At 45.9% G+C, this 57,671-nt stretch carries 53 protein-coding genes and 6 pseudogenes (1 of these 59 running past the window's edge); 23 read left to right on the top strand and 36 right to left on the bottom strand.

The window, feature by feature from the left end:
• Positions 1–531: 531 nt before the first annotated feature.
• From JO375_RS20525 to JO375_RS20545, 6 genes and pseudogenes are all read right to left on the bottom strand, one after another.
• Positions 532–804, bottom strand: coding sequence for a hypothetical protein (locus tag JO375_RS20525; RefSeq protein WP_229526201.1), 273 nt, complete (start codon positions 802–804; stop codon positions 532–534).
• A 198-nt stretch (positions 805–1,002) separates the two neighbouring features.
• Complete coding sequence (locus JO375_RS20530; protein WP_229526202.1) at positions 1,003–1,776, bottom strand: Cthe_2314 family HEPN domain-containing protein; 774 nt, start codon at positions 1,774–1,776, stop codon at positions 1,003–1,005.
• Between the two features lie 433 nt (positions 1,777–2,209).
• Positions 2,210–2,329: pseudogene (locus JO375_RS24645) on the bottom strand (DUF1805 domain-containing protein); the annotation flags it as partial.
• Between the two features lie 916 nt (positions 2,330–3,245).
• Positions 3,246–4,037 (bottom strand): SDR family NAD(P)-dependent oxidoreductase, encoded by a 792-nt coding sequence (locus JO375_RS20535; RefSeq protein ID WP_229526203.1) that lies wholly within the window; start codon positions 4,035–4,037, stop codon positions 3,246–3,248.
• A 48-nt stretch (positions 4,038–4,085) separates the two neighbouring features.
• Complete coding sequence (locus JO375_RS20540) at positions 4,086–5,195, bottom strand: NADH:flavin oxidoreductase (protein WP_229526204.1); 1,110 nt, start codon at positions 5,193–5,195, stop codon at positions 4,086–4,088.
• Between the two features lie 69 nt (positions 5,196–5,264).
• The gene (locus tag JO375_RS20545; RefSeq protein ID WP_229526205.1) at positions 5,265–5,846 is read right to left on the bottom strand and encodes a TetR/AcrR family transcriptional regulator; all 582 of its coding nucleotides are present in this window, start codon (positions 5,844–5,846) and stop codon (positions 5,265–5,267) included.
• Positions 5,847–6,047: 201 nt separating this feature from the next.
• Here JO375_RS20545 and JO375_RS20550 point away from each other — a divergent pair, with 201 nt between their 5' ends.
• The gene (locus JO375_RS20550) at positions 6,048–6,242 is read left to right on the top strand and encodes a hypothetical protein (protein WP_229526206.1); all 195 of its coding nucleotides are present in this window, start codon (positions 6,048–6,050) and stop codon (positions 6,240–6,242) included.
• Between the two features lie 467 nt (positions 6,243–6,709).
• Here the strand turns inward: JO375_RS20550 and JO375_RS20555 are convergent, their stop codons facing one another.
• Both JO375_RS20555 and JO375_RS20560 read right to left on the bottom strand, forming a co-directional pair.
• Positions 6,710–7,555 carry an SDR family oxidoreductase gene (locus tag JO375_RS20555; RefSeq protein ID WP_229526207.1) on the bottom strand — a complete coding sequence of 282 codons (846 nt, stop codon included), beginning with the start codon at positions 7,553–7,555 and terminating at the stop codon, positions 6,710–6,712.
• A 153-nt stretch (positions 7,556–7,708) separates the two neighbouring features.
• Positions 7,709–8,314, bottom strand: coding sequence for a TetR/AcrR family transcriptional regulator (locus tag JO375_RS20560; protein WP_229526208.1), 606 nt, complete (start codon positions 8,312–8,314; stop codon positions 7,709–7,711).
• Between the two features lie 852 nt (positions 8,315–9,166).
• Between JO375_RS20560 and JO375_RS20565 the strand changes: the two genes are divergently transcribed.
• The gene (locus tag JO375_RS20565; RefSeq protein WP_229526209.1) at positions 9,167–9,754 is read left to right on the top strand and encodes a TetR family transcriptional regulator; all 588 of its coding nucleotides are present in this window, start codon (positions 9,167–9,169) and stop codon (positions 9,752–9,754) included.
• Positions 9,755–9,962: 208 nt separating this feature from the next.
• Entirely contained in the window at positions 9,963–10,844 is an 882-nt protein-coding gene (locus tag JO375_RS20570; RefSeq protein ID WP_229526210.1) for an NmrA family NAD(P)-binding protein, read from the top strand.
• A gap of 219 nt (positions 10,845–11,063) precedes the next feature.
• Here JO375_RS20570 and JO375_RS20575 read toward each other — a convergent pair whose 3' ends face one another.
• Together JO375_RS20575 and JO375_RS20580 are read right to left on the bottom strand one after the other, a co-directional pair.
• Positions 11,064–11,888 (bottom strand): SDR family NAD(P)-dependent oxidoreductase, encoded by an 825-nt coding sequence (locus tag JO375_RS20575; protein WP_229526211.1) that lies wholly within the window; start codon positions 11,886–11,888, stop codon positions 11,064–11,066.
• Positions 11,889–11,950: 62 nt separating this feature from the next.
• Positions 11,951–12,694, bottom strand: coding sequence for an SDR family oxidoreductase (locus JO375_RS20580; protein WP_229526212.1), 744 nt, complete (start codon positions 12,692–12,694; stop codon positions 11,951–11,953).
• 192 nt (positions 12,695–12,886) lie between these two features.
• Between JO375_RS20580 and JO375_RS20585 the strand changes: the two genes are divergently transcribed.
• Genes JO375_RS20585 through JO375_RS20595 form a run of 3 tightly spaced genes read left to right on the top strand, consistent with a single transcriptional unit; the run spans position 12,887 to position 14,086 of the window.
• Complete coding sequence (locus JO375_RS20585; RefSeq protein ID WP_229526213.1) at positions 12,887–13,489, top strand: TetR/AcrR family transcriptional regulator; 603 nt, start codon at positions 12,887–12,889, stop codon at positions 13,487–13,489.
• Positions 13,490–13,501: 12 nt separating this feature from the next.
• A complete protein-coding gene (locus JO375_RS20590) occupies positions 13,502–13,885 on the top strand; it encodes an IS5 family transposase (RefSeq protein ID WP_267497809.1) in 384 nt (127 codons plus the stop codon).
• Between the two features lie 12 nt (positions 13,886–13,897).
• Complete coding sequence (locus tag JO375_RS20595) at positions 13,898–14,086, top strand: hypothetical protein (RefSeq protein ID WP_229526215.1); 189 nt, start codon at positions 13,898–13,900, stop codon at positions 14,084–14,086.
• A 457-nt stretch (positions 14,087–14,543) separates the two neighbouring features.
• Here the strand turns inward: JO375_RS20595 and JO375_RS20600 are convergent, their stop codons facing one another.
• The 4 genes and pseudogenes from JO375_RS20600 to JO375_RS20615 all read right to left on the bottom strand — a co-directional run.
• Positions 14,544–15,422 (bottom strand): DNA-binding protein, encoded by an 879-nt coding sequence (locus JO375_RS20600; RefSeq protein WP_229526216.1) that lies wholly within the window; start codon positions 15,420–15,422, stop codon positions 14,544–14,546.
• Between the two features lie 580 nt (positions 15,423–16,002).
• Positions 16,003–17,129: pseudogene (locus JO375_RS20605) on the bottom strand (helix-turn-helix domain-containing protein).
• Positions 17,130–17,477: 348 nt separating this feature from the next.
• The gene (locus JO375_RS20610; protein WP_377570055.1) at positions 17,478–18,809 is read right to left on the bottom strand and encodes a transcriptional regulator; all 1,332 of its coding nucleotides are present in this window, start codon (positions 18,807–18,809) and stop codon (positions 17,478–17,480) included.
• A 735-nt stretch (positions 18,810–19,544) separates the two neighbouring features.
• Positions 19,545–19,742, bottom strand: a pseudogene (locus JO375_RS20615) (iron chelate uptake ABC transporter family permease subunit); the annotation flags it as partial.
• Positions 19,743–20,207: 465 nt separating this feature from the next.
• Here JO375_RS20615 and JO375_RS20620 point away from each other — a divergent pair.
• Positions 20,208–20,756, top strand: coding sequence for a hypothetical protein (locus JO375_RS20620; RefSeq protein WP_229526218.1), 549 nt, complete (start codon positions 20,208–20,210; stop codon positions 20,754–20,756).
• Between the two features lie 105 nt (positions 20,757–20,861).
• Here JO375_RS20620 and JO375_RS20625 read toward each other — a convergent pair whose 3' ends face one another.
• The gene (locus JO375_RS20625; RefSeq protein WP_229526219.1) at positions 20,862–21,248 is read right to left on the bottom strand and encodes a DUF423 domain-containing protein; all 387 of its coding nucleotides are present in this window, start codon (positions 21,246–21,248) and stop codon (positions 20,862–20,864) included.
• Between the two features lie 219 nt (positions 21,249–21,467).
• On the opposite strand from JO375_RS20625, the gene JO375_RS20630 reads away from it, so the two are divergent.
• The 3 genes from JO375_RS20630 (at position 21,468) to JO375_RS20640 (ending at position 24,600) form a co-directional block, all read left to right on the top strand.
• Positions 21,468–21,941: a hypothetical protein gene (locus JO375_RS20630; protein WP_229526220.1), complete on the top strand. Its 474-nt coding sequence runs from the start codon at positions 21,468–21,470 to the stop codon at positions 21,939–21,941.
• A 32-nt stretch (positions 21,942–21,973) separates the two neighbouring features.
• Positions 21,974–22,825, top strand: a complete 852-nt coding sequence (locus JO375_RS20635) for a DegV family protein (RefSeq protein WP_229526221.1) — start codon at positions 21,974–21,976, stop codon at positions 22,823–22,825.
• A 152-nt stretch (positions 22,826–22,977) separates the two neighbouring features.
• Positions 22,978–24,600 (top strand): S-layer homology domain-containing protein, encoded by a 1,623-nt coding sequence (locus JO375_RS20640; protein WP_229526222.1) that lies wholly within the window; start codon positions 22,978–22,980, stop codon positions 24,598–24,600.
• A gap of 25 nt (positions 24,601–24,625) precedes the next feature.
• On the opposite strand, the gene JO375_RS20645 is transcribed toward JO375_RS20640, so the two are convergent.
• Positions 24,626–26,215 (bottom strand): amidohydrolase, encoded by a 1,590-nt coding sequence (locus JO375_RS20645; RefSeq protein WP_229526223.1) that lies wholly within the window; start codon positions 26,213–26,215, stop codon positions 24,626–24,628.
• Between the two features lie 40 nt (positions 26,216–26,255).
• Entirely contained in the window at positions 26,256–26,963 is a 708-nt protein-coding gene (locus JO375_RS20650) for a 4'-phosphopantetheinyl transferase family protein (RefSeq protein ID WP_229526224.1), read from the bottom strand.
• Between the two features lie 224 nt (positions 26,964–27,187).
• Between JO375_RS20650 and JO375_RS20655 the strand changes: the two genes are divergently transcribed.
• Positions 27,188–28,648: an RICIN domain-containing protein gene (locus tag JO375_RS20655; RefSeq protein ID WP_229526225.1), complete on the top strand. Its 1,461-nt coding sequence runs from the start codon at positions 27,188–27,190 to the stop codon at positions 28,646–28,648.
• A gap of 123 nt (positions 28,649–28,771) precedes the next feature.
• Here the strand turns inward: JO375_RS20655 and JO375_RS20660 are convergent, their stop codons facing one another.
• The gene (locus tag JO375_RS20660) at positions 28,772–29,287 is read right to left on the bottom strand and encodes an acyl-CoA thioesterase (RefSeq protein ID WP_229526226.1); all 516 of its coding nucleotides are present in this window, start codon (positions 29,285–29,287) and stop codon (positions 28,772–28,774) included.
• Between the two features lie 180 nt (positions 29,288–29,467).
• Positions 29,468–29,590: a hypothetical protein gene (locus JO375_RS24650; protein WP_267497790.1), complete on the bottom strand. Its 123-nt coding sequence runs from the start codon at positions 29,588–29,590 to the stop codon at positions 29,468–29,470.
• 338 nt (positions 29,591–29,928) lie between these two features.
• Between JO375_RS24650 and yhbH the strand changes: the two genes are divergently transcribed.
• Together yhbH and JO375_RS20670 are read left to right on the top strand one after the other, a co-directional pair.
• On the top strand, positions 29,929–31,095 hold the full coding sequence (gene yhbH / locus JO375_RS20665) for a sporulation protein YhbH (protein WP_229526227.1): 1,167 nt from the start codon (positions 29,929–29,931) through the stop codon (positions 31,093–31,095).
• Positions 31,092–32,537 carry a SpoVR family protein gene (locus JO375_RS20670; protein WP_229526228.1) on the top strand — a complete coding sequence of 482 codons (1,446 nt, stop codon included), beginning with the start codon at positions 31,092–31,094 and terminating at the stop codon, positions 32,535–32,537. The genes yhbH and JO375_RS20670 overlap by 4 nt, the downstream gene beginning before the upstream one ends.
• 73 nt (positions 32,538–32,610) lie before the next feature.
• Here the strand turns inward: JO375_RS20670 and JO375_RS20675 are convergent, their stop codons facing one another.
• The 5 genes and pseudogenes from JO375_RS20675 to JO375_RS25155 form a co-directional block, all read right to left on the bottom strand.
• Positions 32,611–33,531, bottom strand: a complete 921-nt coding sequence (locus tag JO375_RS20675; RefSeq protein ID WP_229526229.1) for a histidine kinase dimerization/phospho-acceptor domain-containing protein — start codon at positions 33,529–33,531, stop codon at positions 32,611–32,613.
• 88 nt (positions 33,532–33,619) lie between these two features.
• A complete protein-coding gene (locus JO375_RS20680; protein ID WP_229526230.1) occupies positions 33,620–34,306 on the bottom strand; it encodes a response regulator transcription factor in 687 nt (228 codons plus the stop codon).
• Between the two features lie 41 nt (positions 34,307–34,347).
• Positions 34,348–34,578 (bottom strand): annotated as a pseudogene (locus tag JO375_RS20685) (aminopeptidase); the annotation flags it as partial.
• 438 nt (positions 34,579–35,016) lie between these two features.
• A pseudogene (locus JO375_RS25150) lies at positions 35,017–35,070 on the bottom strand (hypothetical protein); the annotation flags it as partial.
• Between the two features lie 117 nt (positions 35,071–35,187).
• Positions 35,188–35,364: a hypothetical protein gene (locus tag JO375_RS25155; RefSeq protein WP_377531692.1), complete on the bottom strand. Its 177-nt coding sequence runs from the start codon at positions 35,362–35,364 to the stop codon at positions 35,188–35,190.
• Positions 35,365–35,728: 364 nt separating this feature from the next.
• Between JO375_RS25155 and JO375_RS20700 the strand changes: the two genes are divergently transcribed.
• The 7 genes and pseudogenes from JO375_RS20700 to JO375_RS24860 all read left to right on the top strand — a co-directional run.
• Positions 35,729–36,430: a response regulator transcription factor gene (locus tag JO375_RS20700; protein WP_229526231.1), complete on the top strand. Its 702-nt coding sequence runs from the start codon at positions 35,729–35,731 to the stop codon at positions 36,428–36,430.
• Positions 36,427–37,788: a sensor histidine kinase gene (locus JO375_RS20705; RefSeq protein ID WP_229526232.1), complete on the top strand. Its 1,362-nt coding sequence runs from the start codon at positions 36,427–36,429 to the stop codon at positions 37,786–37,788. Before JO375_RS20700 ends, JO375_RS20705 begins: the two co-directional genes overlap by 4 nt.
• A gap of 18 nt (positions 37,789–37,806) precedes the next feature.
• The gene (locus tag JO375_RS20710; protein WP_229526233.1) at positions 37,807–38,403 is read left to right on the top strand and encodes a PepSY domain-containing protein; all 597 of its coding nucleotides are present in this window, start codon (positions 37,807–37,809) and stop codon (positions 38,401–38,403) included.
• A 112-nt stretch (positions 38,404–38,515) separates the two neighbouring features.
• Complete coding sequence (locus JO375_RS20715) at positions 38,516–39,094, top strand: PepSY domain-containing protein (protein WP_229526234.1); 579 nt, start codon at positions 38,516–38,518, stop codon at positions 39,092–39,094.
• A 163-nt stretch (positions 39,095–39,257) separates the two neighbouring features.
• Positions 39,258–40,265, top strand: coding sequence for an aminoglycoside phosphotransferase family protein (locus JO375_RS20720; RefSeq protein ID WP_229526235.1), 1,008 nt, complete (start codon positions 39,258–39,260; stop codon positions 40,263–40,265).
• A gap of 18 nt (positions 40,266–40,283) precedes the next feature.
• Complete coding sequence (locus JO375_RS20725) at positions 40,284–41,180, top strand: phosphotransferase (RefSeq protein WP_229526236.1); 897 nt, start codon at positions 40,284–40,286, stop codon at positions 41,178–41,180.
• A 149-nt stretch (positions 41,181–41,329) separates the two neighbouring features.
• A pseudogene (locus JO375_RS24860) lies at positions 41,330–41,428 on the top strand (arylamine N-acetyltransferase family protein); the annotation flags it as partial.
• A gap of 20 nt (positions 41,429–41,448) precedes the next feature.
• Here the strand turns inward: JO375_RS24860 and JO375_RS20730 are convergent.
• Positions 41,449–43,344, bottom strand: a complete 1,896-nt coding sequence (locus JO375_RS20730) for a PrkA family serine protein kinase (protein WP_229526237.1) — start codon at positions 43,342–43,344, stop codon at positions 41,449–41,451.
• 281 nt (positions 43,345–43,625) lie between these two features.
• On the opposite strand from JO375_RS20730, the gene JO375_RS20735 reads away from it, so the two are divergent.
• Positions 43,626–44,462 (top strand): DUF2161 domain-containing phosphodiesterase, encoded by an 837-nt coding sequence (locus JO375_RS20735; protein ID WP_229526238.1) that lies wholly within the window; start codon positions 43,626–43,628, stop codon positions 44,460–44,462.
• A gap of 90 nt (positions 44,463–44,552) precedes the next feature.
• Here the strand turns inward: JO375_RS20735 and JO375_RS20740 are convergent, their stop codons facing one another.
• Entirely contained in the window at positions 44,553–45,806 is a 1,254-nt protein-coding gene (locus tag JO375_RS20740) for an aminotransferase-like domain-containing protein (protein WP_229526239.1), read from the bottom strand.
• Between the two features lie 50 nt (positions 45,807–45,856).
• The gene (locus JO375_RS20745; protein WP_229526240.1) at positions 45,857–46,513 is read right to left on the bottom strand and encodes a response regulator transcription factor; all 657 of its coding nucleotides are present in this window, start codon (positions 46,511–46,513) and stop codon (positions 45,857–45,859) included.
• A gap of 275 nt (positions 46,514–46,788) precedes the next feature.
• Here JO375_RS20745 and JO375_RS20750 point away from each other — a divergent pair, with 275 nt between their 5' ends.
• Together JO375_RS20750 and JO375_RS20755 are read left to right on the top strand one after the other, a co-directional pair.
• Complete coding sequence (locus tag JO375_RS20750) at positions 46,789–47,196, top strand: hypothetical protein (RefSeq protein ID WP_229526241.1); 408 nt, start codon at positions 46,789–46,791, stop codon at positions 47,194–47,196.
• Positions 47,193–48,260, top strand: coding sequence for a phosphodiester glycosidase family protein (locus JO375_RS20755; RefSeq protein WP_229526242.1), 1,068 nt, complete (start codon positions 47,193–47,195; stop codon positions 48,258–48,260). Before JO375_RS20750 ends, JO375_RS20755 begins: the two co-directional genes overlap by 4 nt.
• Positions 48,261–48,360: 100 nt before the next feature.
• On the opposite strand, the gene JO375_RS20760 is transcribed toward JO375_RS20755, so the two are convergent.
• The 9 genes from JO375_RS20760 to JO375_RS20800 all read right to left on the bottom strand — a co-directional run.
• Positions 48,361–48,609, bottom strand: coding sequence for an AbrB/MazE/SpoVT family DNA-binding domain-containing protein (locus JO375_RS20760; RefSeq protein WP_014599574.1), 249 nt, complete (start codon positions 48,607–48,609; stop codon positions 48,361–48,363).
• Positions 48,610–48,984: 375 nt separating this feature from the next.
• Positions 48,985–49,449, bottom strand: a complete 465-nt coding sequence (trmL, locus tag JO375_RS20765; protein WP_229526243.1) for a tRNA (uridine(34)/cytosine(34)/5-carboxymethylaminomethyluridine(34)-2'-O)-methyltransferase TrmL — start codon at positions 49,447–49,449, stop codon at positions 48,985–48,987.
• A gap of 205 nt (positions 49,450–49,654) precedes the next feature.
• Positions 49,655–50,746, bottom strand: a complete 1,092-nt coding sequence (serC, locus tag JO375_RS20770; protein ID WP_229526244.1) for a 3-phosphoserine/phosphohydroxythreonine transaminase — start codon at positions 50,744–50,746, stop codon at positions 49,655–49,657.
• Between the two features lie 258 nt (positions 50,747–51,004).
• The gene (glnA, locus tag JO375_RS20775; protein WP_229526245.1) at positions 51,005–52,429 is read right to left on the bottom strand and encodes a type I glutamate--ammonia ligase; all 1,425 of its coding nucleotides are present in this window, start codon (positions 52,427–52,429) and stop codon (positions 51,005–51,007) included.
• Positions 52,430–52,697: 268 nt separating this feature from the next.
• Positions 52,698–53,735, bottom strand: a complete 1,038-nt coding sequence (gene aroF / locus JO375_RS20780) for a 3-deoxy-7-phosphoheptulonate synthase (RefSeq protein WP_229526246.1) — start codon at positions 53,733–53,735, stop codon at positions 52,698–52,700.
• Positions 53,736–54,004: 269 nt separating this feature from the next.
• Positions 54,005–54,961, bottom strand: coding sequence for a 4-hydroxy-3-methylbut-2-enyl diphosphate reductase (locus tag JO375_RS20785; RefSeq protein ID WP_229526247.1), 957 nt, complete (start codon positions 54,959–54,961; stop codon positions 54,005–54,007).
• A 111-nt stretch (positions 54,962–55,072) separates the two neighbouring features.
• The gene (locus JO375_RS20790) at positions 55,073–56,551 is read right to left on the bottom strand and encodes a sensor histidine kinase (protein ID WP_229526248.1); all 1,479 of its coding nucleotides are present in this window, start codon (positions 56,549–56,551) and stop codon (positions 55,073–55,075) included.
• Position 56,552: 1 nt separating this feature from the next.
• Entirely contained in the window at positions 56,553–57,242 is a 690-nt protein-coding gene (locus tag JO375_RS20795; RefSeq protein ID WP_229526249.1) for a response regulator transcription factor, read from the bottom strand.
• Positions 57,243–57,386: 144 nt separating this feature from the next.
• Positions 57,387–57,671: the 3' end of a S1C family serine protease gene (locus JO375_RS20800; RefSeq protein ID WP_229526250.1), read on the bottom strand. Its footprint extends 1,296 nt past the window's final position; the window shows 285 of its 1,581 coding nt (coding positions 1,297–1,581); the start codon falls outside the window, past its right edge — the gene reads right to left on this strand; the stop codon is at positions 57,387–57,389.

Here is a 57,671-nt window from a genome sequence, read left to right on the forward strand (position 1 = left end):
CATGACAAGGGGGATGGTAGAACATGTGGATGCCTTTGCGAAGCGCACGCTAGCTCCGCGCATTTACGGATAGAGACGCCTCAGAATGGACACAGTTAAGTCCTAGTAATCCCAAAAGATAAACAAAGGCTATGCGGACTTGCTCGAAGTTTGCAACGTTCGATGATGCTAATATGTTAATAACTCATGGTCTGATTGTCCTTGTGTGAATGGTGTCTGGTAACTTCATTCTACATGGATCAGATCATGAGTTATTTTTTTACTTCTTTCTAGTTACAATCTGTAAAATAGTAAACAATCCATAATGTAAAATCTCACCTGTTAGCCTGAGCTAATGTTTTGAGACTGATTAACTGACCATCCCAAGTTTGCAGGAAAAGCTTACCCTTTATGAGTCGTCCACATTTATACATTGGTTATCGCTCCATGATTGATTTGATAGAATGTATTGTCATTTTGACGCTACAGTGCTTATTCCAATCAATGATTCAAAACGATGATTTGAACAATAGAATTGAAATGGCTGTGCCGTCAATAATCAGACGTATTATAGTGGTTCCTCGCCTGTTCTATGGTCGTCTTATCGAACACCCTATACAGCCCTTTAATCACTCTCTTTATTTCTACTCTCTCATAGCCTAGTTGTTCCATTGCCATAATCGCATAGCCCATTGCACCATTATTCGACCACTCATGGAATCCGAATATTGAAGACTGTTCATAGCCAGCCTTGTATGCTTTAGCAAGTTGTTTTTCGATATCGTCCAGCATTTTGGTCCAATGGTCCAGCGCTTTGATCACCATTATTTTAGATGGACGAAATGTCCTTCTGCTTCTCAATATCAAGGTACAATCCAATCTGGACAAAAAAGTCTATTTTGAGAAACGGCGTAGATACAAAAAATCCAGTCACCGTCAATATGGGGGCAACTGGATGGTAAAATTGGTGTTTTATATTGTCTTTCTGCAAAAGCTCACTAAAATAGACTTCATTTTTCCAAACTACCTCATATGTTCATTAACCACATCAATTATATCAATTAATAGCTCCCAAACCTCTAGTACCATTTTTTTGATTTCACCTGATGAAGTATACACAATATGGTCTCCAGAAAGAGATTTAGTTATTCTGTATTCTTCTCCCCCCAAGTTAGTCACTGGCCTCTCCTTATCTTTATAAAAGATTACACCTGATGTGGGAGACGAAGGAGGATGATTATGCGTAAAGTCATTTCTAATTCGTCTAAAATCTTTATAGATTGGCTTTTCTATGATTTCTCTTAGGGCAAAGTAAAGCTGTTCATTTGATAATTTTACAGTACTTTCTGTTTCCTTTTGATCCCAACATTTTTTAAAAGATGGCTTATACATGTTCCAATTATATAATCTATTACTAATATGAGATAATACATCTAAAGCAGAAGAAACTTTATAGAAGAAATTATCAACATAATAATCAAAATAAAATTTGAGAAAGTAATCCTTCTGTTCGAAATGAGGAAGTAGGCGAACAGTTCCCTTTCCCTTGACAAGCCACTCATCATCATTAATTCCTTGCTCAAATATATACAATAAATTAATCAGACTAAATTCTGCCTGTGCCACTTTATCAAAAAAAGTTGTAGACCATGTAGAGATATCATAACCTTCTAAAAACGGGATCTTCGATTCGGTTATAGATAATTGATTATCTTTTCTTAAAGGTATTCTTAATTCTTGATCAAGGCGTAAGTAATCATCATACTTTGGATGAATCAAGTTATATAATTCCTCCACTTATTCAACTTCTCCTTTTATTTGAGATAATTGTTCTAATCAAAATATTAGCCTATGTCTCGTTCATTTATTCTTAGAATAACATACACTTCATAATCAACATACTCCTGAGATGCTCTCACGTTCGTTTTAAGGCCAGCATTTAAGTTTATGAATCCATCATCTTCGAAAATCTATTTATACAACCTCCATACCTTGCATCAACTCAAATAACCATTTGATCTGACCTCACAGGAGTAAAATGCACAGTCACATGCTTGTCCCCCTTCAAAAGGTCACAAATGCGGTCACAAAATTCAGTCATTTATAAGATTTTAATAGAATAAATCAGTACAGATCAGTAAATTGAAAATTGCTATGAAAGCTTGTCCCGTTTGACTTTACGGCTTAAACAGCGGAAAATTTTACAAACCTAAATTCGGTACATCTTAGACGCACCACACATGATGTAACCACGGGAGTTAGAGATCGTCAACAGCGTTGTTCTAGGCAGTTTGACCTCAACTCCGATAAATGTATGCTCACCCACTTGTATGGGTTCCATGTGTACCATGGTTTCACATGCACCTCCTCTTTGTTCATCCGGGATATTTTATGCAGTATTTGCCGGGGGGGTATGGACATTCGTCTATATCTGTAACATTTAAGAAGTTCTTTATGTACTGCAAAACAAGCAATAAAAAAGACTAGACGGAAAATTCTACCTAACCCTCTGGTCCAACTTTCACCTTTGAAAATAGCAGGAAACTTATCATACATTTCAACTATAATAATGGCTCTAGGATCACTAATATAGACTTTCCTATTAATGCCTACATTTCCTAGGGCGTGTCTTCAAACTCAAGCAAGCCAGATCATGATGGAAGCCAGCGTCAAAAAGGCCTAGAATGTACACGCCAATTTTATCATAGCGAGTCGCCAGGGGCGACGGTAGTGTTTTACCTTTGTTATAAAAGAATTCAACCCAATGCCGTTCTTTGTAAAGATCCAAGGATTTCCCAAGGCATCGACTACGCCATGAATCTTGGTGCTGAGTCCGCTCGGGAACGTCCGATCGCTTCCTTGGCTGCCCCCCTTTTGCGCCCGATCAATGCTGGTGGACTCGTATAATGGTGGTATCAATCATCACACTTTCTTCATCCGGCTCCTGCGAAATGTGCTTAAGAATCTGATCCCAGATTCCGGCTTTTTACCAGCGCCGGAAACGAGTATACACTGACTTCCAATGAGGACAGCGGTAACCATCTGGAACGATATGAACCAATTTGTGATTTGAAGACACGCATGGGGAATACACTGCAGCGCTTTTCAATTTTAGCATGCTTTGCAGCAGTTCCTCGGATCACCAGGATGTGATCGGACAATCGACTCGCTTGAGAAAATCACATACATGCAATATGAGAATGACGGCGTCAGGATCCTGTTCCTGCGCCGCCATTATGTGTTTGATCACTCCATTCGGTCGAGTATTAAAATATATTTTTAATACCGCCGCCGTCGACTCGCATCGCTGAACCATTAATAGCGGACGATAGCTTGCTGCTTAGGAAGGCAATAAATTCAGCGATTTCTGCTGTTTGTATAGGACGCTGCAGCAGTGAAGTATGTCCATTATCTTTCATGAATCTTTCCCCCGCTTCGTCCAGACCAATCTCGTTTCCATAGGCTGAAAGCATCATACTTTCAACGAGTTCGGTTAACATTAAGCCGGGAAGCACCGTATTAACCGTTACATTCGTTCCTCTTGTCAACTCGGTAAGATTTCGTGAGACACTCAACTGCATCGTTTTGGTCACGCTGTATTGAGGCATTTCAAGCGATGGCAGAAGCGCAGCCCCGCTACTTACAAAAATAATGCGTCCATCATTGCGTTCCAGCATTGATTGAATGTAATGGCGGGATAAACGAATCCCGCTCATGACGTTCACTTCAATAAATCTAAACCATTCCTCATCCGAAATATCCAGAAGGGGCCTCGCTTCAAAAATCCCCATGTTATTAATTAGTATATCTACTTCAGGAAGGTTGGCCAGGAGCTCCCCGCATCCCGATTCATTGCCTAAATCCGCGGCCGCCGACTTGACAACAGCAGATGGATACTGTTGCTGAATTTCTTCAATAGCTGAACGTACTCTTTTCTCATCTCGACCATTAATATACACCGTCGCACCTTCTCGAACCAATACCTTTGCGACAGCTTTACCGAGTCCCTGCGTCGAACCTGTGATCAGTGCCTTTTTTCCTTTCAAGGCTAAATCCACGATAATCCACCTCTATAAAATGTCATTTTACGGATTTGTTACTCAGAGTCAAATTTCGTCTACACTTAACATTTCGGAGTCTTTAATGGTTGGACCATCTGCCAACACATCCCCCGCAAATGGATTCAGCGGGAGGCCTTCCCGAACCTTGATTGGCCAGTCGTGATTAGCCAGTGCCATTCTTGCGATCGAGATCAAATCGCCGCCTTCGTTGAGAACCTGCTCGGCGTCTTCCGGTTCCATAATGCTTCCATTAACGATAACAGGAATCCTTCCGTATTTTTTAGCCAACGCGGCGAGCGTTGGACCACTCTCGCCAAAAGCAGGCGCTTTGGCCACATAGTCCGTCACATGAATATAATCGGCGCCCGAATGAGCTATGCTCTCAAAGATAATCTTCGCATCGGCCTCTCCGTTCGGCCATTTGAAACCGAAGTTGTTCATTTTATATTGCGATATCTCAACACCAACGATAAAGTTATCGCCTGTGCTCGCGCGGATGGCTTGTACCGTTTCAACGATAAACCGCAGACGATTCTCCAATGACCCGCCGTATTCATCCTCGCGATTATTGGTATATTCCGTTAAGAACTGATCATGAAGGAAACCCTTTCCGACATGCAATTCAATGCCGTCGGCACCAGCCTTTTTGGCGTTGGCGGCGGCTCTCGCGAAATTTTGTACAAGCTCCTTAATTTCCTCCACCTTAAGGGCGGTTGAAACTGGGAATTCTCCTCCCGGACCGTAAGCCGGAACCCTTTCTCCCTCCGGTTTATAAGACGAAGGAGCAACCGTTACGTCTTCGTCTTTGTACCACTGCGATAACGCGCCCACATGTGCCAATTGAATAATCATTTTGGCGCCTTTGGCATGAACCGCGTCAATCACCCGTTTCCAGCCTTGAATATGAGATTCATTCGTTATGCCAGGCATATCCAAGGACCCTTTGCTCAACTTGTTATCCATATAGGTCGATTCCGTAATGAGCATAGCGAAGTCCCCTGCTGCGAAGCTCGCGTAATAACGTACCATTCTCTCAGTAGGTCGGCCATCCGGATCAGCGGAAGCTCGCGTCATCGCGGCAAGAACGACCCGGTTTTTCAAAGTCAAATGCCCAAGGTGATAACTGGATAGCAAAGTCCGGTTTCTCGATGTCATTGTAAATTCTCCTTTTTCATTTTATTTGACTGTGAAGTCAAAAATGGGGCAAAAAAATTATTGCATAAATTACTGCATAATTAATCCGAATGCCGTTCTTAAGACGGCTTCTGTTTGTTGATGATCAGCACCTGACTTTTGCAACACTCTAACACCCTGCAGAGCGTTAGACAGGTGCAGAGCGAGTTCCGTCGAAGTGAACTTGGTGGTAAATTGTTCAGCAGCTTGTCCTTCCTCAATTACCTCCTCCAATGCAAGCTGAACATCGTTATGCATTCCTTCGACCTGTTTTGTTACTTCAAGATCGCTTACTCCAAATTCCAAAGCGGTATTCACCATAAGACAGCCCCTCCGGGCATCTTCGCTATCCGCACATAATGAAGCATGTAGAATAGCTTCAATCTTACCTGCAGGCGAATCAGCTCGAGCCATAATTTCTTGAAGGTTCTGAAGATTATGGTTACGATACAGAACCAAAGCTTTTAGAAATAGAGTACGCTTATCCTCGAATACCCCATATAGACTTTGCTTTTTTACTTTCGTCTTTTTCGTGAGGTCTTCGAAAGAAGTGGATCTAAAGCCTTTGGACCAAAACACTTCCATTATCTGAAACAATACCTGATCTATATCAAATTCTCTTGGTCTTGTCATACGGGAATTATATAAGTTTTTGACTGCATAGTCAAGTATGTTGCCTAGTGAATGAACTTCATACCATGGTGGCGTGCTGCCTGCTGAGCGAAAAAAGCAAGGCGGTCGACCAGCAAAATACAACCGGACGATGCTGAACGCGATGCTTTGGATCGCTAGAATCGGCGCACCTTGGCGCGATCTGCCGGAGTATTATGATTCATGGAAAGCGTATATACTCGGTTTCGCCGCTGGCAAATGTCGGGCGTGCGGGATAAGATTCTTGGACATGTTTCAATTGAACCCGACTTCGAAAATGTGATGATCGATGCGACCGTAGTTCGCGTTCATCAGCATGGAGCCGGGGCAAAAGGGGACAGCAATTTCAGGCGATTAGACGCTCCCGAGACGGATTAACGACCAAGATTCAAGCCATTGTTAATGCACTGGGTAACCCTTTGCGGTTTGAATCACGGGCGGACAAAGCCATGATTGTGTTACAGGCTATGTGATGCTGAAATCGATGGAACTTACAGGAACAAACGTTTTGGCAGATCAGGCGTTGATATCAACGCAATCTTGAATCTTCTTCAAGATCAACATGCTAATCCAATAATCGCCTATAAAAAATCGCAGTATTCAGCGTCTATTGTGACTGTGGCTCTATAAAGAACGCCAGGGAGTGGAATGCTTCTTTAATAATATAAAACATATCGCCGAATTATCACACGGTTTGAAAAATTAGCCTGCACTTTTAAGGCTTTTTTGACTTTGGTTTCGAGGTTTGGATGACCTAGGTTTGAAGACAGGCCCTAGTATGTTAAAAGAAAAACCGTCAGGAAAGTTTACCCTGGCGGTCCTTTTGAGTTGGAGGATACCACATTTTATCGAATGAACTCTTCTTGATCCAGATCAAGATTTTTAGCCATTGTCTCCAAATATTCTTCGATTGGCATGGAGTTTCTAAGGGCCACCAGTTGATTGCCGGCCGCGCCGACCACGGTGCGGAATTCCTTGCTCTCCCCCGTCGCCTGGGCGACAATGGCATCCACGATCGTTTGGGGGTCATCCAGAGAGCCGCTGGTTTCCGCGGATTCCATGAACTGCTGCAGCTTCATCATCATATCGTCGTAGTCTTTAATGTTCTCATCTTTGCCCCAGATAATATTTTTCATGAAATGATTTCCTGAAGATCCGCCTTGCTCAATCAATCTGAGCTCAATATTGAACGGGCGCAGTTCGTAATAAAGACCTTCCGTCAATCCCTCCAGAGCGAACTTGGACATGTTGTAGAGCGATCCGAGCGGAACCGCCGTCGTGATCCCCATGAACGAGCTGATATTAATAAACATCCCCCCGCCGTTAACTCGGTAATGCGGTAGAAATTTGCGAATGATATTAATCGGTCCCCGCGTATTGACGGCAAACTGCCAATCGATCGCGTCTTCTGTGGCCAGCTCCAACGGGCCGTATGTGCCTATTCCGGCATTATTGATGACGACGTCGATTTTCCCGAAGGCTGCTATGGCTTGCTCTACGGCCGTCTGAATTTGATCCACTTTGGTAACATCCAGCTTGAAAATTTTAATGTTGTCGTAAGACGTCAGCTCTGTTTCTTTCTCCGGCGTACGCATGGTTGCCGCAACGTTCCAACCCATTTGAGCGAATCGAATCGCCGTTAGCTTGCCCAATCCCGAACTGGTTCCCGTAATAAATACCGTTTTGCTCATCTTAAGCCCTCCAATTTATAGAATGAACATTCATTCTATAATAAAAAGTTCGTTAGATCGAATGTTCATTCTAATATTAAGAGCCCGTTATCTATTTGTCAAATACCGAATTTCCTGGGGAATGATGTCCAGAATCTGGAGAATGGCAACTCCTTATGACGGATCGGGGGTTGCCGTTTTTTCGCTGCAAATCGAGTTCCAACAGGCGCGGATCGCCGTCCAAGCCATCTCCTCCGTCAATTGGAAACGGCCTTGCAGATGTCCCTTGATTAAATAGACGAACGAACCGGTGTGCATCTGCACCAAGGCGGCCGGATTTTCCTTGACGAACAGCCCTCGGTCGATCGCCTCTGCGTACAGCTTGTTCATCGGGCCGCACCAACCGCCTGCGTAAGCCTCTTCCTTCGACTCGGGATAAATGTACGGAGAGAAGGAATACTGCTCGAGGAACCGGAAGCCCTGCGAATACTCCAGGCTCAACCGGACGTAATTGTCCCAAACCCGCTCGAACCGCTGCCGAAAGTCATTCGTATCGTAAAAGCCTTTCAACACGAACTCGCCGTTGAACCTGACGATCGCCTTGTATAGCTCGTTGATGATGGCTTCCTTACTACCGAAATAATGATAGATATTGCCCGTCGAGACGCCTGACTGCTTGGCGATGAGTGCCATCGACGTCGCTTGCAGATCCTTCTCGATCAAGATGCCGAGAGTCGTTTCCAGCACGGCCTGCTGCACTTTGTTGTAGCCCTCGAACACAGATATCCCTCCCAACGCAATTCTTTGCAAAGCAGCTAGATTGAACGATCATTCTAATGATAAACACACGCTTCTTTCCCGTCAAGCGTGACGATTTTAGGACTCGGACGCATAAAAAAAGAAATCCCCCAGCCATTGTCCATGACTTAAGGGACTGTCCCCTACCAATAAGGTTTTCGATTGTTCTCTTACTGACTTCTCTTTGCTTTGTTATTTTTCTCTATATATTGCCAAGTATAATATGAAGCCCAAGATAAGAGAGAGCAACAAATACAAACTTTCTGGATTCCTGAGGCAAATAAATTTAAAGAAGTACTATAAACACCAAAAAAAGAGGAAGGACAATCCAATATTTTCAATTATACTTTTTGAGCATATGTTCGCTACCCACCACCATTTAGATGGCTTCCCGATCGATGAGCAATCAGCAGATGGAGTGATGAGCAAGAGAGCAGGCGCGGAGGCAGAACTGACAAAACTTGCGCATATTATTAACTTGTCATCAATAACACCAACGGATTCCCCTAATCCTGGCTGATTGTCTGAAACCACAATTGCTGTATAGTATCGTAGATGAAGGGCAAGCCAGGTCCATGCTCAATGGTGAACTGTCCAAAGAAGAGATTGTGAATTTTCTTTATACTTATATCACGGGAGCTTTGGTCGCCTTGTGCCAATCTGATAATCAATACGATATCGTAAATATAGAGGAGGAGTCAGCTGACGTGTATGTAAGGGCCTTCAATGAATACGATTATGTCTATTGCAATGTGAGTATCTGATTACAATTTTCGTAAGTTGTAAAATTATAATAATCCATGTTAGAATGACCGAAAGAAAGGGGGAGCCGGGATGGCCGAAGAAACGTTGACCAAAGAACGGATTCTGGACACGGCCGAAAGCGTATTGCGAAAGTTCGGTTTTGCGAAGGCTAATATGTCGGACATCGCCCGCGCTATCGGTGTCAGCCACGCTGCGATTTATCGGTACTTTGAGAATAAAGCCATGCTGCAACAAGCCGTGGTGGAGCGATGGATGAACGGTGTTTTTGAGCCGTTAGCTCAGTCGATGAAGGAAGCGGGCTCGCCAGAAACTCGGTTATATCATTGGTTAAGTGCATTGCGAATGTTTAAGCGTGAACGCGCACGTCAGGATCCGGAATTATTCGCCATGTATGCGAGACTAGTCGCGGATACACCAGGTGCGCTTGAAATCCATATTGAGCACTTACTAGAGCAACTGCAAATACTGATAGAAGACGGAAAGGCAGCGGGCATATTCATTTGCGACAATCCTAGACAAGCAGCCTTGGGGGTGTTCCTGGCCACTACTCGTTTTCATCACGCCGCCTTTGTTTCAGAGTGGGAGGAACCGGAAGCCGATAGCAGATTCGAGGCTATATGGCATATGCTGTTACGTGGCCTGTCTGCTAACCGCTGATGACGAACAGAAAATAATCTGAAAATTAAAATTCGATAACTTGCGAAGTCCCTTTTAGAAGAGGCCTTAAGGTGCTATCCAGAGTAGCATCTTGTGGCCTCTTATTTAATGCCCTCTTGAGCCGATTTCAAGTTACAAAATATATTATTTGAAACATGAAACTCGATATGATAAAATGTATCCAGATTAATTGAGGAGGTTAGATGACATGTATACGGTTATGGGTGTAACAGGACAAGTTGGCGGAGCGACTGCAAGGCACCTGCTAAAAGAAGAGTTACCGGTTAAAGTGGTCTTGCGAGACGAACGAAAGGCACAAGAATGGATCAACTTGGGAGCGAAGATTGCCATTGCAGACTATCGCGATACAGCAGCGCTCCAAACGGCATTTGCCGACGCAGAAGCGGTATTCGTAATGATTCCGCCCAGTTTTTATCCCGACGAGGAATTTTCAGATACATGCGCATATGTTGAGGCAATACGTCTGGCTTTGTCTGCCGCGCAGCCATCGCGCTTTGTTGCTTTGTCATCCATTGGAGCTCAACATACAGAAGGAACAGGCATTATTCATTCGCTTCATATATTAGAGGAACAGCTTAAACGTGTAGCGATTCCATCGGCATTTTTGCGCGCCGCCTGGTTTATGGAAAACGCTGCTTGGGATATTGGTCCAGCGCGTGAGCAGGGACGAATCCAATCGTTCCTTACTCCGCTCAATCGTCTGATTCCGATGATTTCGACAAATGATATCGGAGCAATCGCCGCGGCGACGCTTCAGCAGGTGTGGGAGGGAATTCGTTATCTGGAATTGCAAGGACCGCAACCTTATTCTCCGAATGATATTGCCTCTGTGTTGACCAAACTGCTTGATCGTCGGGTAGAGATAGAGGTTGTTCCCCGATCCGAATGGGCTGAGATTTTTATTGGTCAGGGGGGCATCGCAGCGAATGTACAGGGACGGCTTGAAATGCTTGACGGATTTAATTCAGGCTGGATCGATTTCAAGCGCAAAGGAACTGAAATTGTTACAGGCCAGGTATCCCTGGAAGAGGCGCTCAAATCTACTTTTAAATTGGATAAAATACAATAAATCATCACCTGGAAGCCGTTTATTTAACGCGCTTCCGGGTGATTGTTGAAAAGCTAAGAGTTGCAGAAGTAACCTTGTTCGCAATAACTACTATATGAACGATATCTTTTTGAGGCAGAAGGCCACCCCTATCGGTTCTTCTGTACTACCCACCTGCATATGGAACGAAGGAAACCTACGAATAGGTTTCCTTCGTATTGGATGGCAGACAACATATACTTACGCCCCGTCAATGGCGGTATCCAGCGCCAGCGCTTCCCAGGCTACTGCTTCGTCGATTCTGCCTTGGAAGTTTTGCCGGGTGCCGTAGGTCGCGTCGGCACCTATTGGGAAGTGAACGGGAGGCTCGGAACTCTCCGACATCGCAATGATCGCCTTAACCCCTTTGGCAGGATCTCCGGGCGTCCAAACCATTTCGCTTTTTTCCATCGATTCGTATACAATGTCGTATTCGGGCATTCTGTCGGCGAGTACCATCAAACTGCCGGTGAAGTCCGTAGCGAATTGGCTTGGTTCGACGGCGGTAGTTTTGATTCCGAACGGCTGAAGCTCGCGGGACATGGTCTCAGAGATGCCTTCGACCGCGAACTTCGTCGCCGAGTAGTATCCGACCATCGGTACGCCCATCGTTCCAAGGAAGGACGACATGTTGATATAGTGACCGGAGCGTTGACGCCGGAATATGGGGAGCGTAGCGCGAACCACATGGAGCAAGCCGAACACATTGACTTCGAATTGATGCCGTATTTGCTCGTCCGATGCTTCCTCCAGCATGGCACTTAGCGCGTAGCCAGCATTGTTCACGACGATATCAATCGTGCCGAACGCTTCAACCGCTTCCTTCATCGCTTGTTCAACTTGCGCTTTGTCCGTCACATCCAGAGCGACCAGATGCACTTGTTCGGGAGCTTTGCTTTTCAAATCAGCCAGCGCTTGCGGGTTTCGCGCCGTGGCGACCACCTTATCCCCTTTTTCGATCAACTGTTCAACAAAATGTCTTCCGAAGCCCTTGGAACTTCCTGTAATAAACCATACCTTACTCATCTTAAATGTCCTCCTTAGGGATGAAGTGATGCAATTCGAATCGGATGTAGATGTATCTATGCTTACGAAGACTGAATCGTCGGACGGATAATCATTTCGTTGATTGAAGTGTCGTCCGGCTCGTTGATCGCGTACGCAATCGCATGAGCGATTCGGTCCGGAGAAATGCTAAGGCTGCGAATCCAATCGGACATACCGATGACTTCGGGACTGGTGACGCTATTCAGCAATTCGGTCTTCACGACACCGGGGGAAATATTGGTGGAGCGGATGCCGAACTCGGGGGATTCCTCCTGCCGCAATCCTTCCGAAATTGCTCTTACCGCAAACTTCGTAGCGCTATATACGGCTGTGGTGGGGACGATGATATGGCCGGATATGGAAGAAACATTTATAACATGTCCCGATTTCTGGGCCTTCATGATGGGCAAGACGGCGGCGATGGCATAGAGCACGCCTTTGACGTTAACGTCGATCATGCGGTCCCACTCATCGACCTTCAATTCGTTCAGACGAGAATTCGGCATAATGCCGGCATTGTTCACCAATACGTCAATTCGCCCATAGGTTTCCATAGCCAATTGAGCGAGATTCCGCATATCCTCACGTGAGGTCACGTCGGCTTTTTGAAAAACGGCCTCCCCGCCTGCACCTCTGATTTCATCCGTCAAAAGCCGCAGCTTATCCTCTCTCCGAGCCGCCAATACAACCTTGGCTCCGGATGTCGCCAGCAGCTTCACCGTTGCTTCTCCAATTCCGCTCGAAGCTCCCGTAATGATGATTACCTTCGATTGAAGATTTTTCATGTACACTCACCCTTCTATATCAATTTATTCAATAATAATCAACTTGATAATTAATCAACATGTGTTGATTAATTATCGTATATTCATTATTATATGGGGCAGAGGGTAGAATTCAATGGTTAATCTCATAGGTATTATCGTATAAACGACATCTAATCCAAAGTGTCGATTATCTTGGGGAGGGCATCGAAGATGGTGGACAAGGTAAAAGTAGATCGAAGAGTAATAAAAACAAAAAAGGCAATTCACCAGGCTTTCTTAACACTTTTCTATACGAAGAATATAGAAAGCATCACGATCAATGATATCGCAGACTTGGCGAACGTGAACCGAGGCACCGTATATTTGCATTACAGCGACAAATACGACTTGCTCGATCATTTGATAGCGGAACATATCCAAAACATGATTGGCTTTTGCAATCCAGACAGTGGCGCGCGGATGCGTGACGAGTTAACCCCGCTTTTCGAATATTTAAAAGCAAACATAGCCTTTTTTACGGCTATGTTTGCTACGCATAAGGCAGCTGTATTTCGAAAGCATTTGACAAAAGTCATTTCTGTTAATATGAAAAACAAGTTGGATCGGAATCTGGGAACGAAGACGGAGATCTCCAACGAGCTGAGTGCTCAATTTATGACCTCCGCTTTCATCGGAATGATCGAATGGTGGGTGGAGCAAGGCATGCCGCACTCGTCTGAGTTCATGGCCATTCAGTTAGAGAAGTTATTTGAAAAAAACGAGAAAATTCTTCCCGGTGTCTTAGGGCCTGCACGCAAACTGTACAACTCGTAAGAATCTGGTAGAATAAGGAACAGGAGACGAAGATACGAGTTAACGGATGAAGAATGGAATATACTTGAACCGCTGTTGCCCCCAGCCCGGAAAAAACAAGGAGGACGTCCGCCTAAGGATCGGCGTCAGATGCTGAATGCTGTGCTTTGGGGGGCTCGAACCGGAGCAACCTGGCGCGATTTGCCGAGTCACTATGGTCCATGGTCTTCCGCCTACAGTTTTTTCTGGCGGATGCAAAAAGCAGGCATTGGGGATGACGTTCTGAAGCATGTCGCCCTTGAACCGGATGGGGAGCAAGTCATGGTCGATGCCACTATCGTCCGCGTCCATCAACATGGAGCGGGCGCAAAAGGGGGCAGGAGCGGCAATCCATCGGACGCTCACGGGGAGGATTAACCAACAAAATTCATGCGGGTGGTGGACGCGCTCGGCTACCCACTGCGTTTCGAATTGATGCCGGGACAAGACCACGATTCGATCACCGGCTATCGACTTCTTCGTGAATTGGACTTCTGCCCGGGCGAAGTGTTAGCGGATCGCGCTTACGATACCAATGCTATGTGGAGCTTTTACAAAGCCGAGCTATTACTCCGGTGATCCCATGCAAACGCAATCGGCGGGTAAAGCGTTCGCTAGATTCGGAGACGTATAAAGAGCGACACTTAATTGAATGCTTTTTCAACAAAGTAAAAAACTATCGGCGCCTGGCCACCCGCTATGAAAAAACAGCAAACATGTTCACGGCTTTTTTGGTGCTGCTTTCCATTCGTTTATGGATCAAAATTGGTTTGCGTACAGGCCCTAGTTTCCTTGTCAGACTTCAAACAAATTTTATCATGGCACTTCTCTTTGTGTTCACCCAAATTCAGCTATCTTTATCAATGTGTTCTTGTTGCTAGAGAAGAACACATATTTACCACACGTTTCTTTAAAAACCCTCTACCAATGGAAGAGCTTCAAGTTAGCAACTTAATGGTTCATTCCGTGATTGTTGGGATGGATACCACCTGACCCACTAAGAGTGACTATACCACCCAAGTTAGCTCCACCCAAACTACCGAGCAGAAACAATGCTACCGCCAGCGTACAGAATACCTTTTTCATCTTTAAGTACCCTCCCCAAAATATTTTTGTTCAATCCATCATACTTTTCTTGTTGCTCTTTGGTAGCATGAATCCTAAAAGAAATAAATAATGCATTGAGTTTTTTAAATCCTGTATTATCTCTTAATTTATCGCTCATTCGCAATCCTTTTATGGTTATATTTAATGCATGATGAATGTTTCCATTTTTGAAAAAGTATAAAGCCATATAGTAAAGGTGGTCTATATAATATCGTTTGTTAACATCTGTTTCGTATTCCCCATCTAATGCATCCAAATCAGATTTGAATTCTTCCAGGACCCAATCAATGTTATAGTTATGAACTAATGCTGATTCTAGTATCGTAATTATCCCCGGTAATAATTCTTCGACTTCACTTTGATGTATAAACTGTACGTATTCAGAGAGTGTGTCCGTCTTTCCTTCCAGTAAGTCAAGGACGTATGTATTTGCTCGTGCAAGCATCTTGTAGTAAGCGACTTCTTCTTGTCCTTTTTTGTCTAATCCGTATATCCAGCCTAATTCTGCATATCTTTTGATACAATTTCTAGCTGCCGCATAATCGCCCATCTTCTGTAATGCAATACCCTTGGCTGTCATAGAAAAACCGAAGTAGTAAGCAATGGTTCGTTTTAGGTTAGTTTTGATGTTTGACTGTCCTTTTGCTTGTCTAAGCTGGCCTTCTTCATATAGTTTTTGTATTGATGAATATAGTCTATCTGCAACATGAATCATGGTATCCCATTCTTCGATAGAATACGCTGCTCTCAGCATGTCGGCCAGGGAATCTACATTGTTTATAGATTCTAAAATCGACTTATCAAACATAACTTCCTCCTTAGTTACATTTATACCCAATAATACGATATAATTATACAATGGTCAATTACTTATATAAGCATACCTCTCTTATTATTTCGATATATTTGTATCTATGTGATAAAACAAAAATTCAGTCACCGTTTAACACGGGGGGGGGGGCAACTAGATGGTATGATAAAATTGTTGTTTTAATGGGTAAGTTAGTAGATAGTTTAGTAAGTTTTATGAAAACTACCAACTATAGAGTTATACTTGGCAATATCAGATGGTAACACGAACTCGATTGATGTTTGATCAAGGGTTGCAATGTCGTTTCCTGCTCTGAAATAATACGCCTGCCAAACAAATTTGGAACAATAACTATAAAGGAGAATGAAGTATTCAACTATCTTGTAAAAATTCAAGGTTACAAACTATCTGAAAAGTTGAAACTCAAAATGGGTTCCAAAATTCAGTCATTTATAAGATTTTAATAGAATGAATTTGTGAACGTCAGTCTATATCTGTAACATTTAGGAAGGTCTTTATGTACTGCAAAACAGGCAATAAAAAAAGACTAGATGGAAAATTCCATCTAATCCTCAACTTACTCTTCATCTTCGTTAACCACTTTAATCAGATTCCCGTAGACGGCCCTCATATCCGCAGATGCATGTTCTTTAAAATACGTAAACAACCTCATACATCTAATGGCTTGTATTTTATTATTAACTTCAGCAGACCTTTCCAAACAACTAAACAAAAATGTGAAGCCGTTTGAAAACCTGCCCTTACGCAAAAGATCAGCTTATTTACATACGTATTTACTACTGCCCAGTCCTCATACTTACTTTTCCATTTCAAAGTTTCCTCATCTGTATCCGTTACCCAGCTTAAATCGGCGTAAGCATAAGTGTGCTGAAGTGCTTGCTCATAATCTTTTCTCCCTTCACAAACTTCTGCACGAAGTAAATGTGAGAATGCCCAATATGCAAACAAAGGAAATTTGGGTTTCTTCGAATTATCTTCTTCCATATGATGCCGCTGTTGTTCCAGTTTGTATTGAATTTTAGCCTTGTCTCCCAGAGTTTTGGCGACCATCTCTAATTTGTCCCATTTTCGTAGCGAACGGTATGTATTCGCCAAGTCTTTTAATGCCTCTAATTGATCGATCTCATCCAACCGTTCAACATAAGGCTCGAATTGCACAGCTGCTTCATAGTTTTTCTCTTGATCCTCTCCAAGACGAATCGTAAACAATCGATACTGGCATACTGCCAATCGCTCTGAATGCTGCTTCCTTTCACTCTCGGCAACATTCTCATAAAGGAACACCGCTGCTTCATTGTGGCCCTCTCTGTAAATATTTTCGGCTGCTTCAAAGAGTACCGAAGAATAGATTGGATTAGCCAGCAACAGAAATACAATCCGTTGCAAGCAATCGAGCCGGTCAAGCTCCACGCATCGGTACAAAAAAGGGCTAATTCTTCGCCAGTTTAGCGGTTCTTCTATGATACACTCTTCAATAAAACGTTCATAAAAATAGTCTGGCGGTAATCCCATCCCGGCAGTAATGCGATCCAATTGGTTAACCGATAAAATACGATTTCCAGTAACAATACTGCTAACCGTACCTACATTCAAATCAGTGATGTGTCCAAACTCGGTCATGCTCAAGCCTTTTTGTTGTAGATATTGTTCTAATTCCGCCCTGATCGTCAGTGTGATCTCCATGAATAAACCACCCTTTCAACGTAACTCGGCATTTGATGCATAGTTAAATAAACTATACCGTCTTTTGGAATAAAGTCATATACCTTCCAGTTAAGGTGTTCCTGATGTACATCAAAACAGGCAGCAAAAAAGGGATAGAAAAGAACATCTATCCCGTCCATTGACAGCATAACCTAATGTTTTGCTCCAATAACTGTTTGGCATTACATCATCTTAATTTCTACTAGAGATGATTACATTTCACCATGAAATGTAATCTGATAGCTGTGCCCTTGATTATGAAAATACAAGGGCACAGTCACTATCGCTGCTAACATAAAGCTGCTTGTTAAAAAGGTTAAAAATATTTTACGCTTCATCCTTATCCACCTCGTTCATTAAATTTCTGTACGCTGTCTTCGTCTCAGGTGATGCATACTCCTGATAAAACTCATACAGCCTCATACATTTAATTATATATGATTTATTATTGGCGGATGCAGATTTTTCCAAACAGTTTAATAAAAATTGAAAGCCATCAGAAAATCTTCCTTTAGTCAAATAGTAAACTGCTATTTCCTTTGAAAAATGCATGAAGCGTTCTGTTATAAAGCGTTGAGTATAAAAGCTCTCAACCTTCTGTTCCTCCAAATAGGATGAAATATTCGCCTCGAATTGCTTTAAAATATCATCCACATCAAAATGGTATCGATTAGCCGCCTCAAGGATATTATCAAGCGCGGGAAGAACCTCGTCTTTTCTTGAAGAAATATAAGCTACGTAATTGGGAAGAACGCTCTTATCGCCAGAAAGTAGCTTATTTACGTACGTGTTTACTATCGCCCAGTCTTCATATTTGTTTTTCCATTCCAAAGTTTCTTCATCTGTATCTGTAACCCAGCTTAAATCAGTATATTTTTTAATATGATGAAACGCGCGTTCATAATCTTTTTTTTCGGCACAGGCCTGTGAGCGAAGTAAATGCGAGAATGCCCAATACGCAAACAAAGGAAAATGGGGTTTCTTCGAATTCTCTTTGTTCCCATGATACCGTTGTTGCTCCAAATTATATTGAATTTTGGCCTTGTCTCCCATAGCTTTAGCGAATAATTCTACTTTGTCCCATTTTCTTAACGAACGATATGTATTCGCCAAATCTTTTAACGCCTCTAGCTGATCGATCTCATCTAACCGTTCAACATATATTTCAAATTGTACTGCCGCTTCATAGTTTTTCTCCTGATTGTCTCCTTGTCTTGTTTGGAACAAGCGGTACTGACACTTCGCCAGACGTTCTGAATACTGCTTTTTCTCGCTTACAGCCACATTTTCATAGAGTATAGCCGCCGCCTGATACATTTTCTCATGAAATAGCTCTTCCGCAAGCTCAAATAAGGATTCTGAATAACCAAGCTTATCCATCAATAAAGTTACAACCTCGTGAATGCAGTTCAATTTATTTAATCTCGCACAATTATGTAGGAAAGGACTCATTCGACGCCAATTCGGATTAGCCTCTACTAAAAATTCAGACACATAACGTTCGTAATAATAGCCGACAGGATGTCCCATCACTTTTGTAATTCGATCCAGCTGATCCACTGAAAGAGTGCGATTTCCATTAATAACACTACTCATAGTCCCCGGATTCATTCCTGCCTCTCTGGCCAGGTCGCTTAGAATTAAATCATTGTCTTTCATATGCTTCGTTATCTCTGTGAGTATCGTGGTTGTATTGTACAAAAATAACCACCCCTTATCAGGTACTTGTTAGGATAAAAGCTCATTAAAAGATGGCTATTGCAATCTAACGATTGTATAGCCTTTCCGCATTTATTATACCAGCTTCTGGAACAATATCATATACCTTTCAGATACTTGCTTAAGCTCCCTACTGGGATTATAGATAGAGATTTACTCTATAAAAAATCCTGAAACCACATTCTTGATAGGGGACTACTGTCAAATTATATTAAAAACAAATTATTGCTATTTGGGTAAATGAAGCAAGTATAGCCGTTTGTAGATAGAACGTTAGCTTTATGAAGCGAAAGATGGGCAGAGCATGTTGGTGGTTGCATCCTTCGCGTTCATCGAAGACGCTTAATGAGGGAAATCACTCCCCAGATGAGCAATGCCAAAATCACGCCGACAATGACAATTGTTATAAAGATTGTACTCCAATTGAAATGCATTCATCTTCCCCCCATGCATCATGTAATAGTTATCATTTAGAACACACTTCTACCTCTACTCCCTAGTTTAACTCACTTTTACAATAAAAGGTCGGTTTCCTTTTCTTTGCAACTGCCTTGCATCGTTTGATTTATAGTGGAAGAAGTATTCCAGATGTGAGTGCAGGCAGTGGAGGACAGCTAAAAGGCTGTCCCCTCTCGGAAAACCTGTTCGGGAACAACCTGATCATATGCAGCTTCTTTAAATTGATTTGCTTCGATTGGAACGGTACATCAAGTACAAGAAATACGGCGCACCGATCAAAGCGATCAGCAACCCGGAAGGAATCTCCGTCGGTGCAAGCACCGTCCGTCCAATCGTATCCGCCAGCACCAGCAATACCGCTCCCAATAAGCTCGACAGAATTATGGAACGACGTACATGGTGCCCGATCAACGTGCTTCATCACTTCTCTTATTCACCCCTGTATGTATACGTCGCTTTAGAAAATGATTATCATTATCAGCAAAAGGGTATAGGGGGGAGCGATTTTTGTCAATAAGATGTGTCGTTACAATCCACACAAGAAATAGCCTGGGGAGGGATTTGAATTGTCCACTTGCCCCACATCTGCGTTTTGTTATATTTTTCTACTGCAAATATTTAAAATTTAAACTTCTTGATTTCACTCTCCGCCTCATTTATTCTCTGTATATGCCATAGACACGGAGGCCGCTTGAAGCACATACAGGTGCCTATATTCGGATATAATCCCAAAATGTCTTTGTGCTAGGTCTTTGTAAAGAGCTAATTATTGTAAAGCTCCAACAACAGGGCCTAAGGTACTATGATAGATTTCATTTTAATGATATATTGATAAATACCACTAAAGACTATATACCCAGGGCTTGGGCTGGAGGATGTATGAAAAAGGAATCAAATCAAGACGAAAACAGTTATTTATTTAATGTTGATGTATTAGTTAAAGGTCGCTCAAATGTAGAGGCCCTTCAGTTCTTGCTTAACCTCTTGAGTCAAAACGAAAACATTGCAGATAGCCGGATTCAATCAGGTATCGAATTAGGCAATCTAATCGAAGCTGCTTTGCATCTCAAAAAGCAGTCTACTGCTAACGGCTCAGCGGACGCCGCCGCTAAGCTTGCGGAGAAGTTCTCCAAAAAGAAGTCTGCCACGGTTACGAATAAGCCATCTACCGCTCAAGAGAAGAAACAATCCCACGTACAGCCGAAGCCTGCAACACAACAAGAACTTAACACGTATGAGTGGATTCAACGCTATATACAAGATAATTCGCTTGTACGTTTAATCGTGAATCGCTATGGCGGACAGCGTAGCATTCCCTGCCGCATCATCAATCTGGATCATGATAATAAACTGCTGAGTGTATATCATGTGGATGAGAAGCAAGTGTACTCTTTTAAAATGAACGAAATTGATGAAATCATGACGTAAACACAGGTGACTAACAACACGGGCTAAGCATATAAAAAAGAGAATGGATTGGAAAAGCGTCAGGCCTTTCCTATCGATTCTCTTTTTTATATTGCTGGAATAAAGTCACTCGTCCTCTTTCTTTAGCCCCATCGCAGCCCACGCCAGACAAGCCCAGCCCGCAATAAAACAAACGCCTCCCAGTGGGGTAATGGCACCCAAGATACGGATTCCGGTTAAACTAAGCATATACAAGCTGCCGGAAAACAAAATAATCCCTGTCAACAGCAGACGCGCTGCCCATCTTAAACGCGGGGAGGTCCCCCACTGTCCGGCAGCGAGTGCAATAACCAGCAGGCCAACGGCGTGAATCATATGATATTTTACACCCGTTTCATACACGGCCAAAGCATCTGCGTCGATTCGCGCTTTCACAATATGTGCTCCGAACGCCCCAATGGCTACTGCCAGCAGCATCATTATTGAACCCACAATGATCCATTTGCGTTGCATGTTTGTGTACTCCTCTTCTTCTCATTCTTTCATCCGAACGTTCTCTTATTTTAGCGGATCGGTATAAAGTTTACCAGCCTGTCCGCATGATTTAAAACACATACATCATTTGACGTTTAAACCTTGTCTTATGAAGGGTAATGTGTAAGACGACTTGCTTTTTTGCTTATTTTGTGGAAAATTAGTACCTGTTCGGACTATGTTCAAGGAGTTGAAACCATGAGTTACCAAGATCCTGATTTGCAAAAGCCTGCTGTGTCTGAGGAGCATCCTGTTTTTTCAGAAGTTCCCGTGTCCCAGCCTCCGGTCAAGCTCAAACATTCCGGCCCCGGAATTGCTTCTTTTATGATGTCACTCGTCAGTCTGATCGGATATATTATTCTGGCTGTGATGATCATTAATCTGTTTGCTCATTTCAGCCAATACCAGACAATCAGCCCGAAAGTCGCTCTGCAACAAACGGGAACGCTGCTGCTACCCTTTATTTTTTTAGGCAGCCTGCTGCTGAATTGTAGCGGACTTGTGGTTGGTATCATCGGAATCGCGTTGAGAAACCGTAAAAAAGCCTTTGCTATCGCAGGATTGATCATTAATGCACTCATTATTATAGGCTTTATTGCACTTCTTGCCATCGGCCTTGCCGTTCCGAATAGCACAGCGGATATTGTTCCTTCCTCTGTGCAACCCTTATAATTTTTGCGTGCCCCACAGAGAGGATTCTATGTATGAACAAAATTAAAATTTTTGCGGATAGCACCAGCGACATCCCTGCCGACTGGCGTCAAAAGTACGATATTAGCATAGTACCCTTGTATGCGGTATTCGGTGATGAGGCATTACAGGATGGGGTGACCATTCACCCGGAACCTTTATTTCAGCGTGTAAGCCGCGAGGGACAATTGCCGCGAACCGCCGCACCCTCTCCAGCCGATTTTATTCAAGCCTTTGCTCCCTACATAGAACAAGGAGATGACATACTGTATATCAGCTTGTCTTCCGAGCTATCCTCAACGTACCAGAATGCGCTGCTCGCTGCCTCCGAATTCCCGGAGGGCCGCATCACGGTCTTCGATTCTCTCAATCTGTCGTGCGGCTTTGGCCTGCTCGTCATGAAAGCTGCACGCGCGGCGGCAGAAGGCAGCACGATGGAGCAAATTGTAGATATGCTGACGACAACCCGACCGTTAATAGATACGGAATTTGTTATTGATACACTTGAATACCTGTATAAAGGCGGCAGATGCTCAGGAATGCAAAACCTGATCGGCAGTCTGCTCAAAATTCGTCCGGTTATCAAAGTAATCGACGGAAAAATGACGCCTGCCTACAAAGTCCGCGGCAAACGTGAAAAAGCACTGGAACAGATGCTGCAAAATGCCCTGAACCAGCGGGATCAAATGGATAACGACTTGATCATTGTCGTACATGCTTTGGCGGAGCAGGATGCGCTCATGCTGCAGGCTCGTTTGAAGGAAGAAACGCACGCACAAGAGGTGCTGCTGGGTACAGCCGGGTGCGTCATATCCAGTCATTGCGGACCCCAGACCATCGGTATTATGTATGCTAAAAAAGCATAGCTTCAAAGCTAGCCCGCTGCCCTATAGGTGGCGGGTTTTTTGGTATTTTTCCAGCAATTTAGCAATGAATAACTTTACTATTTTTGATAGTATTATTCGTCGTGTGACGATACGTGCATCGACAATCTATCATAAAAAGAAGGTTATTCGGAATGAATTCCAAACGATCACGTTGGTTAACCCGGCCCACGCTGGCCGCGGCTGCTGCCGTAATGATATTTACTGCATCCGCTTCATACTTAGCTGCCCCCGCAGCAGCTTCCGGTGTAGCGTTCAAGGATATTTTATATAGCTATGCCTATCAGTCTATCATTTCCCTGCATGCCAAGGGGATTTTGACAGGTACACAGCCTGGCTACTTCTCTCCCAAAAAAGCAGTGACGAGAGCCGAATGGGTTACCGTACTGGATCGCATGTTTGGCCTGCAGCCTGTACAAGCGGCCGTTGCCTCCTATCGGGATGTGTCCAAACAGGCATGGTATTACGAATGGATCGAAGCCGCTTCCCAGCTTGATATCGTTCAGGGAAGCACATCCGCCAACTTCCACCCCAACAGCCCTATCACACGGCAAGAAGCGGCCCTGATGATCGCACGTCTTATCCGCTCTTCGGAGGGATCAGAAGAAGCTGTCTCCTCTTTCACAGATGCAGATGAGATTGCAGATTGGGCTCTTGAAGCGGTAATCACCGTGAACCGTTACGGATTTATGAAAGGTGAAAATAATTATTTTCACCCCGCATCATCCCTTACTCGTGAAGAAACTGCGATTATCCTGGAGCGTCTGCTGACGTATTCCACGCAGCATGCCCGGCCAGCCGCTTCCTCCGTCACTTCTATCCGACTAGGGTGGCAATATGATCAAACCGTTCAGCAGTTTGAAAACACCGTGCTGCAGTCCAACATAAACACCCTGTCACCACGCTGGTTTTTTCTGAACAAAACAGGCAGCCTCAGCGACGATACAGATTCGTCACTTCTTGCCTGGTCCAAACAGCATCATAAAAAAATCTGGGCTATGGTCGGCAATCGCTCCAATCTGACAATGACCCATCAAATTTTGTCCAGTGCTTTGCGGAGTAAAACCATAAGCCAGCTGGCTAATGCCGTATCTACGCATGGTTTGAACGGGCTTGTCATTGATTTTGAAAATGTAGACGGGCAGGATCGGGCCAATCTCACATTATTCATCCAGCAATTAAAGGCCAAGCTGAAAAGCCTGAATGCTGTACTCGCCATTTGCGTCTCTCCTGATTACGGCACAGACTGGACAGCCGCTTTTGACTATAAGCAGCTTGGCGCGACTGCAGATTATATGATCCTTATGGGATATGACGAGCATTGGGGAGGCAGTTCGACCCCCGGCTCCGTCTCCTCTTTGCCATGGCTGCGTGAAAGTGTGAGACGATTAGAGCAAACGACCGATCCGCGTAAGGCAATTTTGGCACTGCCTTTATTCACAAGGAATTGGACGCTCAATGCCAGCGGGCAATCGAGCGCTTCCTCTGACATTTCACTGGTTGAGCAAAACCAACTGGTATCCCGTTTCTCTTCCAGACCGGTCTGGAATGAGGATATTCAGCAATATTCCGCGACTTACAAAGATACTAAGCTGCATAAGCTATGGCTGGAGGAAGGACGATCCTTCACTCGGAAATATCGATTGGGGCAGGATGAAGGATTTGCCGGCTTCGCCTACTGGTATCCAGGCGGAGCCAGCCCAGATTTGTGGTCCAGTATAAAAAACGCAGACCGTTTTCAACAGCGTGGCTTGTAAAAGGGGCATTTCCAAGTGGAAGTTTCTATGATTGATATGCAACTTGGCCATTTACAACCGTCATTCGTACCTTAACGTCAAGTAAAGCTTGCGGATTTTCCGATATATCACGGTCAATAACCGTAAAATCAGCGGCTTTGCCTTCAGCCAGCAATCCCCTTTCACCAGCCTCCCCGGCTGCTACTGCGCTTCCTGTAGTAAAGAGCTGAATGGCCTCATGAACATTCAGCTTTTCTGCGGGAAGATAACCCTCATGCATATCTTCTGGCTTGGCACGCGTTACAGCTGCATGCATGCCGAGAAACGGGTTCAGCGGCTCAATCGGCGCGTCACTGCCGCCGGCACATGGAATACCTGCGCCCAGCAGCCTTTTCCAGGCATATAAATATTCGGTCCGCTCTTCTCCCACCCGTTCCAGCACCCATGGGAAGTCGCTTGCGACAAAACGCGGCTGGATGTCCGCAATCAGCGGCAGCTTCGCCATTCTTCGGACCAGTTCAACCGTAAGCACCTGTCCGTGAATCAGGCGATCCGGCAGCCCGCTTTCCTTTGTCAGCGCATGTGTCTCCATTGCGGTCAAAATCATTTGCGCTGCCCCATCGCCTATGGCATGCACAGCCACCGGAAAGCCTGTGGCTCTGGCTGCTGCCACCATCTGATTCAGCTCCGCCTGAGGTTGAATTGCCATTCCGCGGGTATGCGGAGCGTCACTGTATGGCTCGGATAATAATGCGGTTCTCCCGCCAATGGCACCATCGGCAAACATTTTGATCGCACCGATTTTATACCACTCATTTCCGCTGCCCGCACGCAGCCCTTGCACTTTTGCTTCTTCCATATATGGATGATAGATGAGCTGGTGTGTGCGAAAGGCAAGGCCTTCTTCCCTCAGCTCTCTGTAAATTCGCTGCATCGTCTCCACGCTGCCCAAAAAACGCAAATCCTCCGTGTGCGCACCAGTCAGGCCAAGTCGTAGCGCATCGAGACATGCCCGTCGAATCGTCTCCTTTTTAACCGTATAATCCGGCTTGGGCTGTACGCTTGTAAAAGCAAAGGATGCCTCCTCATAAATCAATCCGTTCAATCGTCCTTCAGCATCTCGCCCGTAGGCTCCCGAGGCCGGATCAGGGGTGCTGTCGCTAATACCCGCACGTCGAAATGCCTCTGAATTAGCCAAAAACGTATGAAAGCACGTACGGGTCAAATAGACCGGATGCTGATCTGTTATCGCATCCAGCTCGGCTATACCCGGAATTTCAACAGGAATAAACGCATTTTCATTCCAGTTCAGCCCTAAAATCCACTCTCCCGGCGGTGTTACAGCGACCCGCTTGCGCAGCATCGCCAGCATTTCTTCCTTGGAGGCGGCTGATGTTAGGTCCAGCATCGCCAGCTTCATGCCGTACATGGACAAATGCATATGTGAATCGGCCAAGCCTGGCAGTACATAAGCGTCCTCCCAATCCACAGTTTGGTATTCCTTGCCAGACAACTGTAATTCAAGCTCCCGGGCAGATCCGATCGCCTGAATGCGGCCATGCTGCACAATCATCGAATCTCCTTTGGAAGCCTGCTCCCCGTAGAGCCTGCCATGCTTGAACAAAACGAACGTCAACGCTAGTCATCCCCCTTTTTCAGCAAAACACTTATCCACTTCATCTGATTATGCTTGTATCGCGAGCTTCCGCACTTATTGCATGGATATCGACCAGCTGCACCTCCCGGGCAAAACGGTCATGAGCAGCACAAACAGCCATTTTATAATCTTGATCCAGCTCATACTGTTTGAAATGACAATACTCGGTGGTAAAGCCTTCAGTCGTGAAATCTATGAACGAATGTGCCTTCAGCTCGAATGAAAAAGACTTCAGCGGTAGTGTCAATCCCTGCCCTTCGGCCTTTACAAAGCTTTCCTTGAGCGTCCACAGGTCATAAAAATAAGATAAGCGGCTCTTTGCTTCCTGGCCCATTAACGCATCATACTCTGTGTCCGAAAAGCATACCTTGCCTACCTCAAAATCAATAGGACGAAGCTGTTCAATGTCGATGCCGAGCGGATGATCATCAATGGCGCATACCACCCATTTTCCCGAATGAGACACATTAAAATGGAATGCGGGTGCATTCAACAAGAATGGCTTCCCGAAAGCATTGTATGTAAATTGAAGACTGGTATTAGACACCTTCAATTGCCGACAAGCGAGCCACCTTAACAATACATCGGCGTATAAGCCCCTTAAAGCGTCTTCCCGATGCAGAAAACGCTCCAGCTTCTGCCGCTTTTCCGGTGAAACCTGATTTAACAGCAGCTCATAGTGAACCTCAGCCTCCGGCTTGCTTGTATCAAGCGCGTATATTTCCATGGTCGCCTCCCGTATACCGTAATAGATATCAGCCAATTCGTAACACTCACCGTTCGCTTGAAGTCTGTTACATATGGATGGCGTGTGCCGCGTACATGGTCAATATACTACTCTAGCACTTTCAATTCAATATGGATACAATTGGGATAAGCAGCTCTATGAGGCTGATTTATAAGCCTATAATGTAAGCACTTTAAAAAACACATATGAGGAGGACGAAACAAATGAAATATGATTTTGCCCGCTTGTTGTGTATTATGCTTACTATTTTGCTGACATTGGGCATTTTCCAAATGTTCTCACCCAGGGTGGCTTCAGCAGCATCGGCGAATGTGGTGAATGGCATTCAATTTAAGGATACGGCTGGAAACATCGTCCATGCCCATGGGGGCGGAATGATCAAAGTGGGCGGTTATTATTATTGGTTTGGTGAAAATCGTAATCCGGGTGGCACGTTCAAGGCGGTATCAGCCTACCGTTCCTCTGATTTGAAAAACTGGGAGTTTCGCAAAAACGTGCTAACCAGCAGCTCAGCGGCAGAACTGAATGTGTCGAATATCGAGCGTCCCAAAGTAATATATAATGAAAAAACACGCAAATACGTCCTATGGATGCACAAGGAAAACGGAGTGAATTACAACGAGGCCCGAGTTGCAGTTGCCACCTCCGATACGGTAGACGGCGATTACTCGTATCAGGGCAGCTTCCGCCCGCTGGATCACGATTCCCGCGATATGACGGTATACAACGACAACGGAACGGCTTACCTGATCTCGGCGACGCGCGTGAACGCCGATCTGAACATTTATCGGCTGACACCGGATTTTCTGCAAGTTGAATCGCTGGTGGCAACACTTTGGCCAGGACAATACCGTGAAGCTCCGGCAATGTTCAAAAGAGGAGACGTATACTTCCTGATCACCTCCGGAGCGACCGGCTGGAATCCCAATCAGGCCAAGTATGCTACTGCAACCAGCATTGAAGGAACCTGGAGCAATACGATGAACTTCGGAGACAGTACAACCTACGGCTCGCAATCGGCCTATGTCGTGCCTGTTGAAGGTACACAGACGACGTCGTATCTGTATTTGGGTGACCGCTGGGCAGGAGCGTGGAGCGGCCCTGTGCAAGATTCTCAATATGTGTGGCTGCCGCTACGTTTTCCAACCACGACCTCGCTTGCCATGGACTGGTTCGACAGTATTCAAATCGACACGGCCAGTGGTGTGGTGGAAGGCGTAACCACGCCAATGGTTATTGATCCGGATGCATATTATCAGCTCGTGAGCCGCAAGAGCAACAAGCCGCTGAATATCATTGGCAGCGCAACGACGGATGGCGCGGATGTGGAGCAACGCAGGGATTCGGGAGCAACCAGCCAGCAATGGCAGCTCAAGGATGCGGGCGGTGGATATTATAAAATTGTGAACCGCAACAGCGGGAAGCTGATTGGTGTTGAAAATGGTGCCGCGACCGATGGCGCAGTTATCGAGCAGTGGAGCGACGGAGGCTGGTCCAGCCAGCATTGGCAGCTAGTATCCATAACCGGAGGCTATTACAAGTTAAAAAATCGGGCGACCGGCAAGCTGATCGACATTTCCGAGGGCGCCACGGCCGATGGAGCCAAAGCCATTCAATGGGGCGATAATGGCGGAACCAATCAGCATTTTCGCATCGTTAAGTAGAATAGCTCAGGTTAGACACAAAAGGAGCCGTATTCCTAAGCAGATCGTATTGATGATGACTGCGAAGGAAAACGGCTCTCTTTTACATAAGAAATTTTAATAAAGCTGATGATTTCTAATACATTACTGCTCCCACGGATAACTCGTCGTCAAAAAACCCGCGAGCTGCTTGCTTTCTTCCCTGCGCTGACGCCGGATGGCCGCGCGAGATGGCGCCGTCTGGTGCAATTGCATTTCCTCTTCTGTTTCCGGAATCACCTGTGGCACATTCACTTTACGGTTGTTCTCGTCCAGTGCTACAAAGGTCAGAAAGGCCGTAGCGGCAATTTTGCGCTCACCAGTCATGAGCCCTTCGCGAATCACCTTTACGAACACTTCCATCGAGCTACGGCCTGTCCAGGTAACGAATGCCTCCAGCGTGACGGAATCGCTTGGATGGATAGGCTGCAGAAAATCCACCGAATCCGTAGACGCTGTTACCGTGTTTGTCCGGCACAGCTTGGCAGCAGCGATTGACGCGATATCGTCGATATACGACATCAGCCTGCCTCCGAAGAGTGTGTTATGATTGTTAACATCGTTGGGAAATACACGGGATGTCTTGAAACAGTAGGTTTCTCGGATGTACTTGCTTTCCATGGGTTATCTTTCCTCACTTTTTCTGGTTGCTATCTTTTTATATATGAAACCTGTTTAGGCTATGCTAATCATCCCACTAATCCGTATAATAAATCAATACATAAAAATCCGCATTCTCATCCGAATCATTGCGATAGGTATGTATGTCAGACCCCTGAAACTGTACGGCATCCCCCGCGCTCAGCTTAAGCGCTGTCCCTGCATTTCAAAATACGTTTCCCCGCGGACCATGAGAATCGATTCTTCTCCCAGATGCTTTTCTGCCTGATGTGTAAAACCCGGCTTCAGACTTACCGTGAACACCTCGAATTTTTTTCCGAATGATACGCCTCCATCTCAGTTTAAATTTTGTTTCGGGTTATCTCTTCATTTATCAGCCCATAGAATCACCTCCCTAAAGATGAGAATTATGATTCATCGATTGTGATTGGATAAAATCCCCTTTTTCGATAACCTATTTTCAATATTGTAATTAACTATTCATTTTAGAAAAATAAAAAAAACTTGAAGCGTCCCGTTGCTGCATGCTTCGCATGATAATTTAAATCGAGTTCGATCACATATCGCACTTCCCCGTGAATATACTTAATAACCAACAAGGCCAAACTGTGCCGTGTATCCACTTGGGGGGTGCCTAACAAATGCCGGAATCACGCCAGCCGCATTCATTCATCGTATCGCGCGAAGACTGGTCGCTGCATCGCAAAGGGTACCAGGACCAGCAACGTCATCAGCAAAAGGTCAAGGATGTCATTAAGCAAAATCTGCCTGATCTGATTACGGAAGAAAATATTATTATGTCGGACGGTCAACAGATTATTAAAGTACCGATTCGCAGTCTGGATGAGTATCGCTTCATTTATAACTATCAAAAGCAGAAGCATGTAGGCCAAGGGGATGGCGACAGTCAGGTCGGAGATGTCATCGGACGTGACCTTGCTTCCCGAAAGCCAGGTAAAGGCGAAAAGGCCGGCGACCAGCCGGGATACGATATTGTGGAAACAGAAGTTAGTATAGAAGAACTGGAAGATATGCTGTTCGAAGAGATGGAATTGCCGCACTTGCAGCAAAAAGACAAGGATCAAATCGAGGTTGAATCTATCGTATTTAATGATATACGCAAAAAAGGCATGCAAGCGAACATTGACAAGAAGCGCACCATTTTGGAAAATTTGCGCCGCAACGCCCGCGAAGGCAATCCAGGCATTCATCATATCAGCCCGGATGATCTCCGCTATAAAACATGGGAAGAGAAAACGATCCCCCAATCCAACGCAGTGATCATAGCCATGATGGACACCTCAGGCTCGATGGGATCTTTTGAAAAATATTGCGCCCGCAGCTTTTTTTTCTGGATGACCCGCTTTTTGCGCCGTCAATATGAAAAGGTGGAAATTGTCTTTGTTGCGCATCATACCGAGGCCAAGGAGGTTACAGAGGAAGAATTTTTTACCCGTGGAGAAAGCGGGGGCACCATCTGCTCTTCCGCCTATATCAAGGCACTGGACATTATCGACAAGCGATACCCGCCGTCCAGCTACAATATTTATCCCTTCCATTTCTCGGATGGCGATAATCTGACCTCTGACAATGAACGGTGTGTAAAGCTCATCGAGGAACTGATAAAACGGTGCAATATGTTCGGCTATGGCGAAGTGAATCAATATAACCGCAGCAGTACATTGATGTCAGCCTACAAAAACATTAAAAAGGATCAGTTTATGTATTATGTCATTAAGGAAAAAGGCGAGGTATACGAAGCCTTGCGGACCTTTTTTCGCAAACGTGAAGGGGGAACGGCCGGATGAGCATCGATCAGAAAGAGCTGGAATATGCGATATCAGAAATTATGGAGGTAGCAGATGGCTTCGGGCTCGACTACTATCCGATGCGGTATGAGATTTGTCCGGCGGATATCGTATACACGTTCGGGGCCTATGGGATGCCCACACGTTTCAGCCACTGGAGTTTTGGGAAAGCCTTTCACAAGATGAAGATGCAGTATGATTTTGGTCTCAGCAAAATCTATGAGCTGGTGATCAACTCCAATCCCTGCTATGCCTTCCTGCTCGAGGGAAATTCATTGGTTCAAAATAAACTGATTGTCGCCCATGTGCTGGCGCACTGTGATTTTTTCAAGCATAACGTTCACTTCTCGACTTCCAACCGCAATATGGTCGAGAGTATGTCCGCCACCGCAGAGCGAATCAGCAGCTATGAAATGGAATACGGCTCGCAGGCCGTCGAATCCTTCATTAACGCTGTACTGGCGATACAAGAGCATGTTGATCCACAGTTAATCAAACCAAGGCCTCTGGACAAACAACGCTACATGGAGCTCAAAATCCGGGAACAGAAAGAACCTAAAAAACAACGTCCCCCTGGTCCTTACGATGATCTGTGGTCACTGGACACTGTGAAGCAGCAGCGAAGTTCAACGGAAAGCGAAGGCACTCAGCAAGTACGGCCGTTCCCGCCGGAACCGGAAAAAGACATTGTATGGTTTATTCAGGAATTTTCAGGGGTGCTGGAGGACTGGCAGCGGGATATTATGACAATGCTGCGGGACGAAATGCTGTATTTTTGGCCCCAAATCGAGACCAAAATCATGAATGAAGGCTGGGCCTCCTTTTGGCATCAGCGGATTGTAAGAGAACTGGATTTGACCGGGGATGAAACCGTTGAATTTGCAATGCTGAATGCTTCGGTCGTACAGCCTTCCAGACAAAGCCTAAACCCGTATTATTTGGGGCTTAAAATATTTGAGGATATTGAAAAGCGGTGGGACAATCCAACCCGCGAGGAGCAGGAGCGACAAGGACGCAAGCCGGGCGAAGGACGGGCAAAAATGTTCGAGGTACGGGAGTTTGACTCGGACACCTCTTTTATACGTAATTACATGACCAAGAAGCTGACGGAGGATTTGGATCTGTATGTGTTCGAGAAACGGGGATCGGATTGGAAAATTACCGATAAATCCTGGGAAAACATACGGGACCAGCTTGTGTTTTCACGTGTGAATGGGGGGTCCCCTTATATCGTCGTCGAGGACGGCGATTATCTGCATACAGGCGAGTTAAAGCTAAAGCACCAGTATGAAGGAATTGAACTGGATTTAAAATATATGGAACGTACGCTTCCGTATGTATATCAGCTATGGGGTCGCCCCGTACATTTGGAAACCATGATTGAGGGGAAGCCCGCCTTATTCTCATACGACGGTAAAAAACATCATCGCAAGTTTGTGTAACAAGTATAGACGAAAAAAAATAGCCTATATAAAAAGGCGCATTCCGAAAAAACGGATACGCGCTTTTTTAGGGTTACTTTTCCTTGAATTGAACGACGTAGCTTTGATTCAGCTGTTTTCCGCCTTCCGAAATATTCTGGTACATGGATAAAAACCGAGCCGACGGGCTCCATACCGTAGGACTGTCATAGGATTGGATGTCGGTCGTGACCGGAGTTGTTTTACCTGTGGACTGATCAAACACATACAGCCCTCTCATCCCCTTCTGATCCTCATCATAAATGGAAAAAGCCAGCTTGGACCCGTCGCTGGACCAGCTTCCACGGCTCATCAAAGTACCTTGGCCGATGGTTCCCTTCTCTTTGCCATGTTCATCCAATACAATCATGCGGGCAGGTTCGGATGTGTTCCATTTTCTTTTTTCAATTGCAATCCACTTACCGTCAGACGACACAGCAAAGGAGCTGGCACCATTCGCAATCGTTACAGCTTGCGGGTGGAGCGAGTGAAGCTCCACTTCCTCCGCATTCAATTTGAAATCATATTTATCCAGCACAGACAGCCGCAGCGAATCCTCTACAAGCTCGTACAAGCGTCTCGTTTCTTTGCGGATGCTTTCCCTCGCTTCACGTACGAGCTCAGGATCATCCCCGTACATATCCAGCAAATCGGCGTAAGCCTGGATCGAGGTTAACGGAGTTTTCAGCTGATGGCCAATATTACCGATAAAGGATTTTTGCTGCTGCTCCAGCTCTCTCAAACGCTGAACCGCTTCTTCCAGCCGCAGCTTTTCGTTTTCCAGCGCAGCAATACTCTCCCGGATCACATGACTCATCCGGAGCATTCCTTCATCCAGTCTTCCCAGTTCGTCCTGCCGTCGAAGCAGTCTCGCTTCAGGATAATGCCCTTCCGATATCTGTTCGGAAGCACGAGCCAACTCAATACACCGACAGTAAACAGCAGCAAAGCTGCCAGCACCAGTGGAAGTTTCCATCGTAGGCTCAAGCCTGTGCGTTTGCGAGTGTGCTTCTGCCTGTCAGTGGACGGCAAGCTTGCTTGTTTATCAGATGAATGTGGTTCGTTCACGTTATCTTCTCTGCCTTATAGCCGATACCATACACGGTCTGCAATATCGCCTGATGCGGCCCAAGCTTCTTGCGCAGGCGCTGGATATGGATATCCACCGTCCGTGTTCCGCCCGCATAATCGAAGCCCCACACCTGCTCCAGCAGCTCGTCCCGGGTATACACCCTTCCGGCATGGGACACCAACAGCACCAGCACATCGAACTCCTTGGGAGTCAAATCCAGCGCTGCTGCTCCGATTTCGGCCGTTCGGCTGGACGGACGTATCCGTAACGGGCCCAGTACCGTTTCTGCTCCTTCCGGCGCAGGCGCTCCTTCCCGTTCCAGCCTGCGAACCAATGCCTTAATACGTGCGAGCAGCTCTTTCAAGTCAAACGGCTTGCTCACAAAATCGTCCGCACCCAGTTCCAGGCCCAATACTTTGTCTACGATGTCGTTCTTGGCAGTCAGCAGCAAAATACCGATGCCCTTGCGGGTTTCCAGACGGCGGCACACCTCGTATCCACCCAGCTTGGGCATCATCACATCCAGTAATAGCACATCCGGGTGGAACAAACGCACTTTTTCCAATGCGTCCTCTCCATCAACAGCGGTTTTCACGTAAAAACCTTCCCTTTTTAACGCATAGGCCAGTGCATTGCGAATACTGGGCTCATCGTCCGCTATCAGTATTTTTTTATCCATGTCTTTCCCTCCTTGCCCCAAAGCAAAGCGTTCGGCTGCTTCTATTCCCGCACATCCGGTTTTTGAACGACCCCATCAATATGTACACCCGCAGCAACAGTCCCTCCAAAGGTGTTATTGCTGCCGAAAGCGACATAGATCGTACCGTATACTTTCTCGTCCTCCAACACAACTCCCGTAATTCGGGCCTTATCATTCGTTCCAATACCGAACTCGGCCAGCATTCGGCCAGCACCTTCGCCCAGCATTTCCAGCAGGGGCTTCCCGGCTTCATATATGGGCTCGCCCAATTCCTTTTTATCATCATCGGTTGCTACGAGAAGTGTCTCCCAGGCGGTAAGCCCCAAACATTTTTTGCAATACATTTTTACTGATTTCAATACCTTGTTGACTCAATTTACTTACCTCCTATTTTCAGGATGTATAAGCTGGACTTGATACACTTAGACCATTTCTGATACCAGTCTGCCTGCCCTTCCAATGCTCTTTCTATAATAGGAGCCACATCTGACCGGGGAGCTTGCCCAATCGTAATCATCCCAAGCTTGCGGATCTTGAATCCCTGCCTTCGCTTTATTTTATTGTACGCTCCTGATGACAAAGGGCAAGCCTGCGGCCTGCCCTGTTCTGGATTCGTCGTGGCTTCGGGCACGGCCTGCTGTCTGCAATATTTTCATGGAGCCGAACAATTCGGTGATTTTGGCAAATTCCTGCGGATCATAAAATGGGCACGTTCCGTTCGTGAGTTCCTTGGCAGTTTCAATCGAAAATTTTTACGGCAGTGGCAATATCATAGCCCATGTCAGCAAAAGCAGGGCCTGTAGCTGCGCTAAATCCAGCCAGCAACGCCAGGGCCACGGGCGGAAAACCGATCAGCATTTCTACCGACATATGTGTAACCAATCCACCGATAATGCGATCAGCAGCGAGATGACCAGATAAGCGACAAAACCAAAGCCAAGTGTACGACGAGCTTCTGAAATCGGACGGGTATATTGCGTATCCTGCGAAGAGGATGGCTCGGAAGCCTCTATGGTTGTGACACTCGTCCCTGACATGCCATTCGAAGCTTAAAGGCTCAAACGTTTTCGGGTGACGCTTTTCTTGTTCGTTGTCCATATGACCCTACTGCGGTTCACCATGTTGTATTTCGCCCCTGACGAGCGGTTTAACTTATGTTACTGCAACTTTCCTGCCATAACAATGTTCAACCCAACCAAAAGAAAGTACTATTTATTGTGCATCAGGAATAAAAAACAGAAATAAAGCGTTGTCATTATATGTTTTTCCTCCCCAAATGTCACGAAACATAACACGAAATAAAAATATTTTTCCCCTCCCCGCTTGCTTTAAAGTGTCTTAGCTGTCCGTATATGCTAAAATACTTCCGTATCGGCTATTCGCCTACAGGAGGACATGAACATGAAACAATCCATTCTGATCGTGGAAGACGAAGATAAAATTGCCCGGCTTTTAGAGATCGAGCTTGAATTTGAAGGTTACCGGGTGGTTAAGGAAAAAAATGGAATTGATGGGCTGGAAACGTATTACAAAGGCAAATGGGATCTGATATTGCTGGATATTATGATTCCCGGTCTTAGCGGTACCCAGCTGCTGCAACGGATTCGCAAGAATGATGCAAACATTCCTGTCATTTTGCTAACGGCTAAAAGTTCCATTGCTGATAAGGTGGAGGGGCTTGATTTGGGAGCCAACGACTACATTACCAAACCGTTTGTGATCGAAGAGCTCCTGGCACGTGTACGAGCCGCGCTCAGAGTAGGCGCAACGAAGGACACAGCTTCGCTGATGGCAGACACATGGCTTAGTGCGGGGGATTTACGCCTTCATGAAGGTACCCGTGAGGTGCTTCGGGGGGAGCACAGCGTTGAGCTTACGCCGCGAGAATTTGACTTGCTCGTTCATTTACTGCGACATCAGCGGCAGGTGCTGAGCCGTGACCAATTACTGGAGAACGTATGGGGTATGGATTATGCTGGTGATACCAACGTGGTAGACGTGTATATTCGATATGTACGCAATAAAATCGATCCTACTCGCCAGCTCCCCGAGTTGATCCATACTGTACGGGGTATTGGTTATGTACTGAAGGAATCAGTATGAAGCTGCAAAATAAAATCCATACCTACACCTCATTGCTGCTTGCAGTCTTACTTGTAGCCATTCATTTTTCGGTTTATTTTCTGTTCAGCCAGCTTTCTATCAATAGCCGCAAGGATCAGGTAGAAGCCACAGCGGAGAATATCATTCGCGGTATTCAGCGCGCTCCGGTATCGGTAGCAGCAGAGGATCTTCTTCGAGCCTATGTACCGCTGGATGGAATGCTTCGGCTAATGAATTCGAAGGGAGACTTGCTCTCCCCGATCACCTCTTCTTCGGAGCAATCTCTCAGCTTGATAAAGGGTGCTTATGATGAGACACGACAGGTTCGCATGATTACCCATGAAGACAACCGCTACATTCTTGTTTCCGTCCCCATGATTTGGAGCAATGGCGAGGTTGTCAATCTTCAGGTGACCGAAAGTCTGCAACCGACGATGCAGACACTGCAGGTCCTCAAAATTGTACTTGTAGCTGTCACCGGCATTGCACTCATTCCTGTGGTAATATCGGGAAAACTGCTCGGGCGACTGATTACACGTCCCATTACCTCTATGATTCGCACGATGAAAGAGATTCAACATAGCGGAAAATTCAAACGTCTTCCACTCAACTCCACATCACGCGACGAACTGGTCGAGATGGGAGAAACGTTTAATGCCATGATTGAATTGCTGGAGCGTAACTTTGTCCGGCAAGAACAATTTGTCTCTAATGCATCCCATGAATTAAAAACACCTCTTACCATTATTGAAAGCTATGCCAGTCTGCTAAAACGGCGGGGTATACAGCATCCCAACATCTTCGCCGAGTCTGTTGAAGCTATCCATTCCGAGGCAATACGAATGAAGGATATGGTAGAGCAGCTTCTTCATTTGGCCAAAAACGAGGAACAATGGAATGTTGTGTTGGAGCCTGTACGCCTGACCAAAGTGGCGACCGAATTGAAAACTACATTTGAAAATGCCTTTGCCCGGCAAATCCACCTGGACATACAGGCAGACTGCATCGGCTTTACCGATGCAAATAAACTGAAGCAGCTGCTATTTATTTTTTTGGATAATGCACGCAAATACAGTGACGAGTCAGTGCGTCTAACCATTGATGCCGTAGGCAATATGTCCCAGCCCCGTATTAGAATCACGGATCGTGGAATTGGAATTCCAGAGGATAAGCTATCTAAAGTATTTGACCGCTTCTATCGCGTGGATGAAGCCAGAGGCCGTAAGGAAGGCGGCGCCGGTCTAGGCTTGGCACTGGCTACAGGAATTGCCCAAGCTATTCACGCACAAATTGGACTGGAAAGCACACAGGGAATTGGTACGACAGCAACGATCATCCTCCCTTCCGTTCCAAAATAATAAGCTAAGGAGGGAATAATGATGAAAGCCATTTACGTGTGGATCATTGGGGGTACGGTAGCGGCTATATTGATCACCATTTGCCTTTTACAGTGGCCTTGGGCACGATCGTTGGCAGCTTCGCCCCTGGAAGAAAAAACGGTCATTCAATCCGTATTGCGGCAGTATCCCGGCGAGGTGCTGGAATCCAGACACCTGGATCATTTCTATCTGATCAAGTTGGAACGAACCAAAGGAAAATACGAAATAAAGGTTAACGCCTATGACGGTTTCATCGAATCCATATCGCAGACGCAAGCTTATACAGATACCCGACAGGAGCCCCAGGATCACAATCCTGTTTCCCAGCCAAGTAAGGGGATATCGGATCCAGTCAGCAAGCCTGACCCGGTGTCTTCCGTGATCACAGAAAGAGAAGTAGCCCAGCTTGCTGCCGAGGCGGTTAACGGAACATCCGATGATATCGAGCTTCACCGTAACGAAAAAGGTCTCTATTATCTGGTTGAAGTTAAGATAAAGGATGGACGTGAAGCTGTGGTGCAGGTCAATGCAGTATCGGGCTCTATCGACTCTATCACTTGGGAAAAAGAAAAACAGGACCGCAATGACGAATAAGCTGATTAGCATCCCTATGTTTTTCTCATTGTTTCCTCATGATTTTATTATGTTCCTCTCATGTTCAAGAGATAAGCTGTATTCAAACTTACAGTACAGGGAGGAATTATAAATGAAAAGAAACTATACATTAAGAGTTACGGCAGCCACGGTGCTGCTTGGAGTTACGGTTACGGGTGCATCAGCGAATACCGTTTGGGCTGCCAAATCTACAGATCTTATTGGAGCTGCAACCGCTGCCAATATTGCAAAGAAGGCAGTGGGCAATCATGCGCAAGTTAAAGATGTTGAACTGGAGCGCGAGAACGGAAGGATCTACTATGAAGTGGAGCTCCAACAGGGCAATAAAGATTGGGATATCGATGTAGATGCTTATACTGGAAAAACCATTCGTTCCCATTCTGAGCTTAATGATGACTCAAATGACAAGTCCATCTTCAACAAACCAAGCCACGTCACCATAACGGAAAAGCAGGCTGGACAAATCGCGCTCAAGAACGTACCTGGCACCCTTCTGTCTGCTAAATTGGATAAGGATGACGGTCGGTTCGTTTACGATGTAAAGGTGCTTACCGATGAAGGCACCGTTGAACTCGAAATCCATGCAACATCTGGAGCAATCGTGAATATGGACGAGGATTTTGATGATAACCACTATGATGACGACCATAATGTATCACTCAGGCCATAAATCTGGCTTACATAGTACAAGGTTAACTCAAACGGGACAGCGAACTTTCGCTTTCCCGTTTTTTTGACCTGCTTCAATACACACCGATTACCTCATCATGAATAGACTGATAACTAACAGAGGATGATCTTTTTCTTTTAATCACAAGTCAAGCGAGGTTCTTATGACGAAATCCTATACCAAAGGACAGATTCGCAACATCACCCGTCGTTTTGGCCTGATTCCGTTAAAATCAAGCTTAGTCTCATCCCTATACCGAAAAAATGCAGTAATCCAGGTGAAAACCAAAAAGGGAACTTATGCATTAAAGCCCTTCAACCGTTCTAAGACGGTCCGCTCAAATACGATTAAACAGATGGAGCAGGCTGCAAGCATGGTCAGGCTTTTGAAAAAGAGAAAGTATCACTACATGCCCGAGTGGCTTCCGACACATTCCGGAAAGCTGTGGACTTTACATCAAGGAACGCCGTTTTATGCGAGTCCGTGGATTAAAGGACGGAGATTGGAAAATGCCGAGGATTTTGAAAAGCTTGGGCGGGCACTTGCTGTGCTTCATGCCACACCCGCCAACTTGCATCACATCGGAAGGAGGAGTTTCACTACGTTTCAGCAACTGCGGATATGGAAAAACCAGGACCGTCTATTTCAAAAAAGAATAAAACAAATCGGCGGTCATGACACCAAATACCGCAACTGGTACAACGCGTTCGGCAAAGGCTGCAAACGTTTATCCAGGCAGGCATGGAAGGATTTGCAGGACACCTCCATTATTAAGATGCTTCAGAAGGAAAAGCGTTCCCCCTCTTTGACACACGGTGATATCACGATCCCTAATGTCCTTATTTCAAATAATGGCCAACTCAAAATCATTGATTGGGATCGGGTCAAGGTCGGCTCGGTCTATGCAGATCTGGCGAAGGCCATTATGAATACAACCCAATTCAATCCCAAATTTGTCCAATCCCTGCTGAAGGGATATCAACAACGCAAGCCATTAAAGCGAAATGAACGGAAAATGATTGCAGCCTTGTGTGCACTGCCACGCGAAGCGTGGCACGCCTCCCGCCACCCCAAACGTTCAAGAGACCGTGAAATTCTGGACAATTGGCAGTATTCGTGGCCGCTTCGATTACAAATTATTCACCTTTTGCGGGAATGGGCTCATGCGTAAAAGAAAGCGAGGATTAAAATGTCGATTTTATCGAATGTTGAGCAGATGTATGGGATTAAAATTCGACGTGCTCGTCAAACAAAGGACATATACAAAATTGAGACCGCTAGCGCAACTTATTGTTTAAAACCCTATGATCTCCCGGAAGATGAAATTCGCTTTATTACACGCGTCTTGTCCTTCCTGAATGAACAAGGGTTTACCCGTGCTCAAAAGGTTTATCCGACAGTGCAGCAAACCGATTATATGAACTATGATGGCATCTCTTATACGTTAACCAATTGGGTTGACGGACGAAGACCAAAATTCACAAACAGCATAGATTTTAAAAAGGGAATTTTCACCCTGGCCAAATTCCATTCCAGCGCTGCGGGCTTTCCTGTTACCGAAACTCCGGCAGCCAGAATACGCTACGAAGGCTTGGGAGATGAAATTGCTGGATACAAAAAAATCCTCCGTCCCTGTAGAGGCACTACACATCTCGTAGCACTCTGTGAAGACGTATCAAATTATTTGCAGCAGCCCAAAGTTCGTGAAGCCATCGAATCCGAACACAAAGCCGACGCTTTCATACATGGCGATTACAATCATCCCAATCTGATTAAAGACAGACGGCTCAAAATCCACTTGATCGACTTTGAAAATTGCTCCCTGCATGTCAGAATGAAAGACCTGTCCCATCTTCTCCATCGAAATTGTCTTTGGAACGGGACAAAGATGCTGCGTGCGGTCGATTTCTATCAACGATATCGTCCATTAAGCAATCGTGATTTACATTTGCTTCACGCGCTATTGACCGCCCCCTATCATGTGGTCCGCAACCTCAGAATAGGCGGTATTCGTTCTGCCAAGCGGGTGATTCCTTCATTGGCACATTTGAACAAATACCGACGTGAGCTTAGAGCGCTGCTATAATCCGCCCGATCGGATACGAGCAAAAAAACAGACCTAGCCAAACGGTCTGTTTTTTTGTTCTGCAAGCCATCTGCGTGAAAAATGCATATCACTAAACCGCACATCATGACAAAAAAGAAATAAAGACAAGGTTACGGAGTCCGGGGTATTCTCCATGGTTTAATCTGTTTCTGATTCGGCAAAAACAAGCATTGGAGACGAATGAACTCAGAGGCTGTGTTTGGAAAAAACATGGGTTGCATGGATTATTGTCTTCACTTGCCACAAATTAGCGATTTAGGAGGCTGCCTACATACCGCAATAAATCGTTAGCACTGGCCGCTGTATAGCCATGCTCCTCAATCAAACGCTTAATGACCTCATTCATCCGTTTGAGCTGGTTGGCATCAGGTGTCTTGGTCGAAGTCGTAATCTTTACAATGTCCTTCAAATCTGCAAACAACTTCTTCTCAATAGCCTCGCGCAGTCGATCATGATGATGGTATTCAAACTTCCGCCCCTTGCGCGAATACGAGGAAATCCGGATTAATATTTCTTCGCGGAACGCTTTTTTTGCATTTTCCGACACACCGATCTGCTCCTCAATCGAGCGCATAAGCCGCTCATCCGGGTCCAGCTCCTCATCCGTCAGCGGATCGCGGATTTTAGACCAATTGCAGAAGGCTTCGATGTTATCCAAATAGTTGTCAAACAGCGTCTTGGCTGATTCCTCGAACGAGTACACAAAGGCCTTCTGCACTTCTTTTTTCGCGAGCTCGTCGTACTCCTTACGAGCTACGGAAATGAAATTCAGATAGCGCTCCCGCTCTTCCTTTGTAATGGATGCATGCTGATCCAGACCATCCTTGATTGCTCGTAAAATATCGAGGGCATGAATCGATTCCACATTTTGCTTAATTAATGCACTGGAAATACGATTAATGACGTAGCGCGGGTCTACCCCGGACATGCCCTCTTCCAGAAATTCATTTTGCATTTCCTTCAGATCGGCTTCCTTATATCCTTCGACCTCCTCACCATCATACATGCGCATCTTTTTGACCAAATCCATGCCTTGCTTCTTCGTTTCCTTCAAGCGGGTAAGCACGGAAAAAATGGCAGCTGTTCGCAGCGCGTGAGGAGCGATATGAATATGCCGCATGTCACTTTGCTCAATGAGCTTGGCGTAAATCTTTTCTTCATCTGATACTTTCAGATTATAAGGAATCGGCATTACAATCATCCGCGATTGCAATGCCTCGTTCTTTTTGTTGGCAATAAAACTTTTATATTCCGCCTCATTGGTGTGAGCCACGATCAATTCATCTGCGCTGATGAGCGCAAAGCGTCCGGCCTTGAAATTCCCCTCCTGGGTCAGAGACAGCAAATTCCACAAAAGCTTCTCATCGCATTTCAGCATTTCCTGAAACTCCATCAATCCACGATTCGCTTTATTCAGCTCTCCGTCAAAACGATAAGCGCGCGGATCAGATTCCGAACCATATTCTGTAATTGTGGAAAAATCAATACTGCCTGTCAAATCCGCAATATCCTGCGACTTCGGATCAGAAGGGCTGAATGTGCCTATGCCAATCCGGTTTTCTTCTGATATAAATACCCGTTCCACGCCTACCCTTTCGATATCGCCATCAAACTCCGTGCGCAATCTCATCTGGCAGGCTGGGCAAAGATTTCCTTCAATGCGCACACCGAGCTCCTTTTCAAATTCGGGACGCAGCTCATGGGGAATCAGATGAAGCGGATCTTCGTGCATCGGGCAGCCTTCAATGGCGTACACTGCTCCCTGGTCTGTTCTTGAAAATTTCTCCAGTCCACGCTTCAGCAAAGTGACAAGCGTCGATTTGCCCCCGCTGACGGGTCCCATCAAAAGCAGGATGCGCTTGCGCACATCGAGCCGTCTGGCAGAGGAATGGAAATATTCCTCCACCAGCTTTTCCAGCGCACGATCCAGCCCAAAAATCTCCTGCTCGAAAAATTTATATCGCTTGTGTTCCCCAACCTCTTCTACACCAAAAGATTCAATCATCTTATATACCCGTGCATGAGCGGTCATCGCCGGTGTCGGGTCTTTCTTCAGTATTTCGATATACTCTCTAAAAGTGCCGTTCCAGGCCAGACGATTGGTTTCTGCACGGTACTCCGCTAGGCGTTCAAAAATATTCATGCTCGGTTCCTCCCATGACTGCGTAATGGCTATCTTCCATTCCTGATGGTAATGGCTACACTCGTCACGCCTTTCAGGATATCATGTCATCCCCTAAAAAAGTGTAATACATACCTATGCAGATTGATTTCAGAAGTGACCAGTTTTTTGTGACAGGTCTCCCGGCTTTTTTGGAAAAACCGAAGGGTTAAGCTGTGCTAAAATAACAACAACGACGCGGACCTGACGCATTATGATACAATATAAGTTCGGAATAATGGGATAAAGGAGCGGGAGAAGCAATGGCGGTTCGGCATGAGACAGAGCTGTATGCTCCGATCAAAGCTTTTTTTGAGCGCTTGGGATATGAAATCAAAGGAGAGGTGCGCAACTGCGATTTGGTTGGCATCAAGCCAGAGCAGCAGGAGCCACTGATTGTGGAAATCAAAAAGACGTTTAACCTGTCACTTGTGCTGCAAGGCATGCAGCGTTTGAAGCTAAGCAGCAATGTGTATGTAGCAGTGGAACGAAATCGTGCCAAAAAAGGGGCCGTGAATCAGCGCTGGAGCGAGCTGGTTGGGCTGTGCCGTCAACTGGGACTTGGCATGCTTACCGTTACCCTTTTTAAGACCAAGCCACCGCTCGTAGAAATACTGTGCAAGCCTGCAGGTCCTGGCGTACATGGTCGTAAAACGACAACGATCCGCCTCGGCTCGCGCAAGGAGAGACTGCTGCGGGAATTCTACGCACGCAGCGGTGACCACAACACGGGCGGCAGCACCCGGCGCAAGCTGGTCACGGCCTACCGTGAAAAAGCGCTGCGTGTAGCGGCGGCCTTACAGAGCCTGGAGGAAGCTGCTCCTGCGCAGCTCGCTCGCACAGCTGCCGTCAGCGGAGCGGCGGCCGTCCTGCAGCGCAATTACTACGGCTGGTTTGAGCGCGTATCCCGCGGTCGCTACAGGCTGACCCCGCTCGGCGAAGCCGCCTTGAGCGAGTATGCCGCAGTGCTGCAGGAACAAGGCGCTGGGATGGCCGCAGCACAGGCTGTAGGGCCCGACGAAGGCGGCGTACAGCGCCGGATTGCCGAAGCGCCAGCCCCTTACTCCTCCACCACACCTGCGGATGCGGAAAGTTACTGACATGAAACGGCGGTCTGTCGGTACAGCCTATAGGTGTCAAGCGGTCGTAATCCGCTGTTGCCACAGCTCAATATACCGCCTCTGCGCCTGCTAGCTGCGGGCGGTAAATTCACTGATCGTCTCCCCGATCAGATTCATGCCCATCAGCAGCTGTTCGCGTCCCGGATGGCTAAAATTAAGGCGGATATGGGACGCGCCTTCCTCGCCAACCGCGCACAGCGCTCCTGGCATAAAAGCTACGCCTTTGGGTAGCGCCGCCTTTAATAGCAGTGCGCTATCCAGCCCATCGGGCAGTCGTACCCATACATACATACCGCCGGACGGAATATGGTACGTCACATCCTTCCAAAACGGACGCTTGAGCAGCTCCAAAATGAGTTGAAGCCGTGTTGAGTATTCCTTGTTTAGCATCGCCAAATGCTCGTGCCATTGAAAACGCGAACGGGTCAACAACTGAAACAACAGCCGCTGGTTCATCGTGCTGGACTGCATGTCAGCCAGCTGCTTCAAGGCATACATTCCTTCAATTAGCGGAGCAGGACCAGCTGCCCAGCCCGTGCGGAGCCCGGGAGCAACTGTTTTATTGAATGAACCAATATATAGCACTTGACCACCCTGACCCGCATGATCCAATGCAAACAGCGAAGGATAGGCCTCTGCAAATTTCCGGCTTTGCCCATACGGATGTTGATCATGGGTCTCATGCTTTTGTTTGAAATGCAATTCACCATAAGAATCGTCCTCTACTACCAGCACCTGATGGTGCCTGCACAAATCCAAAATCTCCTGCCGTCTTGCCGCGCTCCATAAGGAGCCGGTCGGGTTCGTAAATGTAGGCGTGGCAAAAAAGAGCTTGGGGCGATAGCGGATCATTAATGCTTCAAGCTTATCAGGAATTACACCCGCCTCATCGGATTCCACAGGAACAACCTGCGCTCCCTGCATAGATAGTACCTGCAAACACCCGGGAGAGGTCGGGTTTTCGACTAACACCGGATCACGCTCATCCACCATTAATCTTACAATCAGGTCAATCGCCTGCTGACTGCCTGTCGTGAGGAGGATTTGTCCTGGAGGGACCCTGACTCCTTTACGCTGTTCCCACTCTCCTGCAAGCCATGCCCGTAAAGGAAAATAACCCTCCGGTTCACCATACTGGAGGGCGTCAGGACCGGAGCCAAACACATCATGAGCTGCTTCTTCCAGCAGCTTTACCGGAAACAGCTCTTGTGCAGGCAATTCTTCAGCCAGGGATATAAAGGAGTGTCTTCTCGCATTTTCCCGGATATGACGCACTGGAGAAGCCAACATTGCAGCCGTTCGTGAAGCAAAGGAATATTGCATGAACATCCTCCTTCTCCTGAAAAATAGGTCACTGCCTCCGGGCTGATATGTCAGGCATACAGCTGCTTCATCTGACGTGCATATAAAGCATAACGTTCAATCGCCTGCGCCCGGCTGGACACGCCTAATTTTGCATAAATTTTACGTAGGTAATTATCGATAGAGCGCCGACTTACTTCGATCTCGATTGCAATTTTGTCATATGTAACGCCTTGTACAATACGTTCCATAATAAAAACTTCGGTTTGTGTCAATTCGTCAAAAGGCTCGGAGGCCACTAGCGGCAGAAACGGCCAGTTTCCACAGCGAATCCAGTCCATCGGCAAAGACGCAAATCCTTCACGCAAACCGTTGATCAAATGGATGAGCTGGTTGGGGGACGCCTGTTTGGATAGCATTCCATTTGCCCCCAGCGAAATCAGCTGCTGAAACAACTTAATATTATCCTCATCCGTCATAATAACAATATGGCTGTCCGGAGACAAGGCCCGCATTTGGGTCAAAAACGGTTCCGCGGTTCCCTCAGGCAACCTGTAATCCATCAAAATAATTTCCGGCTGGATGGAACAAGCCAGTTCCAGACCTTCCGTTCCGGAGGAGGACATTCCTCTGACAAGCAAATCTTGCTGGTCTTCCAAAATAAGCTTTGTTCCCAGCATGCTTGTAGGATGGATATCTATAATGACCACCTGCCATACTTTTCTCATGTCTTAACCTCCTGAGTTTACAAAAAAATACATAGTTAGCTAAAATGGATCTGAAATTAGGGATTTCATATGTAGAAATTGCGCGAATGTGAAGGTATAGGAAGCGAGAACGGCTTAAGGAAATTGTATCCTAGGACTTCCTTCCGACGCAATCTCTTTTTCCAAATATTCTTTATACTCTTCTTACGCTTTTGCGAAATAAATAGGCCCATGATAGAATTGGAACTGCAAAACAAAGGCTGGAAATTTGACTTTACACGGGAGTTGAGAATCACATGCAAGCTTCACCTGAACGCCCGCTTGACGAAGCTCGGCGGAGCCATTCTAGAAAGGGGTTGCCCGTAAAGGCTTTTCTGCTATTTTGGTTCATTCTAATTATGCTAGGTGCACTCGCAACCTATCTGTATAGCAATCATTTGAAGCAGCAAATGCTTAACGAGATGCAAACCCACACAGATCAACAGATTCAAGCGCTCAAATCCGACTATGAAAAGCAGCTTGCGACACTTTCCAAGGAAGTTACCGGCTTGCAGGATAAAGTGCAGTCCTTCAATGAACTGCTAACCTTTACAAAGGACAATGCAAACAACAAAACTGACAACAGCAATAAACTTTATACGCAATTAAACGAAGTAAAGCAGCAGCTGAATACACTTCAGAAAAAAATGGACTTGCTAAAATGAACATAGATACAAAACAAGTGAATCGGTTCTGTATGTTAGTCCTTGCTCCTTTTATCGGTTTGTTGGGGTGTATTTTGTTAGTGCATCCCCCTTTGAACTTTCCCGAGTCCACTATTCCGGAACTGCAAAAAGCTGAAATTTTTTCACAAGTGCAGTCCGTAGACAAGCGGCTTGATGAAGCCAAGCAAACAGCAGCGTACACCTTGTCTACGATTCGCCGGACATCGGAGCTGTATAAGCGAACGACTCAAACGATGAATCAGCTTGTCCAAACAGCCTCAACTCAGTCCCAGCGTCCCGGGATCATTTATGATCGACGCATCACCGCCAAGCTGGGGGTTCCCTATGAGCGTGTGGACAGCCATCGGATTACTCTTGAATTGTTCAAGGTGAATCCCGGGGTCTACCACGGCTACGCCCTGAAGGTTAAACTGAAAGATCCTGCCGCTATGAATATGTCCCTGGGAAGCGACAAATTGGGCGGCTCTGAAACAACAATGCGTGCTGTCTTGAGACACGGTGCTGTCGCCGGCATTAATGCAGGCGGCTTTGCGGATGGGGATGGCAAACGCTACCCGTTAAGCACGACCGTCTTGAACGGTCACTATCTTACCGGCTTTCAATCCAGTTTCAAGGATTTATCCTTCGTCGGATTGAGCCAGAGTGGCAAGCTTATCGGGGGCAAATTTTACAATCAAGGCGCTCTGGATAGCCTGAAGCCTGCTTTTGGGGCTACCTTTGTTCCGGTCCTGCTTCAAAAGGGACAGAAGATGCCTATCCCTGACAAGTGGAAAATCTCACCCAAGCGGGCACCACGTACAGTCATCGGCAGCTATAAAGATGATCAACTGCTCATGATTGTGGTAGACGGTTACAATGAAAGCGGGGGGTCAGGTGCAACGCTCGAAGAACTGCAAGGAAAAATGTACAATCTGGGTATTCAGGATGCTTATAATCTGGATGGGGGCGGTTCCTCGTCGCTCATACTGAATGGTCGAGTCGTCAATAAGCCGTCAGATGGCAACCTTCGTCCGGTCCCTACGCATTTTTTATTCTATAAATGATAGCTTGTAATTATAACCAAATTAAATATAGGCTTGCCGAAGCACAGGCTCAATTAGAAAAAAAGCATCACGAACGAATGTCGTGATGCTTTTACCTCTTTTAAGAGGAATACTGTGTCATTTCTGTCAGACATTGAGCACAAATATAACGTTCTTTGAAATCGTTCACCTGTTCAATGGAGCCACAGAATACACATTTTGGACGATAACGTTCCAAAATAATATGGTCACCCTGAACCAAAATTTCAACAGGATCTCCCTCGTTCATTTGATATCTTTTGCGCAGTGACTTAGGCAAGACAATTCTCCCCAGCTGATCAACTTTACGCACTACACCGGCAGGTTTCATCGTGATCGTACACCTCTCCTATTCAGTAATAACTTACAACTTACCTTCCCTGCGAAAAACTAGGTACAAAGACACTATTCTTAATGTAATATTCGCTGTCTTTTTGTCGAATCCTGCTGATCTCAGGAAATTTTATTACAATTTTTCATAAAATCATGAACCATATCAAAGTATGGCACAGAATGTATATAATATTTTTATCGACCGGCAAGCCAATTATCATTAGCTCTAAAGAGGACTTTACAAATTTACGAAAATAGAACCTTTATCAGAACTCCCCAATTAGGCTCATTTAAGCAAATATCGCGCAACTTTCATTAGCAACTTAGGTCCTGGTCCTATATTCACAAATTATGCTCATTCACCTGGTACTAATTAGGATAAGCCTGGAAAATCCATTTGTCTCAACGCTTCATATACAATAATTGCAGCAGAATTCGACAAGTTTAGTGATCTTACTTGATCTGACATGGGCATTTTCATGCATGTATCCGGATTCGCAGCCAACAGCTCAGGCGGTAGGCCCTTCGTTTCCTTACCAAATACCAGAAAATCTCCATCCTGAAATGAAATATCGCTATAACGCTGCTTCGCTTTGGTTGTTGCATAAAAAAAGCGGCCCTCTTGGTACTTTTCCTGTACCTCGGCAAAAGACTCATGGTATTCAATGTGAACAGCATACCAATAATCAAGTCCGGCCCGTTTTAATGTGGCATCATCGGTACGGAAGCCCAGCGGCTTTACCAGATGCAGATGTGTCCCCGTTGCAGCGCACGTTCTGGCAATATTCCCTGTATTAGCCGGGATTTCCGGCTCAACAAGCACAATATGTAATGGCATCGCATTTCGTTCCCTTCATCATTAAATGTATCTGATAAAAAAACATACACATTTTATTATCTTAACAAAACCGGAGAGATATAATGTAAAACGGCAAAAATACGAATCCCCCACATTAGTAAAGCCTTCCCTATACATGTTCAGGGAAGGCTTTAATTTTACTTTTTCGATTCCATCGAGCGCATCGAAATATATATCCGTAAAATCAACGATTACGTTGCTTGAAGCTATCCATAAACTCTGCTAATGCCTGACAGTTCTCCAGCGGAACCGCATTATAGATCGAAGCGCGAAGCCCTCCTACACTACGATGTCCTTTTAATCCAATAAATCCGGCTTGCTCGGATTCCTTAATAAATTGTTTTTCCAGCTCTTCATTTACGAGACGGAAGGTAACATTCATAATGGAACGATCTCTGCTGTCCACACAACCGCGATAGAATCCTTCACTGCTGTCAATACGGTCGTAGAGCAAAGCAGCTTTCTGTTGATTTACACGCTCAATGGCTTCCAGACCGCCTTCTTCCTGAATCCATCTCAGCACTTCATTCACCATGTAGATGGCAAAGGATGGTGGTGTATTGTAGAGAGAGTTATTTTTTTCGAATGTGCTGTAACGCAGCATCGTAGGAATGTTGGACGGTGAGGATGTCAACAGCTCTTCACGAGCAATGACGACCGTTACACCGGAAGGTCCCAGATTTTTTTGTGCGCCTGCATAGACCATGCCAAATTGAGTAACATCAAACGGCTTGCACAAAATATCACTGGACATGTCGACAATCAACGGTACGGAGCCTGTATCTGGAAATTGCTTGAACTGTGTGCCTTCAATCGTCTCGTTAGACGTCATATGTACATAAGCGGTATGCTCAGGCAATTCCAAAGATTCTACATTCGGAAGACGCATGAACTTATCATCAGCAGAAGATGCAGCAATATGAACATTGCCCAGCAGCTTGGCTTCTTTATATGCTTTGTCCGACCAGCTACCTGTCATGACATAGCTTCCAACCTGTCCTTCACTCAGAAAATTCAACGGCAGCATTGCAAATTGTGAGCTTGCGCCCCCTTGCAGGAACAATACCTTGTAGCCTTTCGGATTGCCCAGCAGAGATAACAGACGTTCCTGTGCCTCATTATGAACGGATTCATACACGGCTCCACGATGAGACATCTCCATAATAGACATCCCTGTTCCCTGAAAATCCACGAATTCAGCTTGCACACGTTCCAGTACTTTGAGCGGTAATGCCGCTGGTCCAGCGTTAAAATTGTAGGCTCTCTTACTCAACACTTTCCCATCCCTTCTCTACTCTTGTGTGGATATTATCGCTATGATAGCAGTATTCATAAATGCGTTCAAGACTTGTATGAAAATGTTTCTGAATTCATTCACGATGTGACAAACCTGTGAATGTTATCATATTTAACATCTTCGCTTTGTGATATGCATTTTCATATTAAAAGGTCCCCGGCTATGAGACCGGAGACCTATCTTGAACAATCAATTAGGCTGATCATTGCTCTTTAAGGCAGCTACCTGCCGATTGTATTAGCAGTCGAAATACAGGCTATATTCGTGCGGATGAACACGGATATTCACCGATTTAGCTTCAGAACGTTTTAACTCTACATAATTATCGATAAAGTCCTTCGTGAATACGCCGCCTTCAGTCAAGAATTCGTAATCAGCTTCCAGAGCGTCCAGAGCCTCATCCAGCGAAGCAGGTACGCTGCGGATTTTACCTTTTTCAGCGTCAGACAGTTCATAGATGTTCGTATCGAGTGGACCATAGCCCAATTCGATTGGGTTCAGTTTACGCTTGATGCCATCCAGACCTGCCATCAGCATCGCCGAGAAGGCCAGATAAGGGTTAGCTGTGGAATCCGGTGTACGGAACTCGATGCGGCAGCCTTTTGGCGTAACAGCCGCTACCGGAATACGTACAGCTGCAGAACGGTTGCCTTTGGAGAATACCAGGTTAACCGGCGCTTCGTAGCCAGGAACCAGACGCTTGAACGAGTTCGTGCTTGGGTTTGTCAAAGCGATCAGCGCAGGTGCATGGTACAGAATACCGCCGATGTAATGAAGAGCCATCTCGCTCAGGTTCGCATAAGCACCTTTTTCGTAGAACAAAGGAGTATCGCCGTCGAAAATGGATTGGTGAACGTGCATGCCGCTTCCGTTGTCTCCGAAGAGCGGTTTCGGCATGAAGGTTGCCACTTTGCCATATTGACGAGCTGTGTTGTGTACAATGTATTTATAAACAAGCAGATTATCCGCTGTTTTCTTCAGTGTATCAAAACGGAAGTTGATTTCCGCTTGGCCTGCTGTTGCTACCTCATGGTGATGGCGCTCAATTCTCAGACCAACTTCTTCAAGCAAACGGCACATTTCACTACGAATGTCCTGTTGGGTGTCTACAGGCGCTACAGGCACGTATCCGCCTTTTACTCCCACTTTAAAGCCCAGGTTGCCGCCTTCTTCCTTACGGTTTGTGTTCCAGGCAGCTTCCTCTGAATCAACGAAGAAAGAGGAACTGTTCATGCCGCTCTCGTAGCGCACATCATCAAAGATAAAAAACTCGGACTCCGGTGCAAAAAATGCTGCTGTACCCACTCCTGCGGATTGCAAAAATTCCTCTGCTTTTTTGGCAATTCCACGTGGATCACGGTCATATTTTTCGCCATCCGGCGTAACAATGTCACACAGAATATTCAGTGTAGGGTGCTGAGTAAAGGGATCGACAAAAGTCGCTTCTGGATCAGGCAGCATAACCATGTCGGATTCCTCAATACCACGATAGCCGGGAATGGAAGAACCGTCGAAAGCAACACCGTTAACAAATGTTTCTTCATCTACTTCGGAAGCTGGCAATGAAATATGGTGAGCACGACCAGACAAATCTACAAAACGAAAATCTACCCACTCAATATTATTTTCCTGAATTGTTTTCAATACGTTTTCAACGGACATGTCTTCTTCCTCCCAATTTTTCCGAACATTAAATCTTATACAACCCTGAAATGTTCATGATCGAATGTTTTTTTCTGTCGTCATTATAAATCTCAAATATGACACGGGTCAATAGCTATGTAAGGTATTTTTTAAACTAATGTCAGATATTCTTACGCCCCTGATAACATTTGAATAGCACAAAAAGCCCGAAGATTCGGGCTTTTGAGCGTTTTTAACTATTACTTCATTGCGGGAAAACTTTTATGCATTAATGTAAATAATTGGATTATGAGACGATACCAGGGGTGTGGAATGTTTTTCCTACTGCAGGAGCCAGCAATTCCAAATCTTTCAGCAAATCGGCAAATTGATCCGGGAACAGGGATTGCACACCATCACCCGTCATCGAGTTGTCAGGGTCTGTATGCATCTCAATAATTAGTCCGTCAGCTCCGGCAGCTACCGAAGCCTTCGTCATCGGAACAACCAGCTCACGCCGTCCTGTGCCGTGGCTTGGGTCGGAGATAACCGGCAAATGGCTCAATTGGTGCAATACAGGGATCGCAGACAAATCCAGCGTATTTCTGGTATAGGATTCAAATGTGCGAATACCGCGTTCACACAGCATAACATTCGGATTTCCACCCGCCAAGATGTACTCGGCAGCATTCAAAAACTCGTCATAAGTCGAGCTGAAGCCGCGTTTAAGCAATACTGGCTTGCCACAGGTTCCCAGCTTGCGCAGCAGATCGAAGTTTTGCATGTTGCGCGTACCTACTTGCAGAATATCTGCATATTCCACACAGATGTCTACATATTCGGGTGTCATGACCTCTGTGATGGTCAGGAGACCATGTTTTTGGCCTGCTTCGGCCATCATGATCAAACCTTCTACACCAGTTCCCTGGAAGCTGTATGGCCCGGTACGCGGCTTAAAAGCACCTCCACGAAGGACTTGTGCGCCCGCAGCTTTAACCCGTGCGGCAATCTCGTCAATCTGCGCGGCAGACTCAACGGCACAAGGGCCACCCATAATCACAAGCTCATCCCCGCCGATATTTACACCTTTAATGGAGATTACTGTATTTTCGGGATGGAAATCACGGCTGGCCAACTTGTAGGACTTCGATATTTTCACTACATTTTCTACACCTTTCATCTGGCGCAAATGTTCAGCCAGCTTGGGCTCCACGTTGCCGATCAATCCGATGATTGTCCGATCCGATCCGCGTGACACATGAGCCTGCAGGCCTTCTTTTTCAATAACTTCAACAATCGCCTGAATATGTTCCTCAGGTGTTTGCACACCAGCGATAACGATCATATTTTTCTTCCTCTCTATAAAACATATTTTATGAATTCTTATTAAACACATTGTACCGCTTAAACGCTTGTTCGCTTTTAAGCTTTTATTCATTAAAGCAACTATACTTGTTTTTACATGACTCGTCAAGGCTCAATACGGATTTTATCCCCATAACTATAAGGAAAAATATCGAATGGTTCAGCTCCACTGAACATTCTAAATTCTATAATCTAAAAAAGCCGCTATCCAGGCATTGATTCCTGAATAGCGACTGTGTTCAACTACTGCTATTCCGTCGTTTTTGACTTCTCCCGTACAGGAGGCAGCAGCTTTGTCATATCAATCGTTCGCTGGATCTCCCATGTATCCGGGTTAGCCGGGTCATACTGCTCCAGATACGTAATGACCTCTTTCGTAATCAGCGTAGGCGTAGAAGCGCCGGATGTCACCGCTACTTTCGTAATGCCCTCCAGCCACTCTCTTTTCAGCTCTGTTACATCGGAAATCCGATAGGCTTTCGTGCCAGCGACCTCGTGGGACACTTGGGCAAGTCTGTTGGAGTTATTGCTGCGTGGATCACCAACGACGATCACCAAATCCGCCTGTCCTGCCTGCTCGGCTACCGCCTCCTGGCGTACTTGGGTTGCCAGACAAATTTCATTGTGTATCTCAGCACCCGGGAATTTCTCCAGCAGCTTCTTCATAATGTGCTTGATGTCCCATTGGCTCATAGTCGTCTGATTGGTAATGAGGATCTTGCCCTCGGGCAGCGCAAGCGTATCAATTTCCTCTTCTTTTTCAATCAGATGAACATGATCCGGCGCTATTCCGATAGCTCCCTCTGGTTCAGGGTGCCCCTTTTTGCCGATATAAATAATCTCGTATCCTTCCGCCGACTTCTCCCGAATCAGATCATGGGTCTTCGTCACATCCGGACAGGTTGCATCCACTGTAGTAAGTCCTTTATCCCGTGCCAGCTTGCGAACCTCAGGCGATACGCCATGGGCGGTAAAAATAACGGTACCGCTCTCCACCTGGCTCAAAATCTCCATACGGTTCGGGCCGTCCAGTGTAATAATCCCTTCTTCTTCAAAGGAATGGGTGACATGGCTGTTATGCACAATCATGCCTAATATATAAATAGGCCGGGGTAAGTCCAGGTTTTTGGCTGCCTGGCGAGCCAATACCATGGCATCGACTACGCCGTAGCAGTACCCCCGGGGTGAAATCCTGAGTACTTCCAAAAATAGCACCCGCTTTCTTTGACACAGTATACCGCTCCAATAACCGGGCAGCTGTGGGCATTCAGCCCTCTACTGGCCAATTCTATGATGTAGTTGCCCTCCTATTATAGCTTATTCCAAAGGTGCGGAAAAGCTGACCGGAAGCCAGATGACAAAGGTCGTTCCTTCACCTTGGCGTGTAACCACTTCCACAGATCCGTGATGCTCATCAATAATCCATTTGGCAATGGACAGCCCCAGACCGATTCCCTCCGTCACGCCGCGTGATTCATCCGCCCGGTAAAAGCGGTCAAAAATAAAGGGAACCTGACTCTTGTCCATCCCGATGCCTGTGTCACTGATCCGCAGACCCACCTGCCCCTGATAAATGATGGCATCAAACCGGACGGTTCCTTCAGGAGTATATTTGAACGCATTATCAATGAAAATGAATAGCATTTGCTGCAGATAATCCTTGCTGCCTTCCATATAAATGCCATTCAGCATCGAAAAGTCGCCCACAATCCATTCGGCGGTCCGCTCTAAAAATTGGGCACGGCGGGCAACCTCATTTACGAGCGGTTCCAGCGCAACGGGAGACTTATCGAATGTTTTCCCCGTATCCGCTCTCGCAAGTGACAGCATATCCCCAACCAGGCGGCTCATACGCTTGCCTTCATCCGCCATGTCACTCAGTGCTTCCATGGACAGCTCACGGATCATCTCTTCATCCATTTTCGGCCGCTCTCCCGGCTCGGTCGTCCACATTTTGAGCAAAAAATCAACGTTGCCACGAATGGTCGTAAGCGGTGTACGCAGCTCATGGGAAGCATCGGCGACAAAACGGCGCTGTGCCCCGTATGCATCCTCCAGTTCCTTGTAAAAAGATTCTGTACGTTCCAGCATATTATTAACCGTGCCGATCAGCCGACCAATTTCATCTGCCGGACCGTCATATTCAATCCGAACACTCAAGTCATTGCTGGATTGAATCTGATTTGCTCCTTCAATCACCTTGACCAGCGGCTTCATCGACTTGCGGGCCAAAAAGAGTCCTGAGGTCGCAGCAGCGAGCAGAGCAACTAACGAGCCGTATATAAGCACACTTTGCAGCCTGTTCATGAGCCGATCCTGCGAGCCCGTGAATTGGCCTATCTGTAGAAAGCCAACCACCAGGCCCAGCTCATCAGATTTGATCGGCTGCTGATAAATCATAAAGGAATCCCCTTTTACGTTTACACGCCGAATCCCCTCATTTTGGACCGCTCCTGCCATTGTAGAGGGCACCGGGAAGGTGATTTTGAGGTCCTTCATATTTTGAGTCGTTTTGGTTACCCCAGATGTGTAATTATAAATTTGTACATATAGCTGTGAGTCATCAATTCCACGTCCCTGCACCAAGCCCAAATCCAGGTTGGGGACTTCAAATAATCCCCCTTTAATGGTAAGCAGCAGCTGTTTATTAATCCGTGGCGCCTGAGTCATAAGCTGACTTTTCACTTCATTATATGTGTAATAATAAACCAGTCCGTAAATAGCCAGTCCAAAAATGACAAGCACTATAGCCAAGATACTTGAATACCAAGCTGTCAGCCGCCACCGAATAGACATATTACACATCACCTCTTAAAATATAGCCGGCTCCCCGAATCGTACGAATGAGCCGTTTGCCGCCATCCTGTTCTGTTTTTTGTCGCAACATGGCAATATATACTTCCAGCACGTTCGATTCACCGCTATAGTCATAGCCCCAAATTTTATCCATAATCAAATCACGTGACAGCACACGCTTCGGGTTTTGCATAAACAAATGGAGCAATTCAAATTCTTTTGCTGTCAGTTCCAAACGTTTGCTGCCACGGAACACTTCACGCGATTCATTATCCAGCTGCAAATCTTCAAAGACAAGCCGATTCCCGCTATTGTCCTGCTGTTCGGTTTTCCGCCGCAAAAGTGCCCGCACACGTGCCAGCAGCTCCTCCAGTGCAAACGGCTTGACAAGGTAATCGTCGGCCCCCAGATCCAGCCCCTTAACCCGGTTTTCCACCTCATCCTTGGCTGTAAGCATCAGGACAGGCACCGTGCTGCCGCCTTCCCGCATACGACGGCATACCTCAAAACCATCCACCTGCGGCATCATTACATCCAGCACGACAACATCAGGCTCAGCTGTCAGCATTTTATTCAATCCTTCTGCTCCGTTGGCGGCCGTCAGCACCTCGTAGCCTTCAAAAGCCAGCCCTCTGCGCAGCATGGACACAATTTTCTCATCATCATCAATAATCAGAATGGTAGAACGCATACACCATCGAACTCCTTTATTATCTTCTTTTCACTCTATTGTAGCAGGAGTAGACGCGCGTAGCACCTTGCCGTCACATACAGCAAGAAACGGAAGGGCTATTCCTTCCGTTTCTTCCTCACATGTTCATTTGTATTTATCAGCTTATTGCTGAAGTGCCGAGTTAAAATCATTTTTGTTGCCTATTTTCACTTGAATGTTCATTTTCTGTCCGGCCCGTTCAATGTTAAGCGTCAGTACTGTACCTACTTTTTGCTTCTGAATGAACTGAATCAGCTCTTGTGAGGTGCTGTAAGGTGTGCCATTGGCACCGATAATCACATCGTAAGGACGCAGATCCGCCTGATAAGCAGGGGATTTATAAATAATATCGCGCACGACCGAGCCTTCGGTCAAAGACGTACCCAATTCCTTGGCTACCTCAGGGCT

This window comes from Paenibacillus farraposensis (assembly GCF_020736845.1).
GTDB lineage: Bacteria > Bacillota > Bacilli > Paenibacillales > Paenibacillaceae > Paenibacillus > Paenibacillus farraposensis.

Coding starts and splice junctions, on each gene's coding strand:
- JO375_RS20525 (WP_229526201.1), bottom strand. CDS start 804: ATGGTGATCAAAGCGCTGGACCATTGGACCAAAATGCTGGACGATATC.
- JO375_RS20540 (WP_229526204.1), bottom strand. CDS start 5,195: ATGACATCGAGAAACCGGACTTTGCTATCCAGTTATCACCTTGGGCAT.
- JO375_RS20545 (WP_229526205.1), bottom strand. CDS start 5,846: ATGACAAGACCAAGAGAATTTGATATAGATCAGGTATTGTTTCAGATA.
- JO375_RS20550 (WP_229526206.1), top strand. CDS start 6,048: ATGGAAAGCGTATATACTCGGTTTCGCCGCTGGCAAATGTCGGGCGTG.
- JO375_RS20555 (WP_229526207.1), bottom strand. CDS start 7,555: ATGAGCAAAACGGTATTTATTACGGGAACCAGTTCGGGATTGGGCAAG.
- JO375_RS20565 (WP_229526209.1), top strand. CDS start 9,167: ATGGCCGAAGAAACGTTGACCAAAGAACGGATTCTGGACACGGCCGAA.
- JO375_RS20570 (WP_229526210.1), top strand. CDS start 9,963: ATGTATACGGTTATGGGTGTAACAGGACAAGTTGGCGGAGCGACTGCA.
- JO375_RS20575 (WP_229526211.1), bottom strand. CDS start 11,888: ATGAGTAAGGTATGGTTTATTACAGGAAGTTCCAAGGGCTTCGGAAGA.
- JO375_RS20580 (WP_229526212.1), bottom strand. CDS start 12,694: ATGAAAAATCTTCAATCGAAGGTAATCATCATTACGGGAGCTTCGAGC.
- JO375_RS20585 (WP_229526213.1), top strand. CDS start 12,887: ATGGTGGACAAGGTAAAAGTAGATCGAAGAGTAATAAAAACAAAAAAG.
- JO375_RS20595 (WP_229526215.1), top strand. CDS start 13,898: ATGCGGGTGGTGGACGCGCTCGGCTACCCACTGCGTTTCGAATTGATG.
- JO375_RS20600 (WP_229526216.1), bottom strand. CDS start 15,422: ATGTTTGATAAGTCGATTTTAGAATCTATAAACAATGTAGATTCCCTG.
- JO375_RS20610 (WP_377570055.1), bottom strand. CDS start 18,809: ATGAAAGACAATGATTTAATTCTAAGCGACCTGGCCAGAGAGGCAGGA.
- JO375_RS20620 (WP_229526218.1), top strand. CDS start 20,208: ATGAAAAAGGAATCAAATCAAGACGAAAACAGTTATTTATTTAATGTT.
- JO375_RS20625 (WP_229526219.1), bottom strand. CDS start 21,248: ATGCAACGCAAATGGATCATTGTGGGTTCAATAATGATGCTGCTGGCA.
- JO375_RS20630 (WP_229526220.1), top strand. CDS start 21,468: ATGAGTTACCAAGATCCTGATTTGCAAAAGCCTGCTGTGTCTGAGGAG.
- JO375_RS20635 (WP_229526221.1), top strand. CDS start 21,974: ATGAACAAAATTAAAATTTTTGCGGATAGCACCAGCGACATCCCTGCC.
- JO375_RS20640 (WP_229526222.1), top strand. CDS start 22,978: ATGAATTCCAAACGATCACGTTGGTTAACCCGGCCCACGCTGGCCGCG.
- JO375_RS20650 (WP_229526224.1), bottom strand. CDS start 26,963: ATGGAAATATACGCGCTTGATACAAGCAAGCCGGAGGCTGAGGTTCAC.
- JO375_RS20655 (WP_229526225.1), top strand. CDS start 27,188: ATGAAATATGATTTTGCCCGCTTGTTGTGTATTATGCTTACTATTTTG.
- JO375_RS20660 (WP_229526226.1), bottom strand. CDS start 29,287: ATGGAAAGCAAGTACATCCGAGAAACCTACTGTTTCAAGACATCCCGT.
- yhbH (WP_229526227.1), top strand. CDS start 29,929: ATGCCGGAATCACGCCAGCCGCATTCATTCATCGTATCGCGCGAAGAC.
- JO375_RS20670 (WP_229526228.1), top strand. CDS start 31,092: ATGAGCATCGATCAGAAAGAGCTGGAATATGCGATATCAGAAATTATG.
- JO375_RS20675 (WP_229526229.1), bottom strand. CDS start 33,531: ATGGAAACTTCCACTGGTGCTGGCAGCTTTGCTGCTGTTTACTGTCGG.
- JO375_RS20680 (WP_229526230.1), bottom strand. CDS start 34,306: ATGGATAAAAAAATACTGATAGCGGACGATGAGCCCAGTATTCGCAAT.
- JO375_RS25155 (WP_377531692.1), bottom strand. CDS start 35,364: ATGTCAGGGACGAGTGTCACAACCATAGAGGCTTCCGAGCCATCCTCT.
- JO375_RS20700 (WP_229526231.1), top strand. CDS start 35,729: ATGAAACAATCCATTCTGATCGTGGAAGACGAAGATAAAATTGCCCGG.
- JO375_RS20705 (WP_229526232.1), top strand. CDS start 36,427: ATGAAGCTGCAAAATAAAATCCATACCTACACCTCATTGCTGCTTGCA.
- JO375_RS20710 (WP_229526233.1), top strand. CDS start 37,807: ATGATGAAAGCCATTTACGTGTGGATCATTGGGGGTACGGTAGCGGCT.
- JO375_RS20715 (WP_229526234.1), top strand. CDS start 38,516: ATGAAAAGAAACTATACATTAAGAGTTACGGCAGCCACGGTGCTGCTT.
- JO375_RS20720 (WP_229526235.1), top strand. CDS start 39,258: ATGACGAAATCCTATACCAAAGGACAGATTCGCAACATCACCCGTCGT.
- JO375_RS20725 (WP_229526236.1), top strand. CDS start 40,284: ATGTCGATTTTATCGAATGTTGAGCAGATGTATGGGATTAAAATTCGA.
- JO375_RS20730 (WP_229526237.1), bottom strand. CDS start 43,344: ATGAATATTTTTGAACGCCTAGCGGAGTACCGTGCAGAAACCAATCGT.
- JO375_RS20735 (WP_229526238.1), top strand. CDS start 43,626: ATGGCGGTTCGGCATGAGACAGAGCTGTATGCTCCGATCAAAGCTTTT.
- JO375_RS20740 (WP_229526239.1), bottom strand. CDS start 45,806: ATGCAATATTCCTTTGCTTCACGAACGGCTGCAATGTTGGCTTCTCCA.
- JO375_RS20745 (WP_229526240.1), bottom strand. CDS start 46,513: ATGAGAAAAGTATGGCAGGTGGTCATTATAGATATCCATCCTACAAGC.
- JO375_RS20750 (WP_229526241.1), top strand. CDS start 46,789: ATGCAAGCTTCACCTGAACGCCCGCTTGACGAAGCTCGGCGGAGCCAT.
- JO375_RS20755 (WP_229526242.1), top strand. CDS start 47,193: ATGAACATAGATACAAAACAAGTGAATCGGTTCTGTATGTTAGTCCTT.
- JO375_RS20760 (WP_014599574.1), bottom strand. CDS start 48,609: ATGAAACCTGCCGGTGTAGTGCGTAAAGTTGATCAGCTGGGGAGAATT.
- trmL (WP_229526243.1), bottom strand. CDS start 49,449: ATGCCATTACATATTGTGCTTGTTGAGCCGGAAATCCCGGCTAATACA.
- glnA (WP_229526245.1), bottom strand. CDS start 52,429: ATGTCCGTTGAAAACGTATTGAAAACAATTCAGGAAAATAATATTGAG.
- aroF (WP_229526246.1), bottom strand. CDS start 53,735: ATGATCGTTATCGCTGGTGTGCAAACACCTGAGGAACATATTCAGGCG.
- JO375_RS20790 (WP_229526248.1), bottom strand. CDS start 56,551: ATGTCTATTCGGTGGCGGCTGACAGCTTGGTATTCAAGTATCTTGGCT.
- JO375_RS20795 (WP_229526249.1), bottom strand. CDS start 57,242: ATGCGTTCTACCATTCTGATTATTGATGATGATGAGAAAATTGTGTCC.